The organism is Lentzea sp. NPDC004789, from assembly GCF_053601075.1.
Map to the genome: position 1 here is coordinate 81,716 of NZ_JBSGBE010000013.1, position 56,396 is coordinate 138,111.

Consider the following 56,396-nt stretch of genomic DNA (forward strand, 5'->3'; position numbering starts at 1 on the left):
CGCAGCCCGACGACCTCGGGGAGCGGCAGCACGTGCACGCCGCGCAGGTCGACGTCGGAGTCGCGGGACGGGAAGCCGTACAGGTGCGCGCCGGACACGGTCGCGAAGAGCAGACCGTGCGACTGCTCCTCGACGACCGCCCTCAGGTCAGGAACCTCGTAGCTCACAACGCCCTCCTGCGCACCGAAACCAGCCAATCCTCCACCCGAGCCCGGTCGGGTTCCTCCGGCAACGGCCCGTCCGCCGCGGCCAGTTCGTCCCCGAGCCGATGCGCCCAGGCCACCGCGTCGTCCCACGGCACCGTTCCATCCCGGATACCCAGCAGCGAACGGTCCGCCGCGATCTCGTACCGGCCGGTGCGCAGCAGGTTCAACCCGACCAGCCGCAGCCGCACGACGTGCATGAGCTGCTTCGGCTTGAGGTTGCGCCCCGCGCGCGACAGTTGCATCTCCGTCGCGCGCGTGAACGCCCGCACCGCGTACCGGGAGAGGAACGCGGGCAGCAGCTCGCGCAGCTCCTCTCCCAGCGGCGTGATGATCTCGACCAGCGGGCTCACCAGCGTTTCGAGCACCGTCGGGTTCGACTTCAGGCCCAGTCCGCAGAAGTGCTCGACCTCCCAGCTGAGCTGTTCCGGATCAGGTCCCTCCACCGAGGTCGGCGGCTTCTCCAACAGCCAGAACGCTTCCGTGGGCGCGACGAACACGCCACGTCTGTCCACATCGGACGACGCGGTCGCCAGCCCGTAGGCGTGCGACCCGATGATCGTTTCGAGAATCACAGTCGTGGGTCCACCGGTTCCGATTCCAGGGCCAGCACACCGAAAACGCATTCGTGCACGCGCCACAGCGGTTCGCCGCGCGCGACGCGTTCCAGCGCCTCGACGCCCAGGGCGTACTCGCGCAGGGCCAGCCCGCGCTTGCGGCCGAGAGAGCGCTTGCGCAGGCGTTCGAGGTTCTCCGGCGAGGTGTAGTCCGGGCCGTAGATGATCCGCAGGTACTCCCGCCCGCGCACCTTCACGCCCGGCTGGACGCGTCCGGCCGAGTTCGCCAGCGGCTTCACGACCATGCCCTCACCACCGGCCTCGGTGAGCTCCTCCCACCACCGCACGCCGGCCGCGGGATCCGCGGTGTCGACCACGAGGTGCCGGGTCTGCTGGAACAACGGTCCCTCCAGCCGTCCGAGCGTCTCCAGGTGCCACAGGTGCGAGCGGTCGTGGAAGGTCTGCCCTTCCGCGGCCAGCAGCTGGAACGGCGCGATCCGCACGCCGTCCAGGCCCTCGACCGGCCAGCAGTAGCGTTCGTAGGCCTTCTGGTACGCGGCCGCGTTCGACGCCCGCTGAACCGTGCGCGCCAACAGTTCCGAGACGTCGACACCACGAGCGGCCGCCGTCTCCAGAGCCTCCACCGCCACCGGCAACGCTCCGGTTGCCGCCGCGCCGACCGCCGCGTACTGCTCGCGGATCAACCCGGAAGCCTTGGCGTTCCACGGCATCAGCTCGGCGTCGAGGAGCAGCCAGTCCGTCGAGAACTCGTCGAACAGGCCGGCGCAGGCCGAACGCACGCGCGACAGCAACGACTCGCCCAGCTCGCCGTCGAAGAACGCCCGACCGGTGCGTGTGTAGATCGCGCCACCAACCTTCCGCACCAACAACACCGCGCGGGAGCCCATGTGCTTCTCCTCGCAGATCACCTGCGCGACACCCGCCGCCCGGTACTCGGCGAAGGCCTCGTCCGGGTGCTCCAGCACGTCATCCCGCGCCGAGGTCGCGCACGGTGCCATCGTCGGCGGCAGGTAGAGCAGGTCGTGCGGGTCGATCGCGAACCGGCTCATCACCTCCAGTGCCGAAGCCGACTGCTCCGCGCGGATCGTCACCGCGCCGATCAGCGACGTGTCGATCCGGCGCAGACCCGTGACGTCGGTCAACGACAGCACGTCCGGCGCGCGTTCGGCCACGGGCGCGGGGAACGGCCGGTCGTTCTCGTACCAGGTCTGGTGCGCCTTGACGGCGACGAGCTCCTTCTCCGGGTAGCGCAACGCGGTCAGCTTGCCGCCGAACACCACGCCCGTCTCCAGGCACATGGTGTTGTTGATCCACTCGGCCTCCGGCACCAGGACGTGCCCGTACAGCACCATCGCGGCACCGCGGTAGTCGTTCGCCCACGGCAACCGGACCGGCAGTCCGTACTCGTCGACCTCACCGGTCGTGTCGCCGTACAGCGCGAAACTGCGCACCTTGGCCGACGCCCGGCCGTGGTAGCGCTCGGGCAGACCGGCGTGTGCGACGACGAGGTTTCCGCCGTCCAGCACGTAGTGCGCGATCAAGCCGTCGCAGAACTTCTCGGCGGCACGACGGAACTCGGGGGTCTCGTGTGCGAGCTGCTCCAGCGACTTCTCCAGCCCGTGCCGGACCGTCACCTTGTGGCCGCGCAACGCCCGCACGAGCTTCTCCTCGTGGTTTCCGCGCACGCTCAAGGCGTGCCCGGCGGCGACCATGCCCATCACGAGGCGCAGCACGCCGGGCGTGTCCGGGCCGCGGTCCACGAGGTCGCCGACGAACACCGCCTTGCGGTCGGCCGGTGGGAGCGCGTCGACCGCGCGGCCCTCGTCGTCGCGCTGGATCTCGTAGCCCAGCTCGACCAGCAGCTCCTCCAGCTCGGCACGGCAGCCGTGCACGTCACCGATCACGTCGAACGGACCGGTCTCGTGCCGCAGGTCGTTGAGCAGCCTCTCGTAGACGATGACCGAGTTGTCCACTTCGGACTCGGTGCGCAGCACGTGGACACGTTTGAAGCCCTCCTTGCCGAGGAACTTCAACGACCGCCGCAACGCAGCCCGGTGCCGCTTCACCACGTGCGCGCCGAAGTCGCGGTCCGGGCGCTGTGCGTTGCGCCTGAGGCAGACGTCGGCCGGGGTGTCGAGCACGATCGCGACCGGCAGCACGTTGGCCTTCTTCGCGACCTCGACCAGCTTGGCGCGGTCGGGCGCCTGCACGTTGGTGGCGTCGATGACGGTGACCTTGCCGGCCTCCAGCCGTTTGGCGGCCACGTAGTGGAGCACGTCGAACGCCGCCGCGGACGCCGACTGGTCGTTCTCGTCGTCCGACACGAGACCGCGGAAGTAGTCGCTCGACAGCACCTGCGTGGGCAGGAAGTGCTTGCGCGCGAACGTGGACTTGCCGGAACCGGAGGCGCCGACCAGCACCACCAGACACAGGTCCGGGATCTTCAGTTCCATCAGGCTTCTTCCCCCAAGCCGAACACGGCCATCTGGGTCGGAGCGCCGCGCTCGGCGTCCTCCGGCCCGATCCCCACGTACCGCACGCGATAGCCACGTCGTGCGGCGACGCCGTCCGCCCACTCGCGGAACTCCGCCCGAGTCCACTCGAAACGGTGGTCGGAATGACGCATCTGCCCGGCGGGCAACGTCTCGAACAGCGCGTTGTACTCGACGTTCGGCGTCGTCACCAGCACGGTCGCCGGTCGTGCCACGACGAACACCGAGTGCTCCAGCGCGGGCAGGCGCGACGGGTCGACGTGCTCGACGACCTCCATCAGCACCGCCGCGTCGTACCCGGCCAGCGCGGTGTCCGCGTAGGTCAGAGCCGACTGCCGCAACGTGATCCGCTCGCGCACCCGGTCGGGCATGCGGTCGAGCTTCAGCTTGCGCGCGGCCTCCTGCAACGCCTTCGCGGACACGTCGACACCGTGGATCTCGGTGAACTCCGGCTCCTTCACGAGCTCGCGCAGCAACGCACCACCACCGCAGCCGAGGTCGAGCACGCGCGTGGCCCGCGCGTCCTTCAACGCCTTGATCACCGCTTCCTTGCGCTGTGCGGCAAGGGAGATCTTCGGTTCGGCGAGCGCGTTGTCCAGCTCCTCCGGCTCGACCTCGTCGACCTCGGCGAGGCGTTCCAGCGCGGACAGCACGAGCGGCCGCTTGCGGGCCAGGTACCTGGTGGTGATCAGCTCCTTGTCGGGGTGCGCGGACAGCCAGCCCTCACCCGCCCTGAGCAGCTTGTCGACCTCGTCGGCCGCGACCCAGTAGTGCTTGCCGCCGTCGAGCACGGGCAGCAGCACGTAGAGGTGCTTCAACGCGTCGCTGAGCCGGACGGTGCCGGTCAGCGTGACGTCGCCGTAGCGCGAGTCGCCGTGCTCCTTCGTTTCGACCGTCCAGCCGAGCGGCGTGAACAGCCGGTCCGCGAGCCGGTGCGGCAGCGCGGGAATGCGGATGACCAGCGGAATCGGCGTTTTGGCCAGTTCCGGGTAGCTCTCGCTGCGGCCGTTCATCGCGGTGCGGAACACGCTGCCGAGTGCGACCGTGAGCAACGAGCCGGCCGCGTACGGACGGTCGTTGACGTATTGGGTGAGCGTGCTGCCGGGACCTCGCACCAGCGCGATGGGGTCGACCTCAAGGAGCAGCGCGACGGTGCACTCCTCGTGCGTCGCCTTGGGGTAGAAGACGTGCGCGGTGCCCGAGCTCGTCGTGAAGGACTGGGCCCGTTCGGGGTGCTTGTGCAGCAGGTGACCGAGGTCGGTCGCCGGCTGGTGGGTGGTGGTCATGGTGAGCAGCACGAAGCCGAGTCTGATCGACAGACCCGGCTCGCGCAGGTGAATTAGCGTTCGTCTACTTGAGCGCGGTGCCACCGGAGTTGCGGTAGGCGATCGTCTTGTTGATCAGGTTCCCGCCGTCGGTCTCGGCCGTCGTCTGCTCGTTGTGCCCCGGGCCGAACAGGAGGGCGGCGACATGTGCGTTCGCCACCTGGTCCAGGTGCCCGAAGAGCCAGTCCACCTTGTCGTCCTGGTAGTGGTTGAGGGTGTTGTTCTGCGCCATGTTGCCCACGGGGATCTGCCACAGGACCACGGGCTTGCCCACCGACTCGGCCATGGTCTTGTAGAACCCCAGTGCGGCGTTGGCCTTCTGGTCGTTCCAGTAGGTGTTGCGGCCACCGTTCCTCGGCAGCGCGTACCAGCCCGCGTCGCGGTCCACCACGTCGGAGACGAGGAAGTCGGCGTTCTTCGCCCCCAGAGCCGCGTAGTCGTTGACGCAGCGCTGCAGGTTGCTCTCCCAGTCCCAGCAGGTGAGGTGGAAGCCCACGCCCGTGTTCGGCGCGTACTTGTGCGCCATCGCGATCAGACAGCCGGCGAGTCCGGCGGCGCTGTTCTCGTGAGATCCGCAGTCCGCCGGGTTCGAGGCGGTGACCTGCGCGGCGACCTTGTGCGGATCGCCGAGCGAACGGACGTAACCCCAGAAGTCCGGCTCGATGTCGATCATGTCCTGGGACGTGCCGATCTTCTGGAGGAAGAAGCGGTAGTCGTTCAGGTAACGCGTGAGCAGGTCGGTCCTGTTGATGGCGACGACCTCGCCCGGACCGTCGCCCTGTCCCGCCAGATCACCGAGGTCGCGCAACGAGTACCAGGTCCAGAAGTACTTCTGCGGGCGCGGTTTGCCCTGGTACGTCACCTTGGACACGCGGTCGTCGTTCCAGGTCACGTAGGTGCCGGGCGCCGTGGTCTCGCCGTTCCAGCAGCCCCACCAGCTCGACCACTCGGCCTTGCAGCGTGCTGCCGTGTAGTAGTCCGACGAGGGCGCGGGCCGGCTGTGCACGTAGTTGTAGCGCACGTCGAACGGCGCGGCGGTCGCGGAGGTTTCGGACATCGAGCCGCCGATGAGCATCGTGCTGCTGCCCATGAAACGGGCCGCGGAGTTGTTGCTGTTGGTGGTCGGAGCCGCCGTCGTGGTCGTCGCGCTGGTGCCGGCCGAGGCCTGGCTGGTCGGCACGCCGATGCTCGGCGAGGCGGGCTTGGCGGGCGTGGTGGTGCTGATGGTGCTGGTCGTGTCCGCCCCGCGGCCGGCCGTGACGAGCTGCCACTGCTGGTTGGGGCCGCCCCAGTCCCAGTACTGGGCGATGCGGCCACCGTCGGCCTTGTCACCGCCCTGGACCTCGACGGCCATGCCGCTGTGGCGGTTGATCAGCCGCACGTAGCCGTCTGACGACTTCTCCACGCGGAACTGCTGGTTGGCGCCGTTCAGGTCGCGCCACTGCACCATCGCGGAACCGGGGGTCTTCGACCAGCCGTTGTCGTCCAGCACGTTGCCGGAGTTCCGGTTCTGGACCCGGAAGTACCCGTCGCCCGCGGCGATGAACCGCCACTGCTGGTTCGCCCCGCCGTGCCGGCCCCACTGCACCACCGCCGCACCGTCGTTCGTGGCCCAGGCGAGGCCGTCCAGCGCCCTGCCGCTGTTGCGGTTGACCAGCACGTACCAGGACTTCGTGTCCACGGTTTCCGCGAGAGCGGAGTGGACCACGAACGTGGTGCCGGCCAGGACGGACAGGACGAGGGCCGCCAGGAAACCACGGCGCCTGAACAACCGACGCACACGATGCTTCGCAGGTGGGCGAGGGAACATGTGGTGCTCTCTTTCAGCCTTTGTCACTTAGGGGCGACACCTGGTTGCCACCGGCTCCGAAAAGGTTGCCGCTGTCCGCGAAATTTCTTCTCCGGCCGCGGCGGGGATACTGGGGGCATGGTGAATCGACTGGCACACGCCCAGTCGCCGTACCTCCAGCAGCACGCCGAGAACCCGGTCGACTGGTGGCCGTGGAGCCCGGAGGCGTTCGAGGAGGCGCGACGGCGCAACGTTCCGGTGTTGCTGTCCATCGGATACGCGGCCTGTCATTGGTGTCACGTGATGGCACATGAGTCGTTCGAGGACGACGCGGTGGCTTCCGTCGTGAACGAGAACTTCGTTGCGGTGAAGGTCGATCGTGAGGAACGTCCGGACGTCGACGCCGTGTACATGGAGGTCACGCAGGCCATGACCGGGCACGGCGGGTGGCCGATGACGGTGTTCCTGACGCCGGACGCGCGGCCGTTCCACGCGGGCACCTACTACCCGCCGGCGCCGCGGCCCGGCATGCCGTCGTTCACCCAGCTGATCGAGGCCGTCTCCGCGGCGTGGACCACCCGGCCGGAGGAGGTGCTGGAATCGGCTTCCGTTGTGGTGGAGGAGATTTCGCGGCATTCCGCGCCGCTGCCTCCGTCCGCTGTGGACTCGGACGCGCTCGCGGGCGCGGTGGTGTCGCTGCTGGGCGAGTTCGACCGACGGCACGGCGGATTCGGTGGTGCGCCGAAGTTCCCGCCGTCGATGGTGGTCGAGTTCCTGCTGCGCCACCACGAACGCACGGGGTCGGTCGAGGCGATCTCGATGGCGACCTCGACGGCCGACGCGATGGCGAACGGCGGCATGTACGACCAGCTCGGCGGCGGGTTCGCGCGCTACAGCGTCGACGCGGCGTGGGTGGTGCCGCACTTCGAGAAGATGTTGTACGACAACGCTTTGCTGCTTCGCTTCTACACGCGCCTGACGCGGGTCACGGGGTCCGAGCGGTACTCGCGGGTGGCGCGCGACACGGCGTCGTTCCTGCTGCGCGACCTGCGGACGGCCGAAGGCGGCTTCGCGGCTTCGCTGGACGCCGACACCGAGGGCGTCGAGGGTCTGACGTACGTGTGGTCGTTCGAGGAGCTGGGTTCCGCCGCCGCGGCGTTCGGTGTGACGGAGGAGCCGAACTTCGAGGACGGCAGGTCGACGTTGCGCTTCGTGTCCGAGCCGGGGGAGGACGTGCGGGCGTCGCTGCTGGCGGTTCGTGCCGCGCGTCCGCAGCCGGGCCGGGACGACAAGGTGATCGCGGCCTGGAACGGCATGGCGATCGCGGCGCTGGCCGAGGCGGGCGCGTTCTTCGGCGAACCGGCGTGGATCGCGGCGGCGTCGGAGGCGGCTTCGCTGCTCGCCTCGGTGCACCTGGTCGAGGGCCGGTTGCTGCGGACCTCGCGGGACGGGGTGGCCGGGCCGTCGTTGGGCGTGCTGGAGGACTACGGCTGCCTCGCCGACGGTCTGCTGGCGTTGCACCAGGTCACGGGCTCGATCCGGTGGCTCGACCTGGCGTGCGGGCTGTTGGACACCGCTCTCTCCCGTTTCGCCGTGCCGGATTCGCCTGGCGCCTACTACGACACCGCCGACGACGCGGAGTCGCTGGTGCGCCGTCCTGCCGACTCGACCGACAACGCGTCGCCTTCCGGTGCGTCCTCGCTGGCCTCGGCCTTGCTGACCGCGTCACTGCTGGTCGGTCCCGACCGGTCGGGGCGGTACCTGACGGCGGCGTCGGAGGCCGTGACGCGGGCCGGTCTGCTCGCCGCGCGGGCTCCGCGGTTCGCCGGTCACTGGCTGACCGTCGCCGAGACCCTGGTGGCCGGACCGCTGCAGGTGGCCGTCGTCGGTGCCGACGACTCGCGCCGTGCGTCGCTGTGGGCGGCGGCGGTCGCTCATGTGCCAGGAGGCGGCGTCGTCGTGGCCGGCGAGCCCGGCGCGACTCCGTTGCTGGAAGACCGCCCGCTGGTGGACGAGGCCCCGGCGGCCTACGTGTGCCGCGGCTACGCGTGCGACCGGCCCGTCGTTTCGGCAGAAGCCCTGGTCACTTCGCTGACGGCGAACACCACCGGCTGATTGCAGGCGTAACGTCAGTAATGACGTAATCATGTAATCAGGGGTGGTCGAAATGGGACGTGGATGGCGAGGACGAGGCGGGTGGCAGCAGGCTGACCTGCCGTCGGCCGACGACGCGGCGGCGTGGTTCGCGGGCCGGCTGCCGGACGGGTGGTTCACCGGCGCGCCGGAGGTGATCGTCGACCGCGAGGAGATCACCGTCATCGGCACGCTCCCGGCGCTGGAAGGCGAGTTCGACGACGCCTCGCGCGCGGCGGCCGAGTCGGGCCGCATCTCCCGCTGGCGGGAGGAGACGCGCGACGAGCGCATCGAGATCGCGCGCCAGGCCGAGCACCGCTACGGCCGCAAGGTGGCCTGGGGCGCGGTCCAGGGCGGCACGCGCGAGCTCTTCACTCATCTGGCCGTGCCGGTGATGACGCGTCTGCGTCAGCCGGAACGCCAGGTGCTCGACACGCTCGTGGCGGCCGGTGTGGCCCGTTCCCGCGCCGACGCGCTGGCGTGGGCCGTTCGCCTGGTGGGCGAGCACGCCGACGCGTGGCTGGGCGAACTGCGCGATGCGATGTCGAAGGTCGACGACCTGCGTTCGCAGGGCCCGGACCTGTCGTGACCGTCATGGCGTCGTGAGCTTCTCCTGCCTGGTCAGGGGAAGCTCACGACGCTCGGCGTCCGATGTCCGGGAACCCCTGCGAAGCCCGATGGCGCACCCGAGTGCGACCGTGGCGGCACCGGCGGCGGACACCAACGTGAGTTGCTGCGCGCCCAACAACACGGACGTCACCAGGCCGGAGACCGGCATCAGCCCGATGAGCACGCCGGCGCGGTCAGACCCAAGACGGTTCACGGCGAAGTACCAGAGCCCGAACGCCAGCGCGGTCACCACCACCGCCAGCAGCGCGAGCGCGGACGCCTGTCGCGCGTCCGGCAGCTGCCAGCCACCGAGGAACGTGCCGAGCACCGCGCCGATCACGGCCGCCAGCAGACACGTCCAGGTCGCCACGCCCAGCACGCCGAGCCGGCGCACGACGCCGACCGCGAACAGCGTGAAGCAGACCTCGCCGGCCATCGTCAGCAGAGCGAGCGCCAGGCCGGGGCCGTGCCACGTGCCGCCGCCGGACAACAGCACGATGCCCGCGGCCACCACCACCGCGCCGACAACGGCGGATGTCGTGCGTTGGCGGGACAACAGGGCCAAGGCGATCGGAGCGCCGCCCATCACGGCGGCCACGAAACCGGGTTCCGCGTACTGCTGCGCGGCGATCAACACGGCGTTGAAGCCGAGCATCCCCGTCGCGACCACGCCCAGCAACGGTGGGATGTCGCGCCACGACGGCATGGGCAGGCGGCGGGCCACGAGCAGCAGCACGGCCGCGCCCAGCAGGTAGCGCATGGCCTGGCCGGTCAGGACCGGATAGCCCTCCAGCATGCCGGTGACGGGTACGGACGCGCCGACGATCGTTGCCGCTGTCGCTCCCGCGGCCACCCCGAGTTTCATGCGCAGAGCCTTGCGCCGAACTGGTCCAGGTTTAAGCTCCACCTCCATGGTTGCGAACTGGACCACTTTTCGGGAGCTGCTGCTGCCGGGGCATCAGCGGCGGCGTGGTGTGGAGGCCGAGCTGCGCCGGGCCGTCCGGGACGGGCGGCTCACGCCGGGGACCCGGTTGCCGTCCAGTCGCGACCTCGCGGCGCAGCTCGGGGTGGCGCGCGGGACCGTCACGTCGGCCTACACCCAGCTCGTCGCGGAGGGGTATCTCACCACCAGGCGCGGGTCGGGGACGACGGTCGCGAGCCTCGGGCCCGCCGAGGAGTGCGGTGTGCCGCAACCGCCGCAGCGGTGGCGGTTCAACCTCCGGCCCGGGTTGCCCGCGCTGGGCGCCTTTCCGCGTGCGGAATGGGTCGCGGCGCACCGGGCGGCGCTCGCGGAGCTGCCCGACGACGACCTGGCGTACCCGGATCCGGCCGGGTTTCTGGGGCTGCGCAAGGAGATCGTCGACTACCTGGCGCGGGTTCGCGCGGTGGTGGCGAAGGACGCGGTGATCACCAACGGCTCGGCGGACGGGTTGCAGCTCACCGCCCGCATGGTGCGCGGCAGCATCGTGATCGAGGAACCGAGCCACTTCGGCGGCGAGCACATGTTGCGGTCGCACGGCCTCCACACCGTGCCGATTCCGGTGGACGACAAGGGGATCAGGGTCGACCTTCTGTCCAAAACGGACTGCCGGGCCGTGCTGGTGACCGCGGCGCACCAGTTCCCGCTCGGCATGGTGCTGCACCCGGAACGGCGGCGGGCACTCGTCGAGTGGGCGCGCGAGCGGGACGGGTTGATCATCGAGGACGACTACGACGCCGAGCACCGCTACGACCGGCCGGCGCTCGGGGCGTTGCAGGCGCTGGCGCCGGAGCACGTGGTGTACCAGGGGACGACGAGCAAGGTGCTGGCCCCGGCGCTGCGGCTCGCGTGGCTGGTGGTGCCGGAGCGGCTGCGCGAGGGCATCGTGAACCACAAGAAGTACAACGACATGGGCACTGCGACGATCCCGCAGGCCGCGTTCGCGCACATGTTGCGGACGGGCGGCTATGACCGGCATCTACGGCGTACGCGCGCGCTCTACCGGAAGCGGCGGGACGCGCTGTTGGAGGCCGTTGCGGAGTACCTGCCCGCGTGGCAGCCCATCGGCGTCGCGGCCGGGTTGCACGTCGTGTTGCGCATGCCGGACGGGACGGACGACCTCGCGCTGAAGAACCGGCTCGCCGAACGCGGGGTGCACGTGTGGGCGTTGGCGCAGTACACGCGCACGCCGATGTGGCCGGGGCTGGTGCTCGGCTACGCGGCGCTCACACCCGACCGCCTGCGCGAGGCGGTCAGGGAGATCGCGGCGGTCTAGAGGATGTGCTCGCGCTGGGTCTCGACGGTGCCGTCGTCGAGGATGTGCTCGCGCTTCTCGCCGATGCCGGGGGTGAGCGTGGCGACGGCCGCGACGAGCAGGATGGCGGCGACGATCTTGAAAGCCCTCATGGCGCGATAAACCCCCAGGTAGAACGGTTGTCCCGGTCAGCCTAGCCTGACCCTCCAGAAATTGTCAGTGCTCGGGTGCACCATGAGTCCGTGCTCCTTTCCGAACTGGTCGACACCTCGGCCGCCGTGGCGGCGACCCGGTCGCGCCTGGCCAAGGTCAAGGCGTTGTCCGCGTTGCTGCGCGCGGCGTCGGCCGACGTCGTGGTCGCGGTGGTGTCGTTCCTCATAGGCACGCCGCGGCAGGGTCGCATCGGTGCGGGTTGGCGGACGGTCTTCGACCTTTCCACGCCCCCGGCGGCCCAGGCCGGCCTCACGGTCGCCGAGGTCGACGCCGCGCTCGGCGAGGTGGCCGGGACGTCCGGCAAGGGCTCGGCGCAGCGCCGGGCCGACCTGCTGGCGGCCCTGTTCGGCCGCGCCACGGCTGCGGAACAGGACTTCTTGCGCCGCCTGCTGACCGGCGAGCTGCGCCAGGGCGCGCTGGAGGGCGTGATGCTGGACGCGATCGCCTCGGCCGCGGACGTGCCGGGCGAGACGGTGCGGCGCGCGTTCATGCTGTCCGGCCGATTACCGGAGACGGCGGTGGCCGCGCTGGCCGGCGGCGCGGCGGCGCTGGAGGCGTTCCGGCTGGAGGTCGGCCGCCCCCTGCGGCCCATGCTGGCGTCCCCGGCGGAGTCGCTCGACGAGGCGCTGTCCGAGCTCGGCAGCTGCGTGGTGGAGCACAAGCTCGACGGAGCGCGCATCCAGGTGCACCGCTCCGGCGACGAGGTGCACGTCTACACCCGCACGTTGCGCGAGATCACCAAGACGGTGCCGGAACTGGTCGAGCTGGTGCGCGGCCTGCCGTGCACGTCCGTGGTGCTCGACGGCGAGACCCTGGCCCTGACCGACGAGGGGAGACCCCGCCCGTTCCAGGAGACGATGAGCCGGTTCGGCGCGCAGGACGAGCGCGAGCTGCTCCTGCACCCGTACTTCTTCGACTGCCTGCACCTCGACGGCGAGGACCTGCTGGACGAGCCGCTGCGCGACCGCCTGGCCGCCCTGCGCCAGGTGGCGGGCCCGCACGTCATCCCAGGCGCGCTCGACCCGTCACCGGAGGAGGCGGCGTCGGTGGTGACGGCAGCGCTGTCCGCGGGTCACGAGGGCGTGATGGTGAAGTCGCTGGCCTCGCCGTACGCGGCCGGCCGCCGCGGCCGCGCCTGGCAGAAGGTGAAGCCCGTCCACACCCTCGACCTGATCGTGCTCGGCGTCGAACGGGGCAGCGGCCGCCGCCGAGGATGGCTGTCGAACCTGCACCTGGGCGCCCGCGACCCGGACGGCGGCCCGCCGGTGATGGTCGGCAAGACCTTCAAGGGTCTCACCGACGAGCTGCTCACCTGGCAGACCAAGGCCCTGCAGGAGATCGCCATCTCGCAGAACGACTGGGTCGTCATGGTCCGCCCGGAACTCGTGATCGAGATCGAGCTGGACGGCGTGCAGGTCTCGCCGCGCTACCCCGGCGGCGTCGCCCTGCGGTTCGCCCGCGTCGTGCGCTACCGCCCGGACAAGGACCCCTCCGAAGCCACGACGATCGAGGAGGTGAGGGCACTCCTGCCGGCCGCCCAACCGAATCCCGAAGCCTGACGCCGCCCGCTCGCGCCTCCGCCCGCCGGGCGGTCGGGCCGTGCGGGCTGTGGGCACTGCCAGGGCGGGGAGCCATCGGTGTTTCTGCTGACGGGGCGGCCGGGGCGCGAGATGTGAGGTCGTTCGGTTCGTGTGGGATGGGCGCTGCCCCTCAGAGCAAGGAGCCGGTGGCGTTTCTGCCCGCCGGGCAGCTGGATCGCCAGGAGTGAATCGCTTCCGCCGCCCCCGAACCTGAAGCCTGACGTCGCTCGGCCCGATCTGTCCGCGCTGTGTGCTGCCGCGGGGCTAGGAGCCGTCGGCAGCGAGGACCATTGCGCAGCTGAATCCGCAGCGTGACGCCCGCTCGGCGCGGCCGCAGCGCCCAACCGCGCCTGAAAATCGCGTGCGGCTCCCCAACCCCGAGCAATAGCGTCGGGCCAGTGACCGATGCTGCTGCCGCACTGCTCCGCGCGTTCGACGACCAGGCCCGTTCCGCCGAGTGGACGTTCCCAGACCCCGACGCCCAGGTCGATCAGGACGGTCCGGTGTTCCGGGTGTCCTGGCCGCGCCGGCGGGGCTTCGTGGCCGGCCCGCCCGACCTCGGCGTCACCGGCACGGCGCTCGACGAGCTCATCGTGCGGCAGCGTGAGTTCTTCACCGCGCGCGACCAGAGCGTCGAGTGGAAGACGTGGGGTCACGACACGCCCGCGGAGCTGCCCGAACGGCTGATGGCCGCCGGGTTCGCGCACGACAGTGCGGAGACCGTGGTGGTCGGGCTCGCGGAGGAGATGGTCACGCCGGTCCACGTCGACGGGATCGTCCTGCGCGAGACCAGGGACGAGGCCGACGTTCACCGGATGGTGGCGGCGTCCAGCGAGGCGTTCGGCAAGGACCTCGGCGTCATGGTGCCCTACCTGCTCGACAAGGTGGACGACCCGAACACCGTCATCGTGGTCGCCGAGGCCGACGGGCGCATCGTGTCGTCCGCGCGGCTGGAGGTCGTGGCGGGGACCGAGTTCGCCGGGCTCTGGGGTGGCAGCACGCTCGCGGAGTGGCGCGGCAGGGGCATCTACCGGGCGCTCATCGCTTACCGGGCCGAAGTGGCGCTCCAGCGCGGCGTGAAGTACCTGCAGGTCGACGCCAGCGAGGACAGCAGGCCGATTCTGGAGCGGCTCGGGTTCGTCAAGGTCACGACGACCGCCGGGTACGTCTGGAAGCCGTGATGAGGTACGTCGATCTCGACCCGTTCCAGGCGGGTGGCTGGCTGGCGGTCGTCGTCAGGGCGAAGACGGGGGTCACCTACCTGCAGCAGTACGGCGGGACGGCCTGCCGTCAGGGGCAGGTGGAGGGCTATCTGGTACCGCTGCACGGTCCCGAGATGCTCGACGAGCTCGTCGAGCTGTTCGAGGGCACGTTCAAGGGCGCCGGTACCTGGAACCGCAGCTGGCGGCCGGAGGAGGTGCGCCGGCTCCGCGAGGCCGTCGACGGTGCGTGGTTCGGCGGCAGCGAGGGCGAGGGCGAGCTGCGGCTCGGGGAGATCGGTGAGGCCGACGAGGCGTGGGTGCCGGTCGTCACACCGGACGGGCCCGCGGTGCTGATGTGGTGCAACTCCGATTGAGTGCGCATGCCCAGATGAGACGCACCGCGTATCGTGGAAGCACGTGCGGTTCATCGAAGGGCATCGACCCTCTTACGACCTGACTTACGACGACGTGTTCCTCATTCCCGGCCGCAGTGCCGTGGAATCGCGGTTCGGCGTTGATCTGTCCACCTCGGACGGCACCGGGGCCACCATCCCGATCGTCGTCGCCAACATGACGGCCGTGGCCGGCCGGCGGATGGCGGAGACCATCGCGCGGCGGGGCGGGCTCGTCGTCATCCCGCAGGACGTGCCCACCGAGGCCGTCGCGGAGATCATCGCGTGGGTCAAGGCGCGGCATTCCGTCTGGGACACCCCGTTGACGCTCACCACGGGCGACGCGGTGGCGGACGCGTGGAACCTGCTGCACAAGCGGGCGCACGGCGCGGTGATCGTGGTGGACGACGGCAACCGGCCCATCGGTGTCGTCGACGAGGCGGCGCTCACGGGCGTCGACCGGTTCACGCGCATCGGCGACGTGATGAACACCGACATCCTGCAGCTGCCGCTCGGCACCAAGCCGCAGGACGTGTTCGACCGGCTCCACCACAGCACCCACAGGATCGCGCTCGGCATCGACGACGAGCAGCGGCTCAGCGGCGTGCTGACCGAGTTGACGGCGTTGCGGGCCGAGATCTACAAGCCGGCCACCGACGGCGACGGCAAGCTGCGGGTCGCGGCCGCGGTCGGGGTCAACGGCGACGTGCGGGCCAAGGCCGAAGCGCTGGTCAAGGCCGGGGTGGACGTGCTGGTCGTCGACACGGCGCACGGGCACCAGGAGAAGATGATCACCGCGCTGAAGGCCGTGAAGGAGGCGAACCCGAGCGTCCCCGTGGCGGCGGGCAACGTCGTCACCGCGGAAGGCGTGCGGGACCTGGTCGAGGCGGGTGCGGACATCATCAAGGTCGGCGTGGGACCCGGCGCGATGTGCACCACGCGCATGATGACCGGCGTCGGACGGCCGCAGTTCAGCGCCGTCGCGGAGTGCGCGGCAGAGGCGCGCAGGCTCGGCAAGCACGTGTGGGCCGACGGCGGCGTGCGGCACCCGCGCGACGTGGCGCTGGCGCTCGCGGCGGGCGCCAGCAGCGTGATGGTCGGCAGCTGGTTCGCGGGCACCTACGAGTCGCCCGGCGACCTGCAGCGCGACGAGCGCGGGAACCTCTACAAGGAATCCTTCGGAATGGCGTCGAAACGCGCTGTCACCGCCCGTACGCGCAGCGACAACGCGTTCGACCGGGCGAAGAAGGGCCTGTTCGAAGAAGGCATCTCGACGTCGAAAATGCGCTTGGACCCGGTGCGTCCGAGCGTGGAGGATCTGCTGGACGCGATCACGTCCGGCGTTCGCTCCGCCTGCACGTACGCCGGTGCGACCTCGCTGGAGGAATTCCACGACAAGGCAGTTCTCGGCATCCAGTCCGCAGCCGGCTTCGCGGAAGGACGGCCGCTGCCAGGGGGTTGGTGAGAAATGGACGAAGCGGTAGAGGTGAGAGATCTCCGCAAAGTCTATAAAACGGGACAAAAACCGGCGGTGGACGGGCTGAGCTTCACCGTCCGCCGCGGTGAGGTCTTCGGACTGCTCGGCCCGAACGGCGCGGGCAAGACGACCACGGTCGGCGTGCTGACCACGCGGGTCCGCCCCACCTCGGGGCAGGCGCTCGTGGAGGGCGTCGACGTGGTCGCCGACTCCAAGCGGGCACGGCAGCTGCTGGCTGTCGTGCCCCAGCGCAACAACCTCGACCGCTCGCTCAACGCGCGGCAGAACCTGCTGTTCCACGCGGCCTACCACGGCATCGGGCCGGTGGAGCGCAAGAAGCTCGCCGACGACATCCTCGAACGAATGGGCCTGAAGGACCACCAGAAGGCGCTCGTCGACACGTTGTCCGGCGGTCAGGCGCAACGGCTGATGATCGCCCGCGCCCTGATGCACCGCCCGAAGGTGCTGTTCCTCGACGAACCGAGCACGGGCCTCGACCCGCAGGCCAGGCTCTTCGTCCACGAACGCATCGCCGCACTGCACGCGGACGGCGTCACGGTCGTGCTGACCACGCACGACATGGATGAGGCCACCAAGCTCTGCGACCGCGTCGGCATCGTCGACCACGGCAAGCTGCTCACCCTCGACACGCCCGCCGAGCTGACGAAGAACCTGCCCGGCAGCAACACCGTCAGCGTCACCGTCGGCCTGAACGGCCACGAGCCCGCCAAGATCACCCAAGCGCTGTCCGAAGTGGATGGTGCGCAGCGGGTGGAGGAGGTCGGCGGCATGTTCCGCGTCTACACCGACTCGGACACCTCGGTCACGCTGCCCGCGGTGCTGAACGTGTTGCGCGACCTCGACGTCGTCGTCAGCGACGTCGCGATCGGCAAACCCAGCCTGGAAGACGTCTTCATCCACCTGACCGGCAGGGAGCTCCGGTGAGCCAACTCAGGACGTTCCAGGCGATCCTCTGGCGCGACGTCTTCGTCACCGGCCGCGAGCTGCCGAGCTTCCTCGCGCAGGTGATCATCCAGCCGTTCTTCATCCTCTTCATCTTCGCGAAGGTGCTGGGGGACATCGGCTACGTCCAGCACGACTTCGCGCAGGTGCTGTTGCCCGGCATCGTCGCGATGAACGGGTTCCTGGGCGCGTTGCAGAACACGACACTGCCGCTGGTGCTGGACTTCTCGTGGACGCGGGAGATCGAGGACCGGCTGCTCGCGCCGATCTCGATCCCGCTGGTCGCGGTGGAGAAGATCGTGTTCGGCGCGATCCGCGGGTTCTTCGCGGCGGTGCTGATGGTGCCGGTCGGATTCGTGATGCTCGACGTGTCGTGGCCGTGGGAAGGCATCCCCGGCGCCCTCGTCGTGATCATCCTCGGCTGCCTGGCCGGCGGCAGTGTCGGCATGGTCATCGGCACGTCGGTGCCCGCGCGCCGGGTCAACGTGATGTTCGCGGTGATCCTGACGCCGTTGCTGTTCACGGGCTCCTCGCAGTTCCCGTGGCGGTCGCTGAGCGATGACCTGCTGTGGTTCAAGGTGATCTGCGCGCTCAACCCGCTGACGTACGTGAGCGAGGGCATGCGCGCGAACCTCGTGCCGAACGTGCCGCACATCCCGTTGCCGATCGTGCTGCTGGTGCTCGTCGTCGCGATCGCCGGCTTCGGCGGTCTTGGTCTGCGCGGCTTCATGAAACGCGCGTTGGACTGAGCGAAAGCGGCCCCGCGCAACGAAAGCTGCGCGGGGCCGTTCCACTCAGGGCGAACTACGAGGCGTAGTCCTCCAGCATCTCGGTGACGAGAGCCGCGATCGGCGAACGCTCCGAGCGGGTCAGGGTGACGTGCGCGAAGAGCGGGTGGCCCTTCAGCTTCTCGATCACCGCGGCCACGCCGTCGTGCCGGCCCACCCGCAGGTTGTCGCGCTGCGCCACGTCGTGCGTCAGCACCACCCGCGAGTTGCTGCCCAGCCGGGACAGCACGGTCAGCAACACGTTGCGCTCCAACGACTGCGCCTCGTCCACGATCACGAAGGAGTCGTGCAGCGAGCGGCCGCGGATGTGGGTGAGCGGCAGGACCTCGAGCATCCCGCGGTCCAGCACCTCCTCCAGCACCGCCTGGCTCACCAGCGCGCCGAGGGTGTCGAACACCGCCTGCGCCCACGGCCCCATCTTCTCGTTCTCACTGCCCGGCAGGTAGCCGAGCTCCTGGCCGCCGACCGCGTAGAGCGGGCGGAAGACCACGACCTTGCGGTGCTGCCTGCGTTCCATCACCGCTTCGAGGCCGGCGCACAGCGCCAGCGCCGACTTGCCGGTGCCCGCACGTCCGCCCAGCGAGACGATGCCGACATCGGAGTCGAGCAGCAGATCCAGTGCGATCCGCTGCTCAGCGGACCGTCCGTGCAGTCCGAACGCCTCCCGATCTCCGCGCACCAGCCTGATCTGCTTGTCCGCGGTCACCCGGCCCAGAGCGCTCGACGTGCCCGCCAGCAACCGGAGTCCGGTGTGGCACGGCATTTCCGCGATGTGCTCCAGGTCCTCGTACTGGGTGGGGTCGACGACGTTCTCCTTGAACAGGCTGTCCACCAGGGACTGCGGAACGTCCAGATCGGACATTCCCGTCCAGCCTGACAGGGTGACGTCGTGCGCCCGATATTCCTCCGCCTGCAGGCCGACCGATCCGGCCTTGACCCGCAGCGGCATGTCCTTCGTCACCAGGGTGACGTTGCGCCCCTCAGCAGCGAGGTTGAGGGAGCACGCGAGGATTCGGGCGTCGTTGGAGTCCGTTCGGAAACCTGATGGCAACACCTCCGGGTCGGAGTGGTTGAGCTCGACGTGCAAGGTGCCTCCCAGATCCCCGATGGGGATCGGCGAATCGAGGCGACCATGCCGCAAGCGCAGGTCGTCGAGCAGGCGCAGGGCTTCCCTCGCGAACCAGCCCAGTTCGGGGTGGTGGCGCTTGCCCTCCAGCTCGCTGATCACCACGAGCGGCAGCACGACCTCGTGCTCCGCGAACCTGGTGGGGGCGAGAGGATCGGACAGCAGTACCGACGTGTCCAGCACATATGTCGTGATGGCTGGAGCGGCGGACTTGCGCCTGGGGGAGGAACTGCGCGATGAGCCTGAGGAACGGCTCGCGGGACGTCGTGCGTTCACGGCAACTCCCTCACGAACGCGGCACCCGCGTCCGCTCCTCGCTGGGCCAGGCACAACCCTGATTGATCGTCTTGCCTTCCGCCGGTGTGGCGTCAGGCAGGTCGACCACGAGGGCCGGGTGCCGGCCCCCTCGCGACGTTGTCTGCCACGATCAGAGCCTCCCTGCGCGGTCCGCAGTGGTCGCGTCCCGCCACTTTTGAAGTTACCTGCGGAAGTACCCCGTCTGCATGAAGCCACACAGGTGAATCCCGATTTGTCACCTGCCGGAAAACCACCCGAAACGTGACCGCAGCCGTGTTCTTGCTGGTCAGATGGTGTTTTCCTGGGTGTTGCGGGCGAGCCACGACAGACCGTCGCGCACCTGGGATTCGAGTGATTTCGGCACCAGAGGCTCGTCCAGGAGCCGCAGATAGCGATCGTCGAGCGACTCTCCGGGCGCGCGGACGTCGAGCCACGCCCGCACGAGGCGCACTCCCTCGACGTAGGTGGTCGTGTACGCACGCCACAGCGGATCCGCCAGAAAACGGACCATCTGCCGTGCGCGACGGTCGGGGACTAGCAGCCACCTGCGCAGATGCGCAACCACGTCCTCCTGATCCGCCCCCCGATCGTGTAGCAGCAGGGCGGCGTCCTGGCGCACCGTGAGCAGGCCCGACGCCGCCGATTCCACCTTTTCGGACAGTTCGCCGTCCATTCGCAACCCGAGGTCGCGGAAGATCTGCTCCGCCCACCCGCCCCAGCCCGGCCCGACCACGGCGTGCAGGCCGAGGTCGGCCATGCCCTCGGCCATCAGGCACTGCGGCGTGTTGATCAGGAAGATCGACTGCTCGGCGTGGCCGCGCTTGGCGACCAGGCCGGCCTCCTTGCGGCAGTGCTCGGTGTGGTGGCCCGGATAGGACTCGTGCGCGACCAGGTGCGGCAGGTTCGACATGCGGTGGCCGAGGTCGGCGTTGATCGCGACCCTGCTGCGGTAGCCGCCGAGGTAGTAGTTGAAGCCGCTCCACGGCCTGTTCGTGACGATCTGGTACTCGACGATCTCCTGCTCGGGCAGCTCATACTTGCGCCGCACGCGGTCCCTCAGCGCGCTGGAGACGGCCTGCACGGCGCCCTGGAGCCTGCGTGCGGGCACCTCGTCGGCCGTGCGGAAGGCGTGCAGGCGTTCCGGCAGCGAGCCGGGGCCGGGCAGCAGCACGTCGAGGTTGCGGTGGGCCTGCGCGTACGCGTCCTGATCGCCGGGGCGGATGCGGACCTGGAAGTACCGCTCGACCTCGTCGACGAACGTGATGTGCTCGCCGGCGAGCTTGCGCGCGGTGCACTCCAACGCGACGAGGTGCGCCCGGAGGAACTGCTTGCGCTGGTCGGCCAGTTCGACGCCGGGCAGCTCGCGCAGGAGCTGCCGGGCGTGGCCCGCCAGCGCCTTGGGGGCCAGGCGCGGTTCGTTGTCGACGGCGCGGCTCAGCGCGGGGTCGCCGGTGAACGAGTCGACGAACCCGGACACCAGGCGCCCGAGCCGCAGCCCGAGAACCAGATATCCGCGTACGAGCTCGTCAGCGTCCATGAGTCGAAGAGCGTAGAGCCTCTACCACAGCGTCTTACTCGCGACCGAATCGTGAATCGAAGGCCACCTGATCGGGGAATGTTGTTGATCTTGTTGTCACACAATGGGGTCATGCGGGCCGCTAAACGAGATCAACACCGATAGCGTCTCCGCCCGGAGACCCCACCCTCCGGAGATCCCCGAAGACTCCGGAAATGACGGGGATGACCCGACATGAAGGAGAATGACGTGAAGAAGGCTTGTGCCGCGGTTGCCGCCGCAGCCGCGCTGTCGCTCGCGTTCGCCCCGGCCGCCATGGCGGGCGAGGCCCACAGCGGCGGACACCACTGGAAGAACGGCCCGCTGCTCGTTCTGCTGAACGGCAACAACCTCAATGGCACGATCGGTGCCTGCGGCAACAACGTCGGTGTCTTCGGCGGTGCCGTGCCGATCAACTCGCCGTCGATCACCGAGACCTGCGCCGCCGGCGGCATCGTCGACGAGGGCTGATCTCCGCTCTTCGTTCTGCCTCTGGGGGCGTCATTCATGGCGCCCCCAGATCGTTTTTCAAACCGTTTTGACACTCTCCAAGGAGAAATCGTGCTGAAGAAGGCAGGCGCCGTTTTCGGCGCGGCGGCGAGCTTCCTGATGGTCACCGGCTCCCCGGCGATGGCCGTGAGCCACGAGTGGGAGAACGCCCCGCTGCTGATCGTCGGCAACGCGAACAACCTCAACGGTGTTGTGGGCGCGTGCGGCAACAACGTCGGTGTGTTCGGCGGTGCCGTGCCGATCAACTCGCCGTCCATCACCGAGACCTGCGCGGCCGGCGGCATCGAGGACGGCTCCGAGTGGGGCCACGACGGCGAGTGACCTCGTCTTCGCGCTGAACACAAGGGGCGCTCACCCTCGCGGTGAGCGCCCCTTGTCGTTCAGTTGCCGTACCTGCGGTGGCGCTTGGCGTACTCGCGCATCGCCCGCAGGAAGTCCGTGCGGCGGAAGCCGGGCCAGTAGGCCTCGCAGAACCAGAACTCCGAGTGCGCCGACTGCCACAGCATGAACCCGGAGAGCCGCTGCTCACCGGACGTGCGGATGATCAGGTCGGGATCCGGCTGCCCGGACGTGTAGAGGTGCTCGGCGATGTGGTCGACGTCGAGGACCTCGGCCAGCTCCTCGATGGTGCCGCCGCGCTCGGCGTGCGACTGCAGGAGCTTGCGCACCGCGTCCGCGATCTCCTGCCTGCCGCCGTACGCCACCGCGACGTTGACCTGGATACCGGTGCGGTCCTTGGTCTTGTTCGCGGCGCTGGTGAGGCGTTCCGCGTGCTCCGCGGGCAGCATGTCGATCGCACCGACGTGCCGAACCCGCCACGGCTTGCCGTCCTCGGCCAGCTCGTCGGTGATGTCGGCGATGATGTCGAGCAACGGCGCCAGCTCTTCCGCGGGCCGGTTGAGGTTGTCGGTGCTCAGCATCCAGAGCGTGACGACCTCCACCTTGGCGTCACCGCACCAGTCGAGCAGCTCGAGGATCTTGCGCGCGCCTGCCCGGTGCCCGTGGGCGACGTCGGTGAACCCGGCCTCCCTGGCCCACCGCCGGTTGCCGTCGAGGACCACACCGACGTGCTTGGGCACCTGTGTGTTCTCGCTCAGCTCACGCCGGAGAATCCACTCGTAGAAGTGGATGGCGACGTCTTTCACACGGGTGCGGAGTGCCACGTCCGAACAGCGTACGCCGTGCAAGCTCGGCCACAGATCCGCGGTCGGCAACCTACGGTCGCGTAACCTGGTTTCTCGTGACCACCGCGACCATTCCTCCACAGCCCGGACTGCGGCCGCGCCTTCGTGGTTGGCTGCACCTCTGGTCCTTCATCGCCTCGGTGGCGACCGGCGCGACCCTGATCGCACTCGCCGCGTCCACGGTGTCCGCCCGCGCCGCCCTGGCCACCTCGGTCTACGGCCTGACCGTGCTGGGCCTCTTCGGCGTCTCGGCGCTCTACCACCGCGTCACGTGGAAGTCCGACCGCGTGCGCACGTGGATGAAGCGCCTGGACCACTCGATGATCTTCGTGTTCATCGCCGGCACCTACACCCCGTTCGCGCTGCTGGCGATGGATCCCGGCACCGGACGCGTGGTGCTGGCCGTCGTGTGGATCGGCGCCGTGCTGGGCGTGACCCTGAAGCTGGCGTGGCCGCACGCGCCGCGGTGGCTCGGGGTGCCGATCTACATCGCGCTGGGCTGGGTGGCCGTGTTCGTGCTGCCCGAGCTGCTGCACCACGCCGGGGTCGCGGCGCTGGTGTTGTTGTTGGTGGGCGGGGCGCTCTACACGGTCGGCGCGGTGTTCTACGCGACCCGCTGGCCCAACCCGTGGCCTTCCGTGTTCGGGTATCACGAGTTCTTCCACGCGGCGACCGTGGTGGCGGCGATCTGCCACTACATCGCCATCTGGCTCGCCATGTACTCCTGACCCGGCGCCGGTCGTCCCGGCACCGGATCCGGGCTCTCAGCGGCCGCCGCGGGCCATGTGCAGCACGTCCAGCGCCGCGTCCAGCTGCTCCTCGGACAGCTTGCCCGGCACGTGGCCGCGTTCCAGCACCACCTCGCGGATGGTCTTGCGCTCCTTCAGCGACTGCTTGGCGATCGAGGCCGCCTCCTCGTAGCCGAGGTAGCGGTTGAGCGGCGTGACGATCGAGGGCGACGACTCGGCGTACTCGCGCATCTGCGCAGCCTGGGCCTCCGCGCCCGTCAGGACCTTGTCGGCCAGGAGGCGCGCGACGGCGGACAGCAGGCGGCACGACTCCAGGACGTTGCGGGCGATGACCGGCAGCATCACGTTCAGCTGGAAGTTGCCCTGCGAGCCCGCGAAGGCGACGGCGGCGTCGTTGCCGATGACCTGGGCCACGACCATCATCGTGGCTTCCGAGATCACCGGGTTGACCTTGCCGGGCATGATCGACGAGCCCGGCTGGAGGTCGGGCAGGGCCAGTTCGCCCAGGCCCGTGCGGGGGCCGGAGCCGAGCCAGCGGAGGTCGTTGGCGATCTTGAACAACGCCACGGCGCTCGCGCGGAGCTGGCCGGAGATCTCGACCACGCCGTCCTGGGTGGCCTGGGCCTCGAAGTGGTCGCGGGCCTCCACCAGGGGCAGGCCGGTGGCGGACGCCAGTTCGGCGGCGACGGCCGCGCCGAAGCCCTCCGGGGCGTTCAGGCCGGAGCCGACGGCGGTGCCGCCGATCGGCAGCTCCGCGAGGCGCGGGATCGAGGCCTGCAGCCGTTCCACCGAGTATCGGACCTGCGCCGCCCAGGCGCCCGCCTCCTGGCCCAGGGTGATGGGCACGGCGTCCATCAGGTGCGTGCGGCCGGACTTGACCAGGTCCGACCAGTCCGAGGCGCGTGCCTCCAGGACCGAGGCGAGGTGCTCGAACGCGGGGATCACGTCCTTCACGACCGCCTCGGTGGCGGCCACGCGCAGCGTCGTCGGAAAGGTGTCGTTGGACGACTGCGAGGCGTTGACGTGGTCGTTCGGGTGGACGGTGCGGTCGAGGACGCGGCCGGCGAGCCCGGCGATGACCTCGTTGGCGTTCATGTTCGAGGACGTGCCGGAACCTGTCTGGAAGACGTCGACCGGGAACTGGGAGTCCCACTTGCCGGCCGCGACCTCGTCGGCCGCGGAGGCGATCGCCGAGGCCATGTCGGCGGGGAGGACGCCGAGCCGGGCGTTCACGCGGGCCGCGGCTGCCTTGAGCAGGCCGAGGGCCCTGATCTGGGCGCGTTCGAGGCCTCGACCGGAAATCGGGAAGTTCTCGACCGCGCGTTGTGTTTGGGCGCTCCACAATGCGTCGACCGGCACGCGGACCTCACCCATCGTGTCGTGCTCGACGCGGTACTCCTGTTCAGACATGCTTCCGAGTCTCTATGGTCGATCACAGCACTGCCACCCACCACTGGCAGAAGGGCACCACTCATGGAGCGTGACGTCGACCTCCTCGTCGTGGGCGCCGGCCCCACGGGGTTGTTCGCCGCGTACTACGCAGGCTTCCGGGAAATGAACGTCGCCGTCGTCGACGCGCTGCCAGAACCGGGCGGCCAGGTCACGGCGATGTATCCGGAGAAGATGATTTTCGACGTGGCCGGCTTCCCCGCGGTGCGCGGGCGCGACCTCGTCAACGGTCTGGTGGAGCAGGCGGGGCAGTTCAAGCCGACCTACCTGCTCGGCCGCCAGGCGCGCACACTTGAGTCCACTGAGGACGGTCTGGTGGTCGGACTCGCGGACGGCTCCAGGATCAACACCAAGGCACTGCTGATCACCGCGGGCATGGGCGAGTTCAACCCGCGCCCGCTGCCCGCCGGTGACGGCTGGCTGGGCCGCGGCATGGTGCACTTCGTGCCGGTGCTGGCCGAGCACGCCGGGCAGCACGTCGTGATCGTGGGCGGCGGCGACTCGGCGTTCGACTGGGCGCTCGCGCTGCACCCGATCGCCGCCAGCGTCACGATCGTGCACCGCAGGGCGAACTTCCGCGCGCACGCCGCGACCGTGCGGCAGGTGCGGGAGCTCGGCGTCGAGATCATCACCGACGCCGAGGTGCTGGCGCTGCGCGGCGAGCCGCTGTCCGAAGTGGACGTCAAGGTCAAGGGCGAGGACGTGAAGACGTTGCCCGCGCAGACGGTCGTCGCGGCGCTCGGGTTCACGGCCGACCTCGGGCCGATCGAGTCGTGGGGCCTGGAGCTCGACCACCGCGCGGTCGTCGTCGACACCACGATGAAGACCAAGCTCGACCGCGTCTACGCGGCGGGCGACGTCGCGCAGTACCCCGGCAAGGTCAAGCTCATCGCCACCGGGTTCGGGGAGGCGGCGACGGCGGTCAACAACATCGCGGTCGCGCTCAACCCGTCCGCGCACCTCTTTCCCGGGCATTCCAGCGACGGGAGCTGACCGCGGCTGGCAGGATCCGCGAGCATGGGGAGACTTCTCGTCGTGCTCGCGGCCTGTCTGCTGCTGGCGGGGTGCAGCGACTGGCCTCCGTACGCGGTGCGGAAGGGGCCGAACGGTGGCGTCGAGATCGTCTACGCGAACTGCGACATGGACACCGAGAAGCTCGTCCAGATCGCGTTCGTGGTCGTCGAGGGCGACACCTGGGACGAGGACGAGCCGCGGATCTGGCAGCTCGACTTCCCCACGCCGACCGCGCTGACGTCGGTCGAGGTGGGGCGGACTCCCGACGGTGCCGTGGAGACGATTCCCTGGCGGCAGCCGGATCCGAAGCAGGAAGTGCACGTGCAGATCGCCTACGAGGACCGGCCGGACGCGGCCGACCAGTCGTTCACCCTCGACCAGCTCGGTGAGGGCAAGACCCTGTACCGGTGGGACTGGGTGTCGGCGGAGGCGTTCGGCAAGCGGTGTGAATGACCGGGTGCGGGGAGATGATCGGCGTCCGCACGCCGACGATCTCCCCGCACCGGGTCAGGGCAGCACCTGGACCTTTTCGCCGATCGCCAGGTTGTCGTAGAACACCAGTGAGGCGTCGGCCGGCAGCCGGACGCAGCCGTGCGACTGGACGTTCGTGTCACCCTGGTGGAACGCGATGCCGGTCGTGGTGAAGTACACCGCGTTGGGCATCGGCCCGTTGTACGGGCGGCTCCACTCGTTCTTCACCTTGCGCAGCACGGAGAACGTGCCGACCGGGGTCTCGTACCCCGGCTTGCCGTGGCTGACCGGAACCGGGCCGTAGCTCCGGACTCCGTTGTAGACGAGCCACGCCTGGTTGGAATGCTTCTCCAGGCACGCTCCGTTGTAGACGGTGCAGCCGGCCGCAGCCTGCGCGGGTACCGCGAAACCGAGGGTCAGGAGCACCGTCGCGACGAGAACTCGCATCATCACTCATCACCCCTCGATGAAGGGGTAACCGCTACGCGACGACCTGAACCGTCTCGCCGATCGAGAGGTTCTGGAAGTAGTAGCGCGCGGACTGCGGGTCCAGGTGAATGCAGCCGTGCGACGGGACGGTCAGCGAGCCCTCGTGGAACGCGATGCCGTTGTCGGTGAAGTACGTCGACCACGGCATCGGCCCGTTGTACGGGCGGCTCCACTCGTCCTTCACCTTGCGCAGCACCGGGAACTTGCCGACCGGCGTCTCGTATCCCTTGCGGCCGCTGGTGATCGGCACCGGGCCGTGGACGATCTTGTCGCCGCGCACGATCCACGACTGGTTCGTGGAGAGCTGGACGCAGGCGCCGTCGCTGATGTCGCACGGCGTCGGCTTCACCACCGGCGCGGGCGGAGGCGGCGGCGGGGGAGGGGGAGTCTCCGAAGAGGACGGTGGAGGTGTCGTGGAAGACGGAACCGTGGAGGACGGGAACGTCGAAGACGGTGCCGAGGACACCGGAGGTGGTGGCGCAGCAGGAGTTTCGGCGTGCACGGCCCCCTGCGCGCACCCCGCCACGAACATCAACGCGACCGCCACGAGCAGAACCCGCATCGCGCACCCCCCTCAGTGATTCATCCTTTGCCGAAGAAGACGGCCGGAGGATCACCCAGGTTGCAAAGCCGAGGGTCCGCCTCCTGTAACAGTTGGGAGACGGACCCTCGGAATGCGTTTACCGGACTACAGGACTACAGGCCGCCCACGTTCGTGCTGACCCACGAGCGGTAGTACGCGACGTCCACGTAGATCGACGGAGCGGTCGCGCAGGTCGCGCCGCCACCGGAACGGCTGGTCGCGCCGATGAGCTCCCAGCGGCCGTTCACGGACTTCACCTGCGGGCCGCCCGAGTCGCCGTAGCAGGCGCCCTTGTTGCCGTCGGTGTTGTTCGTGCAGATCTCCGACGCCGCGACGATGCCGGAGCAACGGCTGTCGGCGACGATCGACGTGTCGAGCTCCTGCAGGGTCACCGGAGCACCGCAGCCGCCGCGGACCGGGCAGGTCTGGCCCCAGCCGATGATGCGGGTGGCGGTGCCGACCGGACCGGACGCCGTCGAGACGGGCGCGGGCGTCTGGGTGACCGACGTGCCCAGCTGCAGCAGCGCGAGGTCGGCGGACGGGTGCGTGATGATCCGCGAACCGCGTGCCGTGGAGCCACCGCTGGTGCGGTTGGTGGTGCCCACCCGCACGGTGATCGACGACGCCGACGAGCCCGAGACGCAGTGCTTCGCCGTGACGACCCAGTTGGCCTTGACCAGCGTGCCACCGCAGAAGTGGCTCCCGTTGCTCTGCAGGGAGACCATCCACGAGTAGACCTGGGTCGCGTTGTGCCCGCCGACGATCATCGGCGAGACCTCGCCGTCGGCGGTGGGGGCCGGAGCCGCGGTGGCCGCGGCGGCCGAGGCGAGCAGGGCGCCCGCGGCCACGGCGATTGCGGAGAACAACGAACGTGCCCTCATCGTTGAGTTCCTTCCTGAACCCGGCGCAGGGTTGCCGGGGTCAGTTCGGAAACTAAGGACGAAAGGCACATCGTCACTAGGGTCACTCGTCTGGTCACCCAGTGTTCACAGTTGCCCTTTACGGCAGGGGCTGCTGCACGTCCTCGGGCAGGTCGAAGTCCACGGAGGCGTATTCGCGCAGCTTGTTCAGGCTGTGGAAGCCGTCGATCATGCGCACGGTGCCGGACTTGGACCGCATGACGATGGACTGCGTGGTGCAACCACCCGCCCGGTAGTGCACACCGCGCAGAAGGTCTCCATCGGTCACACCCGTGGCGCAGAAGAAGACGTTGTCACCGGACACGAGGTCGTTCGTCGTGAGCACGCGGGACAGGTCGTGGCCCGCGCCGATCGCCTTCTCGCGCTCCTCGTCGTCCTTGGGCCACAACCGGCCCTGGATCGCGCCGCCGACGCACTTCAGCGCCGCCGCCGCGATGATGCCCTCCGGCGTGCCGCCGATGCCCACCAGCATGTCCACGCCCGACGTGGGACGTGCCGCGGAGATCGCGCCCGCCACGTCGCCGTCGGAGATGAAGTGGATGCGCGCACCGGCCTGGCGCACCTCCTGCACGATCTTCTCGTGCCGCGGCCGGTCGAGGATGCACACGTTCACGTCGGAGACGTCGCTGTGCTTGGCCTTCGCGACCCGGCGGATGTTCTCCGCGAGCGGCGCGGTGATGTCGATGACGTCGGCCGCCTCCGGGCCCACGGCGAGCTTCTCCATGTAGAACACGGCGGACGGGTCGAACATCGCCCCGCGCTCGGCCACGGCCAGCACGGCCAGCGCGTTCGGCATGCCCTTCGACATCAGCGTGGTGCCGTCGATCGGGTCGACCGCGACGTCGCACTCGGGGCCCTCGCCGTTGCCGACCTCCTCGCCGTTGAACAGCATGGGCGCCTCGTCCTTCTCGCCCTCGCCGATCACCACGACACCGCGCATCGAGACGGTGTGGATCAGCTTGCGCATCGCGTCGACCGCGGCGCCGTCACCGCCGTTCTTGTCGCCGCGCCCCACCCACCGGCCGGCGGCCATGGCCGCTGCCTCGGTGACGCGCACGAGCTCCAATGCCAGGTTCCGGTCGGGGGCTTCGCGACGTCGTTCCGCGGGGGTGTTCACCATTGCGCGCCTCCATGCGACTACTCAGCGTGCCGGGTTTGTGATCGGCAATCTGAATCCTTGCACGGGATCAGCCCTCGGAAACGTCCTCCTCGACCACAGCGAGAGCTGCATCGATTCGCTCGCGCGCACCGGCGAGATGCTGCTCACACGTCCTGGCGAGCGCCTCACCGCGTTCCCACAGGGCGAGTGAGTCCTCCAGCGACAGGCCACCGGCCTCCAGCTTGCGGACCACCTCGACCAGCTCGTCACGGGCGGCTTCGTAACCGAGTGTTTCCGAACTCACGCGGACTGGCTCCTCAGACGGCTCAGCACGGTCGCGACGGCCAGGTCGTAGCCGACCAGCGCCTCCGCGAACTCCTCGCCGTCACCTTCTCGCACCGCCTCGTCGATGAGCGCCTCGGCCTCCGCGACACGCCGGTACTGGACCGTGCCGGCGGTGGCCTCGCTCAGGTCGTGCAACGTGAGGATCAGCGTGCGGCGGCTCGTGGTGTCGCAGTCGCCCACCAACGCCGTCCAGCAGTCCGCCGCGGCCTTGTTCGCCGCCTCCGCCTTGGTGCGCAGCCCAGATCCGCAGGAACCGGCCGCCTCCATGGTCAGGGGCAGGAACACGGCATCACGCATCATCGGTACCTCCCCCTTCCACGTTGGTGACCACTGCTCCCACTGCTCCGTCAACGACGCGTACCCGCAGCTGTGTTCCGCTCGGTGCGTCCGTCACAGAACGCAACACGCCGTCGGGCCCGTCGGGTGTGACGAGTTGCACAACGGCGTATCCGCGGGCCAGCGTGGCGGCTGGTCCGAGGGTCGTCAAGCGGGCTTTCGTCCCGGACAGGTGGACGTCTTCCCGATCGAGACGTTGCGTGACGGCCCTGCGTCCTTGGTCGCGAAGACGTTTCACTTCTTCGGCACGGCGCTCCAGCGGACCGTACGGGTCCGAAAGCACTGGTCGGGAGCGCAGGGCGTCGAGCAGCTTGCGCTCGCGGTCGACCCAGCCGTGCAGCGCACGCCGCCCGCGATCCCGCATCTGGCGGACGCGTTCACTCTCTTCAGCGACATCCGGAACCACCCGTTTGCCTGCATCGGTCGGCGTCGAACAACGCACGTCAGCGACGTGGTCGAGCAGCGGGGTGTCCGGTTCGTGCCCGATCGCGGACAGCACCGGCGTGCGGCACTGGGAGACCGCGCGGCACAGCGCCTCGTCGGAGAACGGCAGCAGGTCCTCCACGCTGCCGCCGCCGCGGGCGATGATGATCACGTCGCACTCGGGATCGCGTTCCAAAGTGGACAGCGCGGTCATCACCTGGGTGACCGCCATCGGGCCCTGCACGGCGACGTTGATGACGCGGAAGTGCGCTGCGGGCCAACGGTTCCGCGCGTTCGTGAGCACGTCCCGTTCCGCCGCGGAGGCGCGACCGGTGATGAGACCGATCTTGTTCGGCAGGAACGGCGGACGGCGCTTGCGGCGCGGGTCGAACAGGCCCTCGGCGTGCAGCAGCTTGCGCAGCCGCTCGATGCGCGCGAGCAGCTCACCGATGCCGACCGCGCGGATCTCGTCCGCGCGCAACGACAGCGTGCCCCGGTTCGGGTAGAAGCTGATCTTGCCGTGCACGATCACGCGGCTGCCCTCGGTGAGCTGCAGCTCGCGGATCATCCCGGCGTTGCAGGTGATCGACATCGACATGTCGACGCTCGGGTCGCGCAGCGTCAGGAACGCCGTGGAGCTGCGCGCGTTGAGCTGCGTGACCTGGCCCTCGACCCAGACCTCGCCGAGCCGGTTGATCCAGTCGAGCAGCTTGCGGGCGACCGTCCGCACCGGCCACGGGTTCTCCGGCGTGGATTTTGCGTCAGTCACGATTGAGCTTTGACCGTCGCGATCCGGCGGTTGAGCATCCCGACGAACTCAGGCCGCGACTCGTGCGCCTTCTCGTAGCGCAGCAGCTCTTCCAGCTGCTCGACGCTCAGGTTGCGCAGCCGCGCGCGCAGCTGGGCGATCGACAGCTCGTCGTAGGACGGCAGGAACTCGGGCACCTCGGCGATCGCCCGCTCCTCCTCTTCCCACGGGTCGTCGGCCGGTACCTCGGCGGCCGTGGTGACCGGCGTCTCGTCCTCGTCGAAGGTCGCCCACTCCGGCTCCTCCTCCGCGGGCCTCAGTCCGGAGAGGACGTCGTCTCCTTTGATGGCGAGTTCGGTCACATGCTGCTGCACGCGCATGGACAACTGCATCGCCTCGCTGACCACCGTGAGGGGAAGTCCGGCGAGCTGCTGCGGCAGCCTGCGCGCCTGTTCGAGGGCGGTCACCGCGAGTCCAGCGGCGACGCGGACACCCAATGGCAGTGGCTTCATGACCACTAGCCTGCCGCAACCGCGTCTGGAATGCCTAGGAACTGCGCCTGGGTACCCTTGAGGCATGCCCAAGCGAGTCCTGTTGGCGAAGCCGCGTGGTTACTGCGCGGGCGTTGATCGTGCCGTGGAGACGGTCGAGCGCGCCCTCGAGCAGTACGGCGCACCCGTCTACGTGCGCAAGGAGATCGTCCACAACAAGTACGTCGTGGAGACCCTGTCCGACCGCGGTGCCGTCTTCGTCAACGAGACCGACGAGGTTCCTGAGGGCGCACTCGTGGTGTTCTCAGCGCACGGCGTGTCGCCCGCGGTGCACGAGGAGGCCGCGCAGCGCTCGTTGCGCACCATCGACGCCACGTGCCCGTTGGTGACCAAGGTGCACAAGGAAGCCGTGCGGTTCGCCAAGGAGGACTACGACATCCTCCTGATCGGCCACGAGGGCCACGAGGAGGTCGAGGGCACCGCCGGTGAGGCTCCCGACCACGTGCAGCTCGTCGACACCGCGGAGGACGCCGCGAAGGTCGAGGTGCGCGACCCCTCGAAGGTGATCTGGCTGTCGCAGACCACGCTCTCGGTCGACGAGACCATGGTGCGGGTCCGGCAGCTCAAGGACCGCTTCCCCGAGATGCAGGACCCGCCGTCCGACGACATCTGCTACGCCACCTCGAACCGCCAGACCGCGGTGAAGACGATGGCGCCGTCGTGCGACCTGGTGCTCGTCGTGGGCTCCAAGAACTCCTCCAACTCGGTCCGGCTGGTCGAGGTCGCGCTGCAGCACGGCGCCAAGGCCGCGTACCTGATCGACTACGCCAAGGAGGTCGACCTGGCGTGGCTGCACGGCGTCGAGACCGTCGGCGTCACGTCGGGCGCGTCGGTGCCGGACATCCTGGTGATGGAGCTGCTGAAGTTCCTCGAGTCGCACGGCTACGGCGAGGTCGAGGAGATCACCACGGCCAACGAGAAGATCGCCTTCGCGTTGCCGCGCGAGCTTCGCAAGGACCTGGTCCGCTAACCGAGTGTGCGCAGGGCCTGGTCCACGTCCAGGCCCCACACCACCATGCCGTCGGGGCCGGCGGACACCACCGTGCCGCCGTCCTTGCCCCACGCCACGTGCGTGACGCCTCGGCTGTGTCCGCGCAACGTCGCCCACTCCGTGCGCTCGCGCACGTCCCACACGATCACCGTGCGGTCGTTGCTGCCGCTCAGGAGCCGGTTGCCGTCCGCGCTGAACTGCAGCGCGGTGACCGCTTCCGCGTGCCCGCGCAGCTCGCCGACCTTCTGCCACGTCGTGGTGTCCCAGAGGGCGATCAGGCCGTCGTCGCCGCCGGTCGCGAGGAACTTGCGGCCGGGCGAGAGCGCGAGCACCCGCACGGCCGCGGAATGAGTGCGCGGCAACGTGCGCGTGTTCAGGCCGACTTCGCACACCTGCACCTCGCCGTCGCCGCGCGCGAACACGAGCTCCTGGTCGCGCCGGCCGAACGAGACCGCGGTGCGCGGGCCGCTCGGGTCGCCACCGAGGTACGTCGGCTCGGCCGCGCCCTTGAGCGGCCAGACGGCGTCGGGTGTGCCCGCGTTCACCACGGCGATGTTCTGCTCGCCGAACGCGACCGCCGAATGCGACGTCAACGACGTCCTTTCCGGTTCGACGACCGGCTTCCCCGTCGTCACGTCGCGCACCGCGAACGGCCGGCTCGTCGCGACCAGCCCGCCGTCCGGGCTGAAGCGGCCGGGGCCGGGCTGCTCGGCTCCGGTCTCGACGCGCTGCCGCGTGCGCAGGGTGGCGTCGCGGCGTTCGATCACACCCAGCTCGTCGAGGGTGACCACCGAGCCGTCGCGGTCCACCGCGAGCGCCTGGACCGTGTAGCCGACTCGGGCCGGCAGGCTGCCCGGCGGCCAGAACCGCAGGGCGCGCGGGGTGAGCACGGCCAGCGTGCCGTCCGGGGTGAGCTCGGCGCCGCGGGCGGGTTCGTTGATCGTGAGCGTCGTGATGACCGCGTTGCGCGTCAGGTCCCACAGGTGCACACGGCCGTCCTCACCTGCGGAGATGAGCACAGTGCCGTCGGCGTTGAGCGAGAGGCTCTGGACGAGGCCGGTGTGCGCGGGCGGGGTGGCGACCACCGCACCGGTCGACAGGTCGCGCACCTGCACCTGGCCCTCGTTGGTGGCGATCACGGCGAGCTTGTCGCCGGGCAGCAGGCGGATCCTGTCGATCTCGCCGGTCCACACCTGCAGGGTGCCGGCCCGCGCGTGCGTCCGCAGGTCCCACAACGTGGCGGTGTCGCCGTACGGCAACGCCAGGAGGTGGTCGGTCAGCGCGAACGAGCGGGTGGCCCGGCCCACCGGCAACGCGAACTGGAGCTTGCGGGTGGACACGTCCCAGACGTCGCCACCGACGACGAGAGAGCGGCCGTCCGGCGTGAAGGCGAGACCGCCGGCCACGCCGCGCTCCTGGAGCACGACCGCTTCGGTCCCAGGGCGGCCTGTCCAGAGGACGATCCGGCCGTTCTGCGTGACCACCGCGATCGTGCGGCCGTCCGGTGCGACGTCCCAGGAGAACACGTAGTCGTCCGGGCCGAGCCACCACTTCGCCTTCGGTGACAGGGTGGCCGCGTCGTACTGCATCAGCCCGTCAGGCCCCATCAGGTTGACGGTGTCCTTGCCCATCCTGACGCTCCACGCGCCGTTGTGGTCGATCTTGCGTCCGCGTGCGGCCGCCGCCGCGCTCAGCACACGGCTGCGCGCCTCGGTGGTGGGGTAGGTCCGGTAGGCCTCGATCGCCTTGCGGGCGGACTGCAGCGGGTCGCTGACGGACAGCGCGTCCGAGACCGACGCGAGCTGCTGCGACTGCGTGATGAGGCTGAGCCGCTCGACCTCGCGCCGCTGCTGCACGGCGACCACCGCCGTCGCCGTGGTGGCGACCAGCAGGGCCGACAGACCGGCCGCGATCCAGCGGACACGGCGGGAGCGGCGGCGTCGCAGGGCCTTGGAGGCGTCGACGAACTCGCGTTCGGTGGCGGTCAGCTCCGGCCTGGTGCGGGTGATCCACTCGGTCGTCTCGGCGAGCCTGGTCGACCGGTAGAGCGAGCCGGCGTCGTGCCCCAGCTCCGCCCACGTCCTGGCGGCGTCGGTGAGCCTGCGGTGCGTCCGGAGGCCTTCGCGGTCCTCGTCGAGCCAGGCCCGCAGCCGCGGCCACGCCTGGAACAACGCCTCGTGGGTCACCTCGACGGTGTGCTCGCCGACGGCGATCAACCTGGTGTCCGCGAGGACGTTCAGCACCTCCTCGCCGACGACCTCCGGGCGCGGGACCGGGCGCTTGGTGCCGTCGGAGCTCAGCCGGAGCAGGAGCTGCTTGGCGAGGTGCTGCTCCGGTTCGTCGAGCGAGGCGAACGCGGCCTCCGCGCTCTGCGCGAGTGCGCCCTGGATGCCTCCCGCGGCCTGGTAGCCGGCCAGCGTGAGCGTGTTGCCGCGTCTGCGGTGCCACGTTTCGAGCAGCGCGTGCGAGACGAGGGGGAGGACACCGCTGCGACCTGCCGCCTCGGCCACGAGCGTGGTCAGGAGCGAGGTTTCGACGGTGCAGCCGACGGTCGCCGCGGGCTGGGTGATGGCGCGCCGCAGTTCGTCGGGGGTCATCGTGCCGAGGAGCACCTGTGCGTCCGTGAGCGCTTCGGCGAGCTTCGGGTACTGGGCGCAGTGCGGGTAGAAGTCCGACCTGACGGCGATCACGCGCCGGCAGTCGGCGGACAGCAGCGCGTTCAGGAACGCCGTGCGCTGGACCTCGTCCTCGCACAGCGTGAAGAGCTCCTCGAACTGGTCGACGACCAGCAGATCCGGGTTCCGCGCGAGAGCGCCGGCGATGGCGGCGTCGGGGTCCGGGCCGGGCGTGCAGATCTCCGCGTGCGGGAACTTGGCCGCGATACCCGCTCTGAGCAGCGACGACTTGCCTTCGCCCGACGCGCCGAACACCGCGAGGAACCGCTGGCGGCCGAGCCGGTCGAGCAACGCGTGCGTCAGCGCCTCACGCCCGAAGAACCGGTCGGCGTCCTCGATCGTGAACGGGTTCAGGCCCACGTACGGGGACGGCCCGTCGCCGGCCCTGCTGCGCGCCATCGCGACGGCGAGGTCGTGCCAGCGCCGCTCCCACGCGGCCTCGTCGCCCTGACACGCCCGGACGTAGGCGAGCGTGACGTCGAGTCCCGGCAGCTTCCGGCCGCCGGCCGCGTCGGACAGCGTGCTCGCCGAGAAGTGCGCGCGCCGGGACAGCTCCCGGTAGCTCGGCTTCCCCGCGTTGGTGCGCAGTTGTCGCAAGTCCGCGGCGAACAGCAGCAGTGGGCTGTCGCCTGCGTCCAGCGGACGTTCTCCCCTTGGCATCGCACTCATGCTGGCAGAGTGCGCGCAGGTCAGGGGCTTGTTGTCCGTGATCCGTTGTACGTGGTTCGCCGGACGATGGCGAACAACCCGCTAGCGGTCCTCGCGCGGTGGCCGCGGCCTGCGCTGGCCTGCCGGACGCTCACCGCGGGTGGCACCTTCCGGGCGCGGGCGGCGTGCCGGTGCGCCTTCGGGGCGAGGACGACGGGCCGGTGCGCCCTCGGGACGGGGGCGGCGCGGACGCTCCTCCTCCGCGGCCTCCTCGCGCGCGGGCTTGCGCGGGGCGGGCTTGCTGCGCGTCTTCAGCTCGGCCTTGGCCTCGCGGACCTCGTCCTTGGACGGCCGGTTCGGGTCCTTCTGGATGAAGATCCGGATGATGCCCAGCGCGACGGTGACGCCGGTCGTGATGGCCATGACCGGGAAGCTGTCGATCAGCGGCTTGGCCAGGCCGAGCGCCATGGAGGACAGGCCGCCCTTCTGCACACCGCCGGTGAGCAGCACGAGCGTGGGCACCGTGGCGGCGAGGATCAGCGGCGGCTGCACCATCGGCGCGAACAGGCTGCGGCGCTGGACCAGCAGGATGCCGGCGAGGGCGCCGAGGAAGAACACGGCGTTGAACGTCCAGCCGACGGTCTTGCTGGAGTTGATGTCGATGAACGCGCCGATGAAGGCCGGGACCAGCGCCGACAGGATCGCGGCCCACCACGGGACGCCCTTGAACGACCCGAAGATGGCCCGGTAGTTCCACGGAACGGCGTCGTAGTCCTCGATGTCGTCATCGAAGGCCGCCGAACGGTCGCGCACGTCACTCACGCCGCACACGGTAGCCGTTCCGCCATTAGGTGTTCGTGGGTCCGCTGCTTTCTCACCCAGAAGCAACCTGACGGCACGCTCCGTGCGTTTTACGCGGACTGCTCGTCCGCCCTTCGGACGAGCGGGAGCGGCGTCGGGGTGGCGGAGGCCTCGGTCAGCGGTTCCACGCTCGCCCGGAAGCCCTCCAGCGCGTCCAGCTCGCGCCGCCGTGCGGACAGGAAGCGCTGCAGGTGGGTGGTGGAGAGGTTGACGGCCTCGATGGCGGTGTCGGCGGCCCGGTTGGCGCGGCCTGCCTGCAGCCTGACCTGCTCCACGTCGTCGGCCAGCGCTCGTTCCGTGACGGCGAACATCGCGCTGGAGGCGATCACGGCGAACCCGGTCGGCCCGCACAGGAAGACGCGGCGGTCGAGCAGCCAGCGCAGCAGTTCGGGGTCGGTGTCGAGGGCGGCGACGACGGCACCGTCGTTGGGCACGAACATGATCGTGCCGTAGATCGCGTCGGCCCAGCGCTGGTAGCCCTTGCCGGCCAGTTCGGCGGCGCGGGAGCGGATGTTGCGGACGTGCACCCGCAGCGCGTCCTGGCGTTCCTGGGGATCGTCCGTTTCGACCGCTTCCGCCCAGCAGGCCATGGACATCTTCGAGTCGACCGGGACCATGCGGCCGCCGCCGACGTTGAGGACCATGTCCGGGCGCACCGCTCCGCCGCCCGCCACGTCCGTCTGGAGCGTGTAGTGGAGGTTCTCCCTCAGGCCGAGTGCGCGCGCTGTTTCAACGAGGACCTGCTCGCCGAGCTCACCGCGGCCGCTGACGCTGGAGAACGCCACCTCGTACCGCTGCAGGGCCTGCTGCTGGGCGTCGTAGCGCGCGCGTTCGGCGGTGATGGCCTGGAGCGCCTCGTCGGTGCGCCGGACGCTGTCCTGGTAGAGGCGGTGGACGAACACCAGCGCCCCGGCGCAGACGAGCGCCAGGACGAGCGAGGCGGTGATGATCACTGCGGTCACGGCACCGATGATGCTCCCTCAGAGATGTTGAACTCGATCGGGTGACACGCCGGGAACCCTCCCGGAGTTTTGTCGGACCCCGTCTCTACGGTTGGTGCCATGCGGATCCTGCACACCTCCGACTGGCACGTGGGCCGGACGTTCCACGGCCGCGACCTGCTCGTGGAGCAGGAGTCGGTGCTGAGCGGCCTCGCTGACCTGGTGTCCGACGAGAAGGTCGACGTCGTGGTCATCTCCGGCGACCTCTACGACCGCGCGGTGCCATCCGCCGACGCGGTGTCGTTGTGCGAGCGGGTGCTCATGCGGATCCGCGCGGCCGGGGCGCGGATCGTGATCACGCCGGGCAACCACGACTCGGCGGCGCGGATCGGGGTGTTCGGCGAGTTCGCCGCGGCGGGCGGGCTGCACCTGCGCACGCAGATCTCGTTGCTGGACAAGCCCGTCGAGCTGGAGGACGAGCACGGGCCCGTCGCGGTGTACGGGATTCCGTTCCTGGAACCGGAACCGGCGCGGCACGTCCTCGGGATCGCGGACAAGGGCCACGCGCCCGTGCTGACCGAGGCGATGCGGCGGATTCGCGCCGACCTGGCATCGCGCGAGGCGCGTTCGGTGGTGCTGGCGCACGCGTTCGTGACGGGCGGGGCGCCGTCGGAGTCCGAGCGCACCATCGCCGTGGGCGGTGTGCAGGACGTGTCGATGCAGGTGTTCTCCGGCGTCGACTACGTGGCACTGGGGCACCTGCACGGCCCGCAGACGCTGGCGGAGAACCTGCGCTACTCGGGCAGTCCGCTGGCGTACTCGTTCTCCGAGGCGCGGCAGCGCAAGTCGGTCTGGCTGGTGGAGCTGGACGCGGGCGGTCTCGTCGGGGTCGAACGGCGTGATCTGCCGGTGCCGCGCAAGCTCGCGACGGTGACCGGCACGCTGGCCGACGTGCTGGCCGATCCGGCGCACGCCCCGCTGGAGGACCACTTCCTGTCGGTCGTGCTGACCGACCAGGTGCGGCCGATGGACGCGTTGCGGCAGCTGCAGACGCGGTTCGAGCACGCGGTGCACGTGGAGTGGCGGCCGGAACAGGGGCTGCGGCACGCCATGACGTACGCCGATCGGGTGCGCGGCCGCACCGACGAGGAAGTGGCTTGCTGCTTCGTGTCCGACGCTCGCGGTTCCGAGCCCACCGAGGCCGAGATGTCGTTGCTGCGCGAGGCTTTCTCCGCGGTCGCGAGGGAGCAGGAGCAATGAGGCTGCACCGCCTGGAGCTCACCGCCTTCGGCCCGTACCCGCGGCCGGAGGTCGTCGACTTCGACGAACTGGGTGCCGACGGGTTGTTCCTGCTGCACGGCGACACGGGCGCGGGCAAGACGACGTTGCTGGACGCGGTGGCGTTCGCGCTGTTCGGCCGCGTGCCGGGTGCCCGTGGTGACGTGAAGAAGCTGCGGTGCGAGTACGCCGATCCGGAGGTGCCGACGTCGGTGTCGCTGGAGCTCACCGTGCAGTCGCGGCGGTTCCGGATCGTGCGCTCGCCCGAGTTCGACCGGCCGAAGAAGCGCGGCGGCGGGTTCACCACGCAGCCGGCGAAGTGCTCGTTGACGTGGCTCGAAGGCTGGGACGGCGAGGGCATCACCCGCATCGACGACGTGGCCCGCGCGGTGGAAGACCTGCTGGGCATGTCGTACGAGCAGTTCTTCCAGGTGGTCCTGCTGCCGCAGGGCGAGTTCGCCCGGTTCCTGCGCTCGGACACCGCGGAACGCGAGGTGCTGCTGGAGAAGCTCTTCGGCACCGAGCGGTTCCTCGACGTCGAGAAGTGGTTCCGCGACAAGAGGGTCGTGGCGGGGCGGGTGCTGGAGGAGCGCCGGCAGGCCGCCACCGAGCTGATGCACCGGGTGGCCGAGGCCGCGGGTGAGGAACCGTCGTTCGAGCCGGGTTGGCTGGAATCGGTGCTGGACCGGCTTTCCACGGCCGTTCGCGAGGCCGAGGCGCTGTCGGAGGAGACGGCGGGGCTGGCCGACGGCGCGGACGCGCTGCTGGCCCAGGCTCGGGTGCAGGCCGACCAGATCCGCCGCGTCCGCGAGGCGCGCGAGATGCTCGACCGCGTGGAGGCCGCCGACTCGGCCTCCTGGTTCGCCGAACGGGACGCGGCCCGCCGCGCGATCCCGGTCGTTCCGGCGTTCGGGGAGATCGCGAAGCTCCAGCAGTCCTATGAGTTCGCGGTCCGTGACGAGGCCCGTGCCGCGGAAGCGCTGGCGCGCTTGGGTTACACCGGTTCCTCGTTGCGGGAGGACGCCGAGCGCCACCGCGAGGAAGCGGGTGGGCTGGCCGAGCTGGCGGCCGAGGCGGAACGCCAGAAGTCCGACGAGCGCAGGCTCTCGGAGCTCAAGCACGCCTCGTACCAGGTGGAACGCCGCCTGCTGGCGTTGAACGCCGAGCTGGAGGTGCTGCCGGAACGCCTGGCGCAGTGCCGTGCCCAGCTGGACGCCGCCGTCGAGGCCTCCGCCAGGCTGGAGTCGTTGAAGACCCGTGCCGACGCGGCCGAGGCCCTGCCCGGTGCCACGCGGGCGTTGGAGCGCACCAAGAACGAGCTGCACCAGGCGATCGACGTCCACCAGAAGGCCAAGGACGTGCTGCAGCAGGTCCGCCACCAGCGCCTGGAGAACATGGCGATCGAGCTGGCGGCGGCACTGCAGCGCGGCAAGCCGTGCGCGGTCTGCGGTTCTCCGTCGCACCCGGCGCCCGCGCAACCGATGCTGGGTGGCGTCGACGCGCGGGACGAGGAAGAGGCCGCGCGCGACGAACAGGCCGCGCTGGACCGCCGCAACGAGGCCGAACGCGCCGCCCACGCCGCCGAGCTGCGCATCCAGGCCTGCTGGGAGGCGTTGGGGTCCGAGGAGCCCGCGGCGGCGCTGGCCGAGTACCGCGCGGCCGTGGAGCTCGCCCGCACCCGGTCGCAGCGGCAGAACGAGTTCGTCGGCCTGGAGGCCAAGACCCGGGATCTGGGCAGCGAGAAGGGCAAGGTCGAGCAGGACCTGGTGGGCCTGCGCACCGAGCACGCGTCGCTGGTCGCGGTCGTGGAGGAACGCGGTGCCCGCCTGGACAAGGCGCGCGGCGAGCACGAGGACGTACTGACCCGCCGCGATCACCTGCTGCGCCTGGCCAAGGCGCTGGTGGAGCTGGACGAGCGCCGCACCGCCCGTGCCAACGCCCTCGCCCGCGTCGAGGAGCAGCAGGCGTCCGTGGCCGCGCTGGCCGCCGAAGCGGGCTTCCCGGACGTGGACACCGCGCTGGCCGCGGCCCGTCCGGCGATCAAGCTGCAGGCGCTGGACGACCGCATCGCCGCCTGGGAACGTGCCCGCGCCACCGCCATGGCCACGCTGGAGGAGCTGGCCGAGGTCGACCCGGCCACGGCCGTCGAGCTGAACGAGGTGACCGCCGCGGCGTCCTCGGCCCGTGCCGCCGCGTCGGAGGCCGCGACGCGCCTGGCCCGTGCCCGCGCGGCGCTGGACCGGGTCGGTCAGCTGGCGGCCCGGCTGCGTGCCGAGTGGAAGTCGCTGGAGCCCCTGGAGGCCTCGTACGCGGAGCTGGACGCGCTCACCGACGTGATCAACGGCCGCGGCCAGAACTCGAAGAAGATGACGCTGCGCTCGTACGTGCTGGCCGCCCGGCTGGAGGAGGTCGCGGTCGCCGCGTCCGCCCGCCTGCACCGGATGAGCCAGGGCCGCTACAGCTTCGTGCACTCCGACTCGGCCGGCGCCCGCGGCACCCGCGGCGGCCTGAGCCTCGACGTGCTGGACGACTACTCGGGCCGGTCGCGTCCCGCGAAGACGTTGTCCGGCGGCGAGTCCTTCCTGGCCTCGCTGTCGCTCGCGCTCGGGCTGGCCGACGTTGTGGCCAACGAGACCGGCGGCGCGTTGCTGGACACGCTGTTCGTCGACGAGGGCTTCGGCACGCTCGACTCGGACACGCTCGACATCGTGATGAACACGCTCGACGAGCTGCGCGCCGGTGGCCGGGTGGTCGGGCTGGTGTCGCATGTGGAGGAACTGCGGCAGCGGATTCCCACCCGGTTGAGGGTTCGCAAGGCGCGCACGGGATCCACGCTGGAGGTGTCCCTGGGTTAGCCTCAGCTCGTGCTGTCCCACGTGGAGATCACCGCGCGCGTCACGGTCACCCCGGCCGCCCACTTCGTGTGGTCCAACCGGCTGGAGTACTCGCACGACTGCTTCGTGTGCCGCCGAGTGGGACGCGTCGTGCAGTTGCAGCACGGCATGTCGTACGGCCTGTGCGCGACCGACGAGCACCCCACGCCGATCCGGGTGAGCGCGTTCGACACGACCGACCACGGTGCCGAGCGCGCACTGCGGTGCCGGATCACGTCGTGGTGGGCGCCGTTCGACGACCTGACGCAGCCGGAGGCGCAGGCCTCCGAACTGGCCGCGGAACCACGGGTGCGGCTGCACTACCGCGTCGGCTGTCACACGTGCCGTGACAACGGGATCGACGACTGGTTGGGCCTCGAAGGCCACCTGACCTCCGGCACCGGCCCGGTCACGACCCCGTGCCCGCGGTGCGGGACGGAGCTGGTGACCGGGTCGGCGCCGGAGATCACCCTCGTCGGTTAGGCCTCGTGGGCGAGCAGCCAGCGCTTGACGTCCAGGCCCCAGCGGAACCCGCCCAGGTTGCCGCCGATCCGGATCACCCGGTGGCACGGCACGAACAGCGCCGCGGAGTTGCGCGCGCAGGCCGAGGCCGCGGCACGGATCGCGGCCGGACGCCCGGCGAGTTCCGCGTACTCGCTGTACGTCACGGGCTCGCCGGCGCGGACCGTGCGGAGAACGTCCCACGCGTGCTGGAGGAACGGGCCGGACTTCTGCCGGACCTCCACGGTGTCGATCGAGGTCAGGTCACCCTCGTGGTAGGCGATGACGGTCTTGGTGACGTCGCCGAGGTCCTTCTTCGAGGTGATCTCCGACGGCATCAGGGACGCGTGGATCTGGGGCGTCAGCAGGGCGATGTCCGCGGTCCAGCCGCTGGCCAGCACCGCTCCGTCCGGCGCGACGATCGCGGTGAACGGCCCCGCCGGGGTGTCCACAGTGGACGTGTGCGCGACGCTCATGATGTTGCTGCCTTCCTCGTCAGGTGTGCTCCCGCGTAGGAGCGCCACGGCCGCCAGTCGGGGCCGTGGGAAGCCAGGGATCGCATGCTCTCGGGGAGCACCAGCACGTCCGGTGCTCCCAGCACCCGCATGGCCACCTCGTCGGCCACTCGGGGGCCGACCAGTGGTGCGAGTTCCGCGGTCAGGTCCTCGATCGAGCGCCCCACGTCCACCGCGAGTCTGCCGGTGGCCAGCGCCTCGGTGATCGGGTGGTCGCCCGCCGAGTAGAGGTGGGTCAACGCGCCGTCCGGGACCTGCAGCGGCACGCCGGCGTACGGCGCGACCAGCCGCAGCAGGGTCTCGGCCCCGTCGACGCTGCCCGCCACCCGGATGCCGGGCGTCCTGCGGACCAGCGGGCCGATCACCGGGTCCGCGCCGAGGAACGAGTCCACGGCGACCGGGTCGGCGTCGAGGTCGAGCAGCCGGCGGATCCGGGAGACCGCCGCGCCCAGGTCGCGCATGTCGGCCAGGCGCAGCGAGCACAGGACGTGGTCGGCGGGGAACGTCAGCCGGACCGTCGCCTCGCCGTGCGGCAGCGAGAGCGTCCGGGCGTACTCGTGATCGGTCACCTCTTCGACGCCCGGCAGTGCGTGCGCCCGGAAGTGCGCGAGGAGCCCTTCCGCGTCGAACGGCGGCCGGTACGGCAGCCGCAGCACGATCCGGCCCGGCGTGCCGACGGGAGCCTTGCCGCGGCCGCGCATGTCGGACGGTGTCGAGGCGAAGACCATGCGGATGGTGTCGTTGAACTGGCGGACCGACGCGAACCCCGCCGCGAACGCGATGTCCGCGAACGGCAGCTCGGTCGTCTCGATGAGCAACCGGGCGGCGTGCGCGCGGTGGGCGCGGGCCAGCGCCAGCGGCCCGGCGCCGAGCTCGGCGGTCAGGACGCGGGTGAGGTGGCGTTCCGAGTAGCCCAGGCGCGTGGCCAGGCCGGTGACGCCGTCCCGTTCGACGACGCCGTCGCTGATCAGCCGCATCGCGCGAGCGGCCAGGTCGGCGCGCAGGTTCCACTCGGGCGAGCCGGGCACCGCGTCCGGCAGGCACCGGCGGCAGGCGCGGAACCCGGCCGACTGCGCGGCCGCGGCCGTCAGGAAGAACTGGCTGTTGCGGCGCTTCGGGGTCACCGCGGGGCACGACGGCCGGCAGTAGATGCCGGTCGTGCGGACCGCGTGGATGAAGCACCCGTCGAAACGGGCGTCACGTGCGGCGCACACCCGATACGCGTGCTCTTCGTCAATGACCATGCCAACGATCCTGCCAGCGGGAACGGGCAATGGCTCGCGGGAATCGGACATGACCGTGGCCTGCCGTAGACTCGTCACCCGTGAGTTTGACCCTCGGTATCGTCGGCCTGCCCAACGTCGGCAAGTCCACCCTCTTCAACGCGCTCACGCGCAACGACGTGCTCGCCGCGAACTACCCGTTCGCGACCATCGAGCCGAACGTCGGCGTGGTGCCGTTGCCGGACGCGCGCCTCACCAAGCTCGCCGAGATCTTCGGCTCCGAGCGCGAGGTGCCGGCCGTCGTGTCGTTCGTCGACATCGCGGGCATCGTGAAGGGTGCGTCGGAAGGCGAGGGCCTCGGCAACAAGTTCCTCGCGAACATCCGCGAGGCCAACGCGATCTGCCAGGTCATCCGCGTCTTCGACGACCCGGACGTCGTGCACGTCGACGGCCGCGTGGACCCGGCCTCCGACATGGAGACGATCAACACCGAGCTGATCCTCGCCGACCTCCAGACCCTGGAGAAGGCCATCCCGCGCCTGGAGAAGGAGGCGCGGATGCAGAAGGACCGCCGCGCCGCCCTCGAGGCCGCGCAGAAGGCCAAGGAGATCCTCGACTCCGGCCGCACCCTCTTCTCCGCACAGTCCGAAGTGGACAACTCGCTGATCCGCGAGCTCTCGCTCCTGACGACGAAGCCGTTCCTCTACGTCTTCAACGCCGACGAGGGCGTCCTGGGCGACGAGGCCCGCCAGAAGGAACTGCGCGAGCTGGTCGCCCCGGCCGACGCGGTGTTCCTCGACGCCAAGGTCGAGTCCGAGCTGCTCGAACTCGACGAGGAGTCGGCCCTGGAGCTGCTGGAGTCGATCGGCCAGCACGAGCCGGGCCTGCACTCCCTGGCCCGCGCCGGCTTCCACACCCTTGGCCTGCAGACCTACCTGACCGCGGGCCCGAAGGAGGCGCGCGCCTGGACCATCCCGCAGGGCGCGACGGCCCCGCAGGCCGCGGGCGTCATCCACACGGACTTCGAGAAGGGCTTCATCAAGGCCGAGGTCGTGTCGTTCGAGGACCTGGTCGCGGCGGGGTCGAAGGCCGACGCGAAGGCGGCGGGCAAGGTCCGCATGGAGGGCAAGGACTACGTGATGGCCGACGGCGACGTGGTGGAGTTCCGCTTCAACGTCTGAGTGGCACGGCGGCTCACTCATTCGCCCGCTCTCGAAATGAACGATCCATTTCGGTGCCGACGGGTAGGGTTCGTAAGGGTGCGCACCGAGGATATGACTGAAGGTGGCCAGAAGCCGGTGCACCACTTGCTCATTGGACGGCAGTGACAACAGGGGGCCTGACATGGCGAATGAGCGAATTACCGAAGACATGGTCGAGGCCACCCTCCGAAGGCTCGGCTTCTACGACGACGAAGAAGCGGTGGTGGTCGAGAAGCAGCAATCGGTGGTTCAGTCCATTCGCACCGCGCTTTCGAAGGCGTCCAAGTCGGGCAAGGGTGGGGCTGGCTACCCCGAATTCATCATCACCGCGCCAGCAACTCCTGACATGGTGGTGGTCGTCGAGTGCAAGGCTGAGACGAAGAACCACGAGTCCAGCACGGGTGACCAGCCTAAGGACTTCGCTGTCGACGGCGTTCTGCACTACGCACGCTATCTCTCACCCAATTACACGGTCATCGCGGTCGCAGTCTCGGGAACTCCGAGGAACAGCCGATGGTCCTTCTTCGTGGTGCCCAAGGGCACCGAGGACGTGAAGCCGCTGATGTCGCCTACCGGGGCACTGATTACCGAGCTGATCGGCATGGACGACCTGATCGCTGCAGCGTCCTTCGATCCCAAGGTTCAGCAGCAACGTGAGCGCGATCTCATCTCGTTCTCGATGGAAATGCACGAGTTCATGCGCGACGAAGCTGAACTTGAGGAGAAGGAAAAGCCGCTGGCGGTAGCCGGCACGCTCATCGCTCTCAAAGATGCAGTGTTCGCGAAGACCTACGGGGAATACCCTGCAACTGATCTCCCGGAATTCTGGATCCAATCGATAAAGAAGGTGATCAGGGAAGCGAGGCTTCCGGTTTCAAAGTTGGAGAACATCACCCAGCCCTTCACGAACATCCAGGTGCATCCTGAGCTGAGGAAGCCGACCAAGGGCTATCCGAAAGGCCTGCTCAGTGAGATTGTCACCATGCTCGCCGAGAAGGTGATGCCGTTTATCACGGTGTATCACGACTTCGACGTGGTCGGTGCCTTCTACGGGGAATTCCTGAAGTACACGGGTGGTGATGGTCGCGGGCTCGGCATCGTGCTGACTCCCAAGCACGTCACCGAGCTGTTCAGCCTGCTGGCCAATGTGACCAAAGCGGACAAGGTTCTGGATATCTGTGGCGGCACAGGTGGATTCCTCATCTCCGCGATGGTGCAGATGATGAAATCCGCCACAACCGAGGCCGAGATCGAGTCGATCAAGAGGGATCAACTGATCGGCATCGAGCAGAACCCGACGATGTACGCGCTCGCGGCATCCAACATGATCCTGAGGGGTGACGGGAAGACGAATCTGTACCAAGGTTCGTGCTTCGATCCCGCCATCACGCGGGGAGTGCGTGCGCATCGAGCCACAGTCGGCATGATCAACCCTCCGTACGCCAAGTCGAAGGAAGACCTTCACGAGCTCCGCTTCGTGGAGCATATGCTCGACAATCTGGCGCTGGGTGGAACCGGGATCGCGATCGTGCCGATCTCCTGTGCGACGGCATCCGGTGAGCACAAGCGGAACCTGCTGAAGAAGCACACGCTTGAAGCCGTGATGTCGATGCCGCCGGAGTTGTTTCACCCGGTCGGCGTAATCACCTGCATCATGGTCTTCACCGCCGGTGTTCCCCACGCGACCTCTGACCGGAAGACCTGGTTCGGGTTCTGGCGCAACGACGGCTTCGAAAAGGTCAAGAACTACGGTCGCGTCGATCGCTATGGAAGCTGGGTGAAGATCCGCGACCGCTGGGTGGAGATGTTTCGCAATCGCGAGGTCCACTCGGGTGAGTCCGTTATGCGGAAAGTCGACGCCGACGACGAATGGGTTGCGGAAGCGTACATAAGCACGGACTACGACGCGTTTTCTCCGCTAATAATGGAAGAGGTGATGCTGGACGACGCCATGCTGGCTCTGAAGAGCATGTCGTCTTCAGATGTCGCCGACATTCAACTGCGTGACCCTGCCACGTGGGTCGAGGTCGAGCTCGGATCGATCTTCGACATCCGCAAAGGGAAGCGTGTTACCGCTGCCGAGCGTTCTCCTGGCGGGACACGGTTCATCGGTGCCTCCGAGTACAACAACGGGATCACGGACATGTGTGATCTCGAACCGATTTTCGAGCCACACTGCCTCACGGTTCCGTACAACGGAAATTCGGTCGGTGTGGCCTTCTATCAAGATCGCCCGTTCTTTGCTTCCGATGACGTGCAGGTTTTGTTTCCCAAGGAGCAGGTGTCGCGCCAGGCCCTGCTCTTCGTTGCGTCGGTGATCAGATTTGAGCGTTACCGTTTCACTTATGGCTACAAGTGGAACATGGCGCGGATGAAGCAGACAAAAGTTCGCCTCCCGGCGAATCAGGACGGTTCGCCAGACTGGGAGTACATGGAGTCGCTCATGCGCCGCCTGCCGCTGCTTGGGGGCAATTAAGGGTGGAAATTGGGATGGCGTGACGCGCGCTGTGGGTAATTCGCTGACCCACGGTGATGTCATGGAGTGCCGCTTCAAGTCTGACGTGCCACTGTATGAAGGTCCCTCTGCGTGGGGGCCTTCGGTGTTTCAGGACTTGGATCGGAAGAAGCTGTCGAGATCGATCCCGGCCGGGAATGGCGCAGACAGTTCAAGGTTGCCGCAGAGGATGCCTGTTTGGAATACATCCCGGTTGGGGTTCAATTCGTAGACGTGGGCTGGAGGCCGGTTGGCATCCTCCCTAATCAGTCAGTAGTGACGGATGCCCGCTTCTGCATAATTCAGCTTGACCGTGCTGTCGCGATGCTCGGACCCTGGCGAGGTCACCTCGACGGCCAACAGACGTCTTAGGAGGCGAACCAGGTGCGGTCGGGATCAACTGACGTGGTGGTGGCAAGGAGGTCGGCTCTGATCGATTGTGCTGATCAAACCGGATGGTCATCTCCCGCTGGGCTTCAATGCCTTTTGGAGCCCGACTCATGAGTTCGAACGTGAGTGCGGTAACGACGCGACCGTGCCACGACCGCTGCGGTGCCAACATGAAGACGAGAGCTCCGTCGATCAGCTCGGTGTGGCGAAGCGCCCCCAGGAGGCGGTCCTCCGCGGACCAGCCATCCGCGCGGAGGGCGCATCCAGTTGGGCAGAGCGGTCATACCTCTACGCTAGCGGCTGGTCAGCGTGCCGGGCCGAGTTGCGCGGTGCACAGCGCGGTCGCGTTCGACGCCGCCACGTCCATGAACTCCGGCAACGGCCGCCCGTACGCCTCCGCGAGCGCCGGAATGCGGTCCGTCGACACGGACCAGCCGTGCGCGGCGAGCCACCCGGCCGGGTCCTCGACGGTCGCCACGAAGTCCGCGCCCATGCTGCGGATCCGGTCCAGCGCGTCCACCACCGGCGCGCGGTCGTCGGCCGAGGTGTCCATGTGGTCGAAGGCGAAGCGGCTGCCGGGAGCGGACAGCTCGGAGACCGTGTCGAGCAGGCGCTTCTCGTCCGGCTCGGTGAGGTACTGGAGCAGGCCCTCCGCGATCCACGCGGTGGGCCGGGCGGCGGAGAAGCCGGCGGCGGTCAGCGCGGAGGCCCAGTCCGTGCGCAGGTCGACCGGCACCACGATGCGCGTGCAGCCCGCCACCACGCCCGTGTCGGCCACCAGGCCGTCCTTGAACGCGAGCAGCTCCGGCAGGTCGAGTTCGAAGAACCGGACGTCGGCGGCCCAGGGCAGGCGGAACGCGCGGGCGTCGAGGCCGGCGGCGAGCGCGACGACCTGGGTGGCGTCGCAGGACCGCAGGAAGTCGTCGTAGAAGCGGGTGCGGACGGCCATGAACTCGGCCGCGCCCGGTGGAGCCGGCGGGATGTCGGCGCCTGCCGCGACGGCCGCCGCGAAGGGGTCGTCGTGCCACCGGTCCGGGCGCGCGGCCTCGGTCGCCCGCATCGACGCGACCCACAGCGCTGTTCTGCTCACTCCCCGCATGAGAAGAGGCTGGCAGGAAGCGGGCTCGTAGTCGACCGCACACCTAGACTCACCCGGTGTGATCGTCGAGTACCGGGTGCTGGGGCCGCTGGAGGTGCTGGCCGATGGCGTACCGGTCCCCGTTCCCGCTGGTCGCGGCCGTGTCCTGCTGGCCACGCTGTTGTTGCGCGCCAACGAGTTGGTGACCGTCGACGAGTTGGTCGACCGCGTGTGGGACGGTGAGCCGCCCGCGGTGGACCGCGCGCACAAGACGTTGCAGATGACGGTGAGCAGGCTGCGGCAGGCGCTGGGGGACGCGAACTGCGTGCAGACGTCGTCGCGCGGCTACTCGGCCCTCGTCCGGCCCGACCAGCTCGACCTCACCCGCTTCCGCGCGCTCACGGCCCAGGGTGAACACCGTGCCGCGCTGGAGTTCTGGCGCGGCCCGGTGCTGGCGAACGTCGCCTCGGAGTCGCTGCACCGCGACGACGTGCCCCGGCTGGTGGAAGAGCAGGTCGTGGCGCTGGAACGCCGCATCGACCAGGACCTGGCCCGCGACACCGACGTGCTGGTGCCGGAGCTGCGGGCGCTGGTGGGCCGCTACCCGTTGCGCGAGACGTTCTCGGCGCAGCTGATGCTCGCGCTGCACCGCTCCAACCAGCAGGCCGAGGCGCTCGCGGTCTACCAGGAGGTGCGCGACCGCCTCGTCGACGAGCTCGGCGTCGATCCCGGCCCACGGCTGCGCGAGGCGCACGAGCAGGTGCTGAGCGGCGAGGTGCCGACCGTTTCCGTGCCCCGCCAGCTCCCGGCCCGGGTCCCGCACTTCGTCGGCCGCGAGGAGGAACTGGCCCGGCTGACCCGGATGCTGGCCGCGCGCCCCGGCGAACCCGTGCTCATCTCGGCCATCAACGGCATCGGCGGGGTCGGCAAGACCGCGCTCGCGCTCGAGTGGGCGCACCAGGTGGCCGACCGGTTCCCGGACGGCCAGCTGTACGTGAACCTGCGCGGCTTCGACACGCGGGCCGAGCCGCTGGACCCGCTCACCGTGGCCCGCGACTTCCTGCTGGCGCTCGGCGTGCCGGCGAAGGACGTCCCCGCCTCCGAGGACGCGGTGCTCGCCGCCTACCGGTCGGCGCTGGCCGAACGGCGGGTGCTCCTGCTGCTCGACAACGCCCGTGACGTGGCGCAGGTCCGCCCGCTGCTGCCCGGCGGCGCGGCGAACCTGGTGCTGGTCACCAGCCGCAACCGGCTCAGCGGGCTGGTGGCGAGGGAGGGCGCCCAGCCGGTCGCGTTGGACGTGCTCGACGACCGGGCGGCGATCGATCTGCTGACCGAACGGATCGGCGAACAACGGGTGGCGGCCGAGCCTGATGCGGCGTCACGGCTGGTCGAACGCTGTGCGGGCCTGCCGCTCGCGCTCGGCGTCGTGGCCGCCCGTGCGGCGTTCGGTGACCCGCTCGCGTCACTCGCGGACGAGCTGGAGCAGGAGCGGCTCGACGCACTCGACCTCGACGACACCTCTGGTGTCCGCAGGGTCTTCTCGTGGTCGTTGCGGGCGGTCAGCGAGGCTGCCGCCGGACTGTTCGTGCTGCTGGGTGTGCATCCTGGTCCGGACTTCTCCGTCGAGGCCGCGGCGAGCCTCGCCGCGGTCCCACGCGTGCAAGCCCGGCGGATGCTCACCGAACTCGCCAACGGCAGCCTGGTCATGGCTCAGGGCAGCCGTTTCACCCTGCATGACCTCGTGCGGGACTACGTCGCAGAGCGTGCTGCCGAGTTGCCGCCGGACCAGCGGGCCGATGCGTCGCACCGCATGTTCGACCACTACCTGCACACCTCGCTGGAGGCGAACCAGCGGACGGAGCTCACGGTCAGCTGGCCGCCGCTGGCGCCACCCTCGCCTGCCGTCGTCCTGGCCGCGATCCCGGACTGGCAGGCCGCGGACGAGTGGTTCCGCGTCGAATGGAGGGTGCTGCTGAGGGTGTTGACGGAGATGGTGGCGGCCGGCGCGGACGATCTGGTGTGGCGACTGGGCTACACCCTGCACCTCCCGTTGCTGCGACCGAGGCGGTTGGCCGAGGTCGAGGCTGCCGAACTGCTCGCCCTGGCCGCGGCACAACGGCGGGACGATGTTTTCGGGCAAGCCCGGCTGCACCGTGCGCTCGGAGGCGTGTACATCGCCAAGACCGACTACTCCCAGGCGGAACACCACCTGCGCTCCGCGCTGCGATGCGAGGAGGAACGGGGCAACGACACCGGGCGTGTGGACGTTTCCCGCGGTCTGGCATACGTCTTCGAAATGCAGGACCGGTTGCCGGACGCGTTGGCGATGTTGCAGCGTGTGCATCACATCGTTGTGGCTGGGCTCGTGAGCAAGTACCAAACAGCTGTGTTCCTGGGTGCGCTCGGCCGTGTTCATCACCTGATGGGTGACAGCGCACGTGGCCTTGAGCTGTGCCTAGAGTCGGACGCGCTGTACACGGAGCTCGATCAATCGGTGGGCACCACCGCCGTGACCACGGTCTACGAGACCCTCGGGGACATCTACCTGGCCATGGGGAGACACGGCGAGGCCGCGGTCCAGTACCAGAGGGCGGTGTCGATGTTGAGGGCCATCCACGGCGTCGCTGATCTGGCCGATGCACTGGCGGGGCTGGCGAAGGCCCACCTCGCCGCGGGAGACCGCGGAGCTGCTCGGACAGCGCTGGTAGAAGCGGTGCAGATCTACGAGGAGCTGAGGTCCGCGAGAACCGGGGAAGCCCGGGAACTGCTCGCTTCACTCGATTAGGTTTGTACCGACCTCTGTGGGGTAACCAGGTGAAGGATTCCCCACCTGGAGGTGTCATGATCGTTCTCGGTCTGATCCTGCTCGTCGTCGGATGGCTGGCCGGTATCAGCATTCTGACGACCATCGGAGTGGTGCTTCTGGTGATCGGCGCGATCCTCGCCGTCCTCGGCGCAGTGGGCAAGCCGGTCGGCGGTCGTGCGCACTATTTCTAATCGCCGCAGAAGCACGTGAGATGCAAGTGAAGGGGTGAGCCTCCACAAGGGAGGCTCACCCCTTTTGCTTGCGCTGCAACGGCTTACACGTTGCCCTTGGTCCGGGCGGCCACGAAGAACACGCCGAACGCGACCCCCAGCATGGCCAGAGCGGCGACAGCGGCGACGACAACATCAACAGACATGACTGATGAAACTCCCTCTTGCGATCTCTCCCGTCCTTATGACGCCGGGGTACCCCCGGAAGTTGCCTCGGGTAACGTTTTCGGGGTGAAACTCCGTGCTGTGGAAGCGCGTGTGCTCTCCGTAGCACCGTGGCTGCTCGCGTTGTCGGTCGCCGGGCACCTGTTGATGGTCGCGTTCCAGACGAAGATGACCATGATCGACCTGCTGGTGTACCGCAACGGGTCGCCGCACCTGTTCTCCGGCGACCTGTACGAGTGGCGGCTCGACCAGTACGCGGACGTGTTCCCGCTGCCGTTCACGTACCCGCCGTTCGCGGCCGCGATCTTCACGCCGATGAGCTGGATCCCGTGGGAGGCGTCGCGCTGGGTCTGGCAGCTGATCTGCCTGGCCTGCCTGTACTTCATCGTGCGCACGAGCCTGAAGCTGCTGAAGCTGGACGACCCGCGGCGCGCGATGTTCTGGACCGCGCTGGTGCTGTGGATCGAGCCGGTGCGCACCACGCTCAACTACGGGCAGATCAACCTGGTGCTGTGCGCGATCCTGGTCGGCACGCTCGCGAGTGCGCGCAACTGGGTCGGTGGCGCCGGCGTGGGTTTCACGGCGGGCATCAAGCTGACGCCCGCTATCTCCGGTTTGTACTTCCTGGTCCAACGCCGGTGGATGGCCGCCGTGTGGTCGTTCGTCGCGTTCGTGGCGGTGTACGGCATCGGCTGGGCGATTTCGCCGTCGCAGTCGGACAAGTTCTGGTTCCAGCTGCTCGGCGACGCGAGCCGGGTCGGGCCGGTCGGCAGCGCGATCAACCAGTCGCTGCGCGGGGCGTTGAGCCGCACGGTCGGTCACGACGTCAAGACCGGGCCGATCTACCTGGTCGCCGTGCTCGTCGTGGCCGCGCTGACCTGGTTCGCGGTCAGCAGGACCAAGGACGTGCTGGCGTTGATCGTCAGCGTGCAGCTGCTCGGGCTGCTGGTCTCGCCGATCTCGTGGAGCCACCACTGGGTGTGGATGGTGCCCGCCCTGCTGTGGCTGATCTACGAGGGCGGACACCTCCTGTGCAAGATCACCGCCGGCCTGTGGGTGCTGCTGACCGGCGGCTACCTGATCTCGTTCCTGCTGCTGGCCCAGCCGAACATCTGGGACTTCGCGCGCCCCTGGTACTTCGTGGTGCTCGGCTGGGGCTACCCGGCGGCCGGGATGCTCACGCTCGTGGCGATCGGCCTAGCAACCCGGCGTCAGCGGGACGAGCTGCTGCCCGGCGATGAGGAAGCTGCCCACAGCGAACCCAGCGGTGTCGCCGGCTGAGGCGGGCCGCCACGAGTTGCGGGCCGCGACCCAGCCGAGCATGCCGTCGGTGTCCAGCGCGGTGAGGAGCGCCTGCCAGCCCTTCTGCACGTACGGCAGGTAGGTGTCCTTGTCGAGCACGCCCGCGTTGATGCCCGCCGCGAACGCGTAGGTGAGCATCGCGGTGGCCGCGGAGTCCTTGCCGGTGGCGCCCCAGAAGCCGTCGTGGTGCTGCAGGTACCGCAGGGTGTGCGCGGACTTGCGCAGCGTCCTCGCGTAGTCGGCGCGGTACGGGTTGTCCTTCGGCAGCGCCAGGATCGCCTTGGCGAGGCCCTGCACGGCCCAGCCGTTGGTCTGCACGTTCAGGCTCCACAGGCCCGTGACCTCGTTGAACGTGCGGTGCTTGAGCGAGCGGTAGGACTTGTAGGAGTAGTCGAGCAGGTCCTGGTTCAGGTCGGCCACGGCGATGCGGGTGAACGAGGGCAGGGCCATGTTCAGCGCGTCCGGTGACTTCCAGTAGTCGTACTTCCCGGTCTTGGCCTGGGCGTACAGGTTGTCCCGCAGCGGCTGGAGCACCTCGGGCTGCGGGTGGAAGTAGGACACGTCGAGGTAGGCCTCGCCGCTGGACTGCGCGTCCGGCGCGTACGGGTTCGCCGGGTCGAGCGGCAGCAGGTACTTGTTCGCCTGCACCCACGGCCACGTCTTGTGGTTGCTGATGCCGGTCGTCCGCACCTGGGCGAGGTTGCCGACGTGGAAGTTCGCGTTGGACCAGTTGTTCGCCTTGAGGTCGGTGCCCTTGTCGAGCCAGGCGAAACTGGCCTTGATCATCGTGTCCGTCAGGGCGCACGGCACGGCCTGAGCCGCCGCCGGCGCGATCAAGAGGCTGCCTGCCAGCGCCACGACGAACAGAGCTGTGTTTGATTTTTTGCGCAGCAACCGCATGAGGGTGTTCCCTCTCCTGTCCGCGGGCGGCGGCAGCGCACATCTTGACCGAATCAGGCCAGCGCGTCCAGGACCCCGTCGATTTCCTCGGCGAGAGATACGTCGAGCGCGGTGATTCCTCCCTTGTAGTGGGTGCTCAGGCGGAAGGTGAGGGTCTTGTAGCGGATGTCGACGTCCGGGTGGTGGTTGTCGTTCTCCGCGATCTCCGCGACCCGGTTCACGACCATGATCGCCTGCGCGAAGCTCTCCAGCTCCACCGTCCTGACCAGCGCCGCGTCCTGGGCGGTCCAGTCGGGCAGCTTGGGCAGCACGTCGTTCAACTGATCGTCGCTCAACAGCTCGGCCATGTCCTGATCGTCCCACCACGTCACGTAAGCTGCGCGTTTGCCACGGGAGTCCGGTGAAGCGCCGGGCTGAGAGGAGGGCTCGCAAGCCCTCGACCGTCCACCTGATCCGGGTCATACCGGCGTAGGGAGAGATTTGACGTGAGAAGGATTTTCGCTGTCGTCGCCGCTTTGGCGCTGACCGGTTGTTCGGCCGGTACGTCGACCGCGCCGCAGAAGCACGAGGTCACGTTGGTGACCCACGACTCGTTCGTCGTGAAGCCGGAGGTGCTGGACGAGTTCCAGAAGTCCTCGGGGATCACGGTCAAGCAGATCGCGAACGGTGACGCGGGCGAGCTGACGAACAAGCTGGTGCTCACCAAGGCCAACCCGATCGGCGACCTGGCGTTCGGCGTCGACTCGACGTTCGCCTCGCGGGCGCTGTCCGAGGGCGTGTTCGCCGCCTACGCCTCGCCGGAGGCCTCGAAGGGCGCGCAGCGGTACAAGGTCGACGACACCGGGCGCCTGCACGCCGTGGACGTCGGTGACGTGTGTCTGAACATCGACCCCGCGAAGCTCGGCGGCGCCGAGCCTGCCTCGTACGAGGACCTCGTCGACCCGAAGTTCAAGGACGAGTTGGTCGTGGAGAACCCCGCCACGTCCTCGCCGGGGCTCGCGTTCCTGCTGGGCACGATCGCGAAGTTCGGCGAGAACGGCTGGCAGGAGTACTGGACCAAGCTCAAGGCCAACGGCGTCAAGGTCGTGAGCGGCTGGGAAGAGGCCTACAACCAGGAGTTCTCCGCCACCAAGGGCACGCGGCCGATCGTGGTGTCCTACGCCTCGTCGCCGTCGGCGGAGGGTGGGAAGACGAAGGCCGTGCTGGACACCTGCTACCGGCAGGTCGAGTACGCGGGTGTGCTGGCCGGGGCCAAGAACCCCGCTGACGCGCAGAAGGTGCTGGACTTCCTGCTGGGCGAGAAGTTCCAGGCCCAGGTGGCCGAGCAGATGTACGTCTACCCGTCGCGCGAGGGGGTCGCGCTGCCCGAGTCGTGGGCCAAGGACGCCCCGCTGCCGCCGAACCCGCAGACCCTGCCCGCGGACAAGGTCAAGGACAACCGCGAAGCCTGGGTCGAGCAGTGGCGCAAGCTCGTGCAGGGCTGAGCGAGCCTGACC

51 protein-coding genes (1 of these 51 cut by a window edge) are annotated in these 56,396 nt (G+C 69.3%); 24 read left to right on the forward strand and 27 right to left on the reverse strand.

The features are described from left to right. The 5 genes in view from ACWEIJ_RS27580 to ACWEIJ_RS27600 are tightly spaced (at most 52 nt apart) and all read right to left on the reverse strand, a layout consistent with a single transcriptional unit that may run on beyond the window. Positions 1-167, reverse strand: partial view of a nucleotidyltransferase domain-containing protein gene (locus tag ACWEIJ_RS27580; RefSeq protein WP_449840136.1) — the start only. The gene continues 592 nt to the left of window position 1, outside the view; 167 of the gene's 759 nt are visible here — the first part of the coding sequence; it begins with the start codon at positions 165-167; its stop codon lies off the left edge, out of view. Then, on the reverse strand, positions 164-778 hold the full coding sequence (locus tag ACWEIJ_RS27585; protein WP_449840137.1) for a nucleotidyltransferase domain-containing protein: 615 nt from the start codon (positions 776-778) through the stop codon (positions 164-166). Before ACWEIJ_RS27585 ends, ACWEIJ_RS27580 begins: the two co-directional genes overlap by 4 nt. Beyond that, entirely contained in the window at positions 775-3,234 is a 2,460-nt protein-coding gene (locus ACWEIJ_RS27590; protein ID WP_449840138.1) for a polynucleotide kinase-phosphatase, read from the reverse strand. Before ACWEIJ_RS27590 ends, ACWEIJ_RS27585 begins: the two co-directional genes overlap by 4 nt. Then, complete coding sequence (locus ACWEIJ_RS27595; protein ID WP_449840139.1) at positions 3,234-4,571, reverse strand: 3' terminal RNA ribose 2'-O-methyltransferase Hen1; 1,338 nt, start codon at positions 4,569-4,571, stop codon at positions 3,234-3,236. Before ACWEIJ_RS27595 ends, ACWEIJ_RS27590 begins: the two co-directional genes overlap by 1 nt. Before the next feature lie 52 nt (positions 4,572-4,623). After that, on the reverse strand, positions 4,624-6,369 hold the full coding sequence (locus ACWEIJ_RS27600; RefSeq protein ID WP_449840140.1) for an RICIN domain-containing protein: 1,746 nt from the start codon (positions 6,367-6,369) through the stop codon (positions 4,624-4,626). Between the two features lie 156 nt (positions 6,370-6,525). Between ACWEIJ_RS27600 and ACWEIJ_RS27605 the strand changes: the two genes are divergently transcribed. Beyond that, positions 6,526-8,502, forward strand: coding sequence for a thioredoxin domain-containing protein (locus ACWEIJ_RS27605; protein WP_449840141.1), 1,977 nt, complete (start codon positions 6,526-6,528; stop codon positions 8,500-8,502). 52 nt (positions 8,503-8,554) lie between these two features. Beyond that, entirely contained in the window at positions 8,555-9,109 is a 555-nt protein-coding gene (locus tag ACWEIJ_RS27610) for a hypothetical protein (protein WP_449840142.1), read from the forward strand. Between the two features lie 3 nt (positions 9,110-9,112). Here the strand turns inward: ACWEIJ_RS27610 and ACWEIJ_RS27615 are convergent, their stop codons facing one another. Next, positions 9,113-9,994: a DMT family transporter gene (locus ACWEIJ_RS27615; RefSeq protein WP_449840143.1), complete on the reverse strand. Its 882-nt coding sequence runs from the start codon at positions 9,992-9,994 to the stop codon at positions 9,113-9,115. 46 nt (positions 9,995-10,040) lie between these two features. Between ACWEIJ_RS27615 and pdxR the strand changes: the two genes are divergently transcribed. Next, on the forward strand, positions 10,041-11,384 hold the full coding sequence (pdxR, locus tag ACWEIJ_RS27620; RefSeq protein WP_449840144.1) for a MocR-like pyridoxine biosynthesis transcription factor PdxR: 1,344 nt from the start codon (positions 10,041-10,043) through the stop codon (positions 11,382-11,384). Here the strand turns inward: pdxR and ACWEIJ_RS27625 are convergent. Further along, complete coding sequence (locus ACWEIJ_RS27625; protein WP_449840145.1) at positions 11,381-11,515, reverse strand: hypothetical protein; 135 nt, start codon at positions 11,513-11,515, stop codon at positions 11,381-11,383. The two genes, pdxR and ACWEIJ_RS27625, sit on opposite strands and share 4 nt — an antisense overlap. A gap of 90 nt (positions 11,516-11,605) precedes the next feature. Between ACWEIJ_RS27625 and ACWEIJ_RS27630 the strand changes: the two genes are divergently transcribed. From ACWEIJ_RS27630 to ACWEIJ_RS27655, 6 genes are all read left to right on the forward strand, one after another. Next, positions 11,606-13,135: an ATP-dependent DNA ligase gene (locus ACWEIJ_RS27630; RefSeq protein WP_449840146.1), complete on the forward strand. Its 1,530-nt coding sequence runs from the start codon at positions 11,606-11,608 to the stop codon at positions 13,133-13,135. A gap of 419 nt (positions 13,136-13,554) precedes the next feature. Then, positions 13,555-14,337: a GNAT family N-acetyltransferase gene (locus ACWEIJ_RS27635; RefSeq protein ID WP_449840147.1), complete on the forward strand. Its 783-nt coding sequence runs from the start codon at positions 13,555-13,557 to the stop codon at positions 14,335-14,337. Then, the gene (locus ACWEIJ_RS27640) at positions 14,337-14,732 is read left to right on the forward strand and encodes a DUF6210 family protein (protein WP_449840148.1); all 396 of its coding nucleotides are present in this window, start codon (positions 14,337-14,339) and stop codon (positions 14,730-14,732) included. Before ACWEIJ_RS27635 ends, ACWEIJ_RS27640 begins: the two co-directional genes overlap by 1 nt. Before the next feature lie 43 nt (positions 14,733-14,775). Beyond that, complete coding sequence (locus tag ACWEIJ_RS27645) at positions 14,776-16,215, forward strand: GuaB1 family IMP dehydrogenase-related protein (protein WP_449840149.1); 1,440 nt, start codon at positions 14,776-14,778, stop codon at positions 16,213-16,215. Between the two features lie 3 nt (positions 16,216-16,218). Continuing rightward, a complete protein-coding gene (locus ACWEIJ_RS27650; RefSeq protein WP_449840150.1) occupies positions 16,219-17,172 on the forward strand; it encodes an ATP-binding cassette domain-containing protein in 954 nt (317 codons plus the stop codon). Continuing rightward, on the forward strand, positions 17,169-17,939 hold the full coding sequence (locus ACWEIJ_RS27655) for an ABC transporter permease (RefSeq protein WP_449840151.1): 771 nt from the start codon (positions 17,169-17,171) through the stop codon (positions 17,937-17,939). Before ACWEIJ_RS27650 ends, ACWEIJ_RS27655 begins: the two co-directional genes overlap by 4 nt. A gap of 55 nt (positions 17,940-17,994) precedes the next feature. Here the strand turns inward: ACWEIJ_RS27655 and ACWEIJ_RS27660 are convergent, their stop codons facing one another. Together ACWEIJ_RS27660 and ACWEIJ_RS27665 are read right to left on the reverse strand one after the other, a co-directional pair. Continuing rightward, positions 17,995-19,287: a PhoH family protein gene (locus ACWEIJ_RS27660; protein ID WP_449840152.1), complete on the reverse strand. Its 1,293-nt coding sequence runs from the start codon at positions 19,285-19,287 to the stop codon at positions 17,995-17,997. A 400-nt stretch (positions 19,288-19,687) separates the two neighbouring features. Further along, a complete protein-coding gene (locus tag ACWEIJ_RS27665) occupies positions 19,688-20,938 on the reverse strand; it encodes a DUF885 domain-containing protein (protein WP_449840153.1) in 1,251 nt (416 codons plus the stop codon). Positions 20,939-21,166: 228 nt separating this feature from the next. Here ACWEIJ_RS27665 and ACWEIJ_RS27670 point away from each other — a divergent pair, with 228 nt between their 5' ends. Further along, complete coding sequence (locus ACWEIJ_RS27670) at positions 21,167-21,427, forward strand: hypothetical protein (RefSeq protein WP_449840154.1); 261 nt, start codon at positions 21,167-21,169, stop codon at positions 21,425-21,427. A gap of 90 nt (positions 21,428-21,517) precedes the next feature. Then, positions 21,518-21,787, forward strand: coding sequence for a hypothetical protein (locus ACWEIJ_RS27675; protein ID WP_449840155.1), 270 nt, complete (start codon positions 21,518-21,520; stop codon positions 21,785-21,787). Between the two features lie 59 nt (positions 21,788-21,846). On the opposite strand, the gene ACWEIJ_RS27680 is transcribed toward ACWEIJ_RS27675, so the two are convergent. Then, entirely contained in the window at positions 21,847-22,629 is a 783-nt protein-coding gene (locus ACWEIJ_RS27680) for an isoprenyl transferase (protein ID WP_449840156.1), read from the reverse strand. A 77-nt stretch (positions 22,630-22,706) separates the two neighbouring features. Here ACWEIJ_RS27680 and trhA point away from each other — a divergent pair, with 77 nt between their 5' ends. Beyond that, positions 22,707-23,378: a PAQR family membrane homeostasis protein TrhA gene (gene trhA / locus ACWEIJ_RS27685; RefSeq protein WP_449840157.1), complete on the forward strand. Its 672-nt coding sequence runs from the start codon at positions 22,707-22,709 to the stop codon at positions 23,376-23,378. A gap of 36 nt (positions 23,379-23,414) precedes the next feature. Here trhA and ACWEIJ_RS27690 read toward each other — a convergent pair whose 3' ends face one another. Further along, positions 23,415-24,809: a class II fumarate hydratase gene (locus ACWEIJ_RS27690; RefSeq protein WP_449840158.1), complete on the reverse strand. Its 1,395-nt coding sequence runs from the start codon at positions 24,807-24,809 to the stop codon at positions 23,415-23,417. Between the two features lie 63 nt (positions 24,810-24,872). Between ACWEIJ_RS27690 and ACWEIJ_RS27695 the strand changes: the two genes are divergently transcribed. Together ACWEIJ_RS27695 and ACWEIJ_RS27700 are read left to right on the forward strand one after the other, a co-directional pair. Continuing rightward, entirely contained in the window at positions 24,873-25,841 is a 969-nt protein-coding gene (locus ACWEIJ_RS27695) for an NAD(P)/FAD-dependent oxidoreductase (RefSeq protein WP_449840159.1), read from the forward strand. A gap of 24 nt (positions 25,842-25,865) precedes the next feature. Next, positions 25,866-26,315, forward strand: coding sequence for a hypothetical protein (locus ACWEIJ_RS27700; RefSeq protein ID WP_449840160.1), 450 nt, complete (start codon positions 25,866-25,868; stop codon positions 26,313-26,315). Positions 26,316-26,369: 54 nt separating this feature from the next. Here the strand turns inward: ACWEIJ_RS27700 and ACWEIJ_RS27705 are convergent, their stop codons facing one another. From ACWEIJ_RS27705 to ACWEIJ_RS27740, 8 genes are all read right to left on the reverse strand, one after another. Then, positions 26,370-26,783, reverse strand: coding sequence for a L,D-transpeptidase (locus ACWEIJ_RS27705; RefSeq protein ID WP_449840161.1), 414 nt, complete (start codon positions 26,781-26,783; stop codon positions 26,370-26,372). A 31-nt stretch (positions 26,784-26,814) separates the two neighbouring features. Further along, on the reverse strand, positions 26,815-27,384 hold the full coding sequence (locus tag ACWEIJ_RS27710) for a L,D-transpeptidase (protein WP_449840162.1): 570 nt from the start codon (positions 27,382-27,384) through the stop codon (positions 26,815-26,817). Positions 27,385-27,518: 134 nt separating this feature from the next. Then, a complete protein-coding gene (locus ACWEIJ_RS27715; protein ID WP_449840163.1) occupies positions 27,519-28,286 on the reverse strand; it encodes a S1 family peptidase in 768 nt (255 codons plus the stop codon). Positions 28,287-28,404: 118 nt separating this feature from the next. Then, positions 28,405-29,445, reverse strand: coding sequence for a class II fructose-bisphosphatase (gene glpX / locus ACWEIJ_RS27720; protein ID WP_449840164.1), 1,041 nt, complete (start codon positions 29,443-29,445; stop codon positions 28,405-28,407). 67 nt (positions 29,446-29,512) lie between these two features. Then, on the reverse strand, positions 29,513-29,728 hold the full coding sequence (locus ACWEIJ_RS27725; protein ID WP_449840165.1) for an exodeoxyribonuclease VII small subunit: 216 nt from the start codon (positions 29,726-29,728) through the stop codon (positions 29,513-29,515). Continuing rightward, positions 29,725-30,069 carry a sugar ABC transporter substrate-binding protein gene (locus ACWEIJ_RS27730; RefSeq protein WP_449840166.1) on the reverse strand — a complete coding sequence of 115 codons (345 nt, stop codon included), beginning with the start codon at positions 30,067-30,069 and terminating at the stop codon, positions 29,725-29,727. Before ACWEIJ_RS27730 ends, ACWEIJ_RS27725 begins: the two co-directional genes overlap by 4 nt. Next, complete coding sequence (xseA, locus tag ACWEIJ_RS27735) at positions 30,059-31,297, reverse strand: exodeoxyribonuclease VII large subunit (RefSeq protein WP_449840167.1); 1,239 nt, start codon at positions 31,295-31,297, stop codon at positions 30,059-30,061. The genes ACWEIJ_RS27730 and xseA overlap by 11 nt, the downstream gene beginning before the upstream one ends. Continuing rightward, positions 31,294-31,788 (reverse strand): lipid droplet-associated protein, encoded by a 495-nt coding sequence (locus tag ACWEIJ_RS27740; RefSeq protein ID WP_449840168.1) that lies wholly within the window; start codon positions 31,786-31,788, stop codon positions 31,294-31,296. The genes xseA and ACWEIJ_RS27740 overlap by 4 nt, the downstream gene beginning before the upstream one ends. Positions 31,789-31,852: 64 nt before the next feature. Between ACWEIJ_RS27740 and ACWEIJ_RS27745 the strand changes: the two genes are divergently transcribed. After that, positions 31,853-32,797 carry a 4-hydroxy-3-methylbut-2-enyl diphosphate reductase gene (locus ACWEIJ_RS27745; RefSeq protein WP_449840169.1) on the forward strand — a complete coding sequence of 315 codons (945 nt, stop codon included), beginning with the start codon at positions 31,853-31,855 and terminating at the stop codon, positions 32,795-32,797. Here the strand turns inward: ACWEIJ_RS27745 and ACWEIJ_RS27750 are convergent. The 3 genes from ACWEIJ_RS27750 to ACWEIJ_RS27760 form a co-directional block, all read right to left on the reverse strand. Next, a complete protein-coding gene (locus tag ACWEIJ_RS27750; RefSeq protein ID WP_449840170.1) occupies positions 32,794-36,153 on the reverse strand; it encodes an nSTAND1 domain-containing NTPase in 3,360 nt (1,119 codons plus the stop codon). The two genes, ACWEIJ_RS27745 and ACWEIJ_RS27750, sit on opposite strands and share 4 nt — an antisense overlap. Positions 36,154-36,243: 90 nt before the next feature. Further along, positions 36,244-36,963 carry a DUF6542 domain-containing protein gene (locus ACWEIJ_RS27755; protein WP_449840171.1) on the reverse strand — a complete coding sequence of 240 codons (720 nt, stop codon included), beginning with the start codon at positions 36,961-36,963 and terminating at the stop codon, positions 36,244-36,246. Positions 36,964-37,052: 89 nt separating this feature from the next. After that, complete coding sequence (locus tag ACWEIJ_RS27760) at positions 37,053-37,964, reverse strand: DNA recombination protein RmuC (protein ID WP_355445902.1); 912 nt, start codon at positions 37,962-37,964, stop codon at positions 37,053-37,055. Positions 37,965-38,063: 99 nt separating this feature from the next. On the opposite strand from ACWEIJ_RS27760, the gene ACWEIJ_RS27765 reads away from it, so the two are divergent. The 3 genes from ACWEIJ_RS27765 to ACWEIJ_RS27775 are packed head-to-tail and all read left to right on the forward strand — an operon-like array spanning position 38,064 to position 42,577. After that, complete coding sequence (locus ACWEIJ_RS27765; RefSeq protein WP_449840172.1) at positions 38,064-39,203, forward strand: exonuclease SbcCD subunit D; 1,140 nt, start codon at positions 38,064-38,066, stop codon at positions 39,201-39,203. Then, entirely contained in the window at positions 39,200-42,076 is a 2,877-nt protein-coding gene (locus ACWEIJ_RS27770; RefSeq protein WP_449840173.1) for an AAA family ATPase, read from the forward strand. The genes ACWEIJ_RS27765 and ACWEIJ_RS27770 overlap by 4 nt, the downstream gene beginning before the upstream one ends. A 9-nt stretch (positions 42,077-42,085) precedes the next feature. Next, on the forward strand, positions 42,086-42,577 hold the full coding sequence (locus ACWEIJ_RS27775; protein ID WP_449840174.1) for a hypothetical protein: 492 nt from the start codon (positions 42,086-42,088) through the stop codon (positions 42,575-42,577). On the opposite strand, the gene ACWEIJ_RS27780 is transcribed toward ACWEIJ_RS27775, so the two are convergent. Together ACWEIJ_RS27780 and ACWEIJ_RS27785 are read right to left on the reverse strand one after the other, a co-directional pair. After that, the gene (locus tag ACWEIJ_RS27780) at positions 42,574-43,071 is read right to left on the reverse strand and encodes a methylated-DNA--[protein]-cysteine S-methyltransferase (RefSeq protein ID WP_449840175.1); all 498 of its coding nucleotides are present in this window, start codon (positions 43,069-43,071) and stop codon (positions 42,574-42,576) included. The genes ACWEIJ_RS27775 and ACWEIJ_RS27780 overlap by 4 nt on opposite strands. Further along, the gene (locus ACWEIJ_RS27785) at positions 43,068-44,354 is read right to left on the reverse strand and encodes a bifunctional transcriptional activator/DNA repair enzyme AdaA (protein ID WP_449840176.1); all 1,287 of its coding nucleotides are present in this window, start codon (positions 44,352-44,354) and stop codon (positions 43,068-43,070) included. The genes ACWEIJ_RS27780 and ACWEIJ_RS27785 overlap by 4 nt, the downstream gene beginning before the upstream one ends. Positions 44,355-44,434: 80 nt before the next feature. Here ACWEIJ_RS27785 and ychF point away from each other — a divergent pair, with 80 nt between their 5' ends. After that, positions 44,435-45,514 (forward strand): redox-regulated ATPase YchF, encoded by a 1,080-nt coding sequence (gene ychF / locus ACWEIJ_RS27790; RefSeq protein WP_449840177.1) that lies wholly within the window; start codon positions 44,435-44,437, stop codon positions 45,512-45,514. Positions 45,515-45,677: 163 nt separating this feature from the next. Continuing rightward, positions 45,678-48,011, forward strand: coding sequence for an N-6 DNA methylase (locus tag ACWEIJ_RS27795; RefSeq protein ID WP_449840178.1), 2,334 nt, complete (start codon positions 45,678-45,680; stop codon positions 48,009-48,011). A gap of 712 nt (positions 48,012-48,723) precedes the next feature. Here ACWEIJ_RS27795 and ACWEIJ_RS27800 read toward each other — a convergent pair. After that, entirely contained in the window at positions 48,724-49,509 is a 786-nt protein-coding gene (locus ACWEIJ_RS27800) for an SAM-dependent methyltransferase (protein ID WP_449840179.1), read from the reverse strand. 67 nt (positions 49,510-49,576) lie between these two features. On the opposite strand from ACWEIJ_RS27800, the gene ACWEIJ_RS27805 reads away from it, so the two are divergent. The 3 genes from ACWEIJ_RS27805 (at position 49,577) to ACWEIJ_RS27815 (ending at position 53,979) form a co-directional block, all read left to right on the forward strand. Beyond that, positions 49,577-52,282 carry a BTAD domain-containing putative transcriptional regulator gene (locus tag ACWEIJ_RS27805; RefSeq protein ID WP_449840180.1) on the forward strand — a complete coding sequence of 902 codons (2,706 nt, stop codon included), beginning with the start codon at positions 49,577-49,579 and terminating at the stop codon, positions 52,280-52,282. 56 nt (positions 52,283-52,338) lie between these two features. Continuing rightward, positions 52,339-52,494, forward strand: a complete 156-nt coding sequence (locus tag ACWEIJ_RS27810) for a DUF6131 family protein (RefSeq protein WP_086662791.1) — start codon at positions 52,339-52,341, stop codon at positions 52,492-52,494. 270 nt (positions 52,495-52,764) lie between these two features. Further along, positions 52,765-53,979, forward strand: coding sequence for a mannosyltransferase (locus ACWEIJ_RS27815; protein WP_449840181.1), 1,215 nt, complete (start codon positions 52,765-52,767; stop codon positions 53,977-53,979). On the opposite strand, the gene ACWEIJ_RS27820 is transcribed toward ACWEIJ_RS27815, so the two are convergent. Next, positions 53,896-54,900: a glycoside hydrolase family 88 protein gene (locus ACWEIJ_RS27820; protein ID WP_449840182.1), complete on the reverse strand. Its 1,005-nt coding sequence runs from the start codon at positions 54,898-54,900 to the stop codon at positions 53,896-53,898. The two genes, ACWEIJ_RS27815 and ACWEIJ_RS27820, sit on opposite strands and share 84 nt — an antisense overlap. Positions 54,901-54,953: 53 nt before the next feature. Continuing rightward, a complete protein-coding gene (locus ACWEIJ_RS27825) occupies positions 54,954-55,247 on the reverse strand; it encodes a 4a-hydroxytetrahydrobiopterin dehydratase (protein ID WP_449840183.1) in 294 nt (97 codons plus the stop codon). A gap of 138 nt (positions 55,248-55,385) precedes the next feature. Here ACWEIJ_RS27825 and ACWEIJ_RS27830 point away from each other — a divergent pair, with 138 nt between their 5' ends. Next, entirely contained in the window at positions 55,386-56,384 is a 999-nt protein-coding gene (locus ACWEIJ_RS27830; RefSeq protein ID WP_449840184.1) for a thiamine ABC transporter substrate-binding protein, read from the forward strand. Positions 56,385-56,396: the final 12 nt, after the last annotated feature.

What these genes read in the sequence shown, in the direction of transcription:
- ACWEIJ_RS27700 (WP_449840160.1), top strand. Translation starts at nt 25,866, where the DNA reads ATGGGGAGACTTCTCGTCGTGCTCGCGGCCTGTCTGCTGCTGGCGGGG.
- ACWEIJ_RS27810 (WP_086662791.1), top strand. Translation starts at nt 52,339, where the DNA reads ATGATCGTTCTCGGTCTGATCCTGCTCGTCGTCGGATGGCTGGCCGGT.
- ACWEIJ_RS27750 (WP_449840170.1), bottom strand. Translation starts at nt 36,153, where the DNA reads ATGCCAAGGGGAGAACGTCCGCTGGACGCAGGCGACAGCCCACTGCTG.
- ACWEIJ_RS27590 (WP_449840138.1), bottom strand. Translation starts at nt 3,234, where the DNA reads ATGGAACTGAAGATCCCGGACCTGTGTCTGGTGGTGCTGGTCGGCGCC.
- ACWEIJ_RS27605 (WP_449840141.1), top strand. Translation starts at nt 6,526, where the DNA reads ATGGTGAATCGACTGGCACACGCCCAGTCGCCGTACCTCCAGCAGCAC.
- ACWEIJ_RS27780 (WP_449840175.1), bottom strand. Translation starts at nt 43,071, where the DNA reads ATGAGCGTCGCGCACACGTCCACTGTGGACACCCCGGCGGGGCCGTTC.
- ACWEIJ_RS27745 (WP_449840169.1), top strand. Translation starts at nt 31,853, where the DNA reads ATGCCCAAGCGAGTCCTGTTGGCGAAGCCGCGTGGTTACTGCGCGGGC.
- ACWEIJ_RS27730 (WP_449840166.1), bottom strand. Translation starts at nt 30,069, where the DNA reads ATGATGCGTGATGCCGTGTTCCTGCCCCTGACCATGGAGGCGGCCGGT.
- ACWEIJ_RS27610 (WP_449840142.1), top strand. Translation starts at nt 8,555, where the DNA reads ATGGGACGTGGATGGCGAGGACGAGGCGGGTGGCAGCAGGCTGACCTG.
- ACWEIJ_RS27785 (WP_449840176.1), bottom strand. Translation starts at nt 44,354, where the DNA reads ATGGTCATTGACGAAGAGCACGCGTATCGGGTGTGCGCCGCACGTGAC.
- ACWEIJ_RS27715 (WP_449840163.1), bottom strand. Translation starts at nt 28,286, where the DNA reads ATGAGGGCACGTTCGTTGTTCTCCGCAATCGCCGTGGCCGCGGGCGCC.
- ACWEIJ_RS27795 (WP_449840178.1), top strand. Translation starts at nt 45,678, where the DNA reads ATGGCGAATGAGCGAATTACCGAAGACATGGTCGAGGCCACCCTCCGA.
- ACWEIJ_RS27695 (WP_449840159.1), top strand. Translation starts at nt 24,873, where the DNA reads ATGGAGCGTGACGTCGACCTCCTCGTCGTGGGCGCCGGCCCCACGGGG.
- ACWEIJ_RS27740 (WP_449840168.1), bottom strand. Translation starts at nt 31,788, where the DNA reads ATGAAGCCACTGCCATTGGGTGTCCGCGTCGCCGCTGGACTCGCGGTG.
- ACWEIJ_RS27825 (WP_449840183.1), bottom strand. Translation starts at nt 55,247, where the DNA reads ATGGCCGAGCTGTTGAGCGACGATCAGTTGAACGACGTGCTGCCCAAG.
- ACWEIJ_RS27710 (WP_449840162.1), bottom strand. Translation starts at nt 27,384, where the DNA reads ATGCGGGTTCTGCTCGTGGCGGTCGCGTTGATGTTCGTGGCGGGGTGC.
- ACWEIJ_RS27615 (WP_449840143.1), bottom strand. Translation starts at nt 9,994, where the DNA reads ATGAAACTCGGGGTGGCCGCGGGAGCGACAGCGGCAACGATCGTCGGC.
- glpX (WP_449840164.1), bottom strand. Translation starts at nt 29,445, where the DNA reads ATGGTGAACACCCCCGCGGAACGACGTCGCGAAGCCCCCGACCGGAAC.
- ACWEIJ_RS27640 (WP_449840148.1), top strand. Translation starts at nt 14,337, where the DNA reads ATGAGGTACGTCGATCTCGACCCGTTCCAGGCGGGTGGCTGGCTGGCG.
- pdxR (WP_449840144.1), top strand. Translation starts at nt 10,041, where the DNA reads ATGGTTGCGAACTGGACCACTTTTCGGGAGCTGCTGCTGCCGGGGCAT.
- ACWEIJ_RS27625 (WP_449840145.1), bottom strand. Translation starts at nt 11,515, where the DNA reads ATGAGGGCTTTCAAGATCGTCGCCGCCATCCTGCTCGTCGCGGCCGTC.
- ACWEIJ_RS27765 (WP_449840172.1), top strand. Translation starts at nt 38,064, where the DNA reads ATGCGGATCCTGCACACCTCCGACTGGCACGTGGGCCGGACGTTCCAC.
- ACWEIJ_RS27650 (WP_449840150.1), top strand. Translation starts at nt 16,219, where the DNA reads ATGGACGAAGCGGTAGAGGTGAGAGATCTCCGCAAAGTCTATAAAACG.
- ACWEIJ_RS27705 (WP_449840161.1), bottom strand. Translation starts at nt 26,783, where the DNA reads ATGATGCGAGTTCTCGTCGCGACGGTGCTCCTGACCCTCGGTTTCGCG.
- ACWEIJ_RS27690 (WP_449840158.1), bottom strand. Translation starts at nt 24,809, where the DNA reads ATGTCTGAACAGGAGTACCGCGTCGAGCACGACACGATGGGTGAGGTC.
- ACWEIJ_RS27770 (WP_449840173.1), top strand. Translation starts at nt 39,200, where the DNA reads ATGAGGCTGCACCGCCTGGAGCTCACCGCCTTCGGCCCGTACCCGCGG.
- ACWEIJ_RS27820 (WP_449840182.1), bottom strand. Translation starts at nt 54,900, where the DNA reads ATGCGGTTGCTGCGCAAAAAATCAAACACAGCTCTGTTCGTCGTGGCG.
- ACWEIJ_RS27665 (WP_449840153.1), bottom strand. Translation starts at nt 20,938, where the DNA reads ATGGACGCTGACGAGCTCGTACGCGGATATCTGGTTCTCGGGCTGCGG.